The organism is Psychrobacter sp. BF1, from assembly GCF_019279065.1.
Taxonomy (GTDB): Bacteria; Pseudomonadota; Gammaproteobacteria; order Pseudomonadales; family Moraxellaceae; genus Psychrobacter; species Psychrobacter urativorans.
Genome location: NZ_JAGYWV010000014.1, coordinates 1 through 57,671 on the forward strand (window position 1 = coordinate 1; position 57,671 = coordinate 57,671).

A 57,671-nucleotide genomic window follows, 5' to 3' on the forward strand; every position below is an offset into this window, starting at 1 on the left:
CGTCAAAAGCAATATCATCTAACACTATCTTCGTTAGCGCTGACAAGGTATCTAAACTCACACTAGCTGTACTGCTGGTGTTGGATAATTGTTCAGCTAACCACTGACGTATCTTGGCTATGCCCTCTTCTGAGCCATATAGCCTTTGTACAGCTATCAGTGCCAGCCAATGATAACTGTCTACATCGCGCTCAATTTTGGATAGCATCCCTGCGAATCCAGCGCCCAAAATATAGCGTATTTCTTCATTTTGATGGGGCAAATGAATACATAGACTTTGGGTCTCATCAATCACCTTGGCTTGCAACTTGTCACTATTATTAGCAGAATCGCTAGAGTCAACTTTATCAAAGTTCTCTAAATAATGAGCAGCCATTAGCATGGCTTTAAGACGTTTGGCTTTGGGAATAGTTTTGGCAAATTTCTGTAAGTCGTCTAGACTAAAAGTAAGCACTTCAGCGACTGCTGTTTTGACGGTAGCGTTGCTAGTATTGGTAGTATTTTTAGAACTATTAGCTTTGTTTAAACTGTCATCATTGACCTTGGGGACTTTATTCTCACTATCGATTTTCTCTTTAACCACCTTGTTAGATTCGATATTATTTGACGTATTATTGGTTGCTTCGATGCTACTGCTTGCTTGGTGACTCTCTATATCAATGTCCTGTCCTTTAGCAGATTCGGCTAACGATTGCAGATACAATACTGACGCCAAAATATGTTTGCAGGCGCTGACTGATGAGCAATTACAACTGGCATTCGTCAAACCACTACTCGGCAAGATAACCGTTTGCCCATCACTGTCTAGAATGATTTGCTCGGCACTGTTGATAGAATCATCACCTGCAATCAGCTCAATTTTATTAGCTGCCACATCTTTTTGGGCACGGCGTAATAATCCAGCATTGGCGTAGGTGGTCAAGGCGCTGTCATCATAGGCGAGATAAATACTGGCAACGCTCATCAATTTATCACCTCAGCTATCCATTCAGCAAAATGTTCAGGCGTAAGCGCTGCGATTTGCATGCCTTGCTCAGAGAGTTTTTGTGCCATTTGAATATCATAGACACTATTAGCGCTTTCATCTAAAGCGCCAAGACCAATCAGATTTACTTTTTGCCCATGCATTCTAGCCACTGAGCTCAGCAAATGCGGTACAGAGCCGCCTTCTTCAAAGTCACTAATCAAGGCAAAGATCGTACGAGTAGGTTCTGTTATTAAAGTTTCGGCATATTGCACCGCTTTGGCAATGTTAGTGCCACCGCCTAATTGTACCGTCAATAACACCTCTACCGAATCATGTGCCATATACGATAAATCAACCACATTAGTATCGAACACCAATAGTTTGACTGTTACTGCTGGCAAACTCGTCAAAATACTGGCACAAATAGCGCTGTACATCACCGAGCTGAGCATAGACGCGCTCTGATCAACACACAGTACGACCGTCCAAGGCAAATGCCGCTGCACCCGCGCATTAAATACAGGTTCGCGGATAATAATTTTATTCAGGTCTTGGTTATAGTGTTTAAGATTAGTGGCTATAGTGCGTCGCCAGTCGAAGTTCTGGCTATTGGCGATAAAGGAGCGGCGAAATCGATTGCGTCTACCCTGAATAGCGTTGACAAAATCAGGTCTGAGCTTAGCGACGATATCATCTACTACTCTTTGAATAATACGGCGAACATTGTCTCTAGTATCTTCACTCAAACGACCCCGCAAACTAAGCAAAGTTTTGGCGAGTTGCGGCGTGGGCTCTAACTGCTCCAACACTTGATCGTTTTTAAGTAAACTGGTTAATTGATAGCGTTCAAATGCATGGTTTTGTACCCGCTCAAAAGTGCTCTTTGGAAACAAATCTTGTGCTTGATTGAGCCAATTAATCGCGGTTAATTGCGAATCGTCGAGCGAACCGCCTTGTCCACTGAGGCGGCTACCCGTTTGACCACGCCGCTTACCCAACATATCGCCGCGATTGTCATATTCTCGATTGTATAAATAATCGAGACTGCGCTCCAAACGCATTTGCTCGTTATTTAACGCCACATCCGACAAGGCTTTATCACTATAACGCCCTAAAATAAGACGCCAACGTGCGAGGCTATCGCTGTTACTATCGTCGGCAATGTCGGTTGCAGCAGTAGACTTAGCGTTTTGTGCGTTATTACCTGATGGCGTTGGCAAATCAGCAGATAAGTCAGTGGGTAAGTTAAAATCATTCATCATTGGCCACTCCAGCCTATCAGTCCACGTTCAGTCAATAGTTGCTGCAACTGCTGGTTCAGTACCAGACCCTTTAGCATGTCGCTTTCACTAATCTGACCTTGAAACTGTGTCACTTCAGTGCTGGAAACTCCATGTAAGGTAGCGACTTGCTGCGCCAGCTCATTGGTCTGCATAGGTTTGAGTGCTGTAAACGCCAAGCGCAAATCTGGTAGCAGCGCAATAAAAGTTGCCTTATCCCACTGCGAAACCAGACGATCCAGCATTTGTGTCATCGCTTGGTGATGCAAAAACAGAGTTGGTACGGCTTCCATCATTCCTGATAAATAAGCCACTGCTTGCTCGGCATGAGCGCCAACGCCAAAATGCAGCTGCAATTGATCGGAGAGCTGACTCTCATTACTGATATTATCGATAAATGATAGGGCATGCACGGCTCCGAGCAATAAATCAATATCCTGCCAGTCGGGCAATAATCTGTTCAAGGTTATATGATATTGGCTGAGCAGATCGCTATCATTTTGGAAGTCTTGGACAGCGTCAAAATTTATATTAACAGTTGGAACTATATTGTTAGTTGGCTGAAGATGAGCAGCGGTAGCAACCGTGTTTGTAGTAGCACGCAAGATAGAATTTATTTGTTTTAATAAATTTCGCAAACTTAAGATCTGAGTTAAAATCTCTCGGACTTGATCGTCATTGGGCGTTTGTAGTTGCGATAATAAAAAAAGACTAGTTACTGGAATTTGAGCAATAAGATCGATTAACTGTTGATCGTCTTGTAGTTGTAAAAAGCGTTTACCCGTCCACAAATACATTAGATGTTGGCCACAAGCCAGCACCGAAGCCAAATCTGGATCATGCGGCAAAATATCTTTTACTTCTTTCAATAAATTATCAATTTGTTCTGTCAAACCCATCATCGATGCTTGAATCAATAGGCCAATAAGTTGAGCTGAGGACTGACTTTGAGCTTGCTCATCGAACTGTTCACGCTGTTTTAATAAGCGCTGGATAGCCAACTGATAAATATCCGAGCCTTCTTCGGACAGCTCTATCAAACGCGCTTCTATTTGCGGTGTCCAAGCGTAAGTCCACTCTTCAAACAGCAAGTGCAGTTGCCCACCGTGTAAGAAATCAGGACCGCTCAAACGTCTAGCGAATCCGACGTCCAAAAACGCTAGCAGGTGCAGCAAGCAACTACGCTGACGATGGTTAGCATCTCGTAAAACGTCGAGCTTGGCGGTTTTGCTTAAGGTATCATCGAGCTTAAAACGATTTGATTTGATTAAATCATAGACTTGCGCTAATAACGGCGGTGTACTTCCAGTACTAATCACTTGTCCGAGTTGCGAACCACCTAGCTGTTGCTGCAGCAATCGGTGGAAGCTTTGCGTGCCGTTGTCACTACTACCCTTCAAAAAACTACTATAGCAAGCGTCCATTAAATCGAAGCGCCCAGTCAAACGATGTCCCCGTAACTCAGCCAAACGGATGGCTTGCTCGCTGGCGGTTTTGACGGTAATAAAATTGCTGAGACTAATTTTCTCACTACGCAATTGCTGAGAAAAATCGCTGAGGAAATCAATGACTAGGCGGTGACGGGCTTGGCTTTCACTTTGTTTATTTTCCTCGCTTTGACTAAGCTTAGGGCTGTTACTAGGCTCAGGGCTGTTATCGAATGCCAGTCTTTGTTGCCAACACTTTTGATAAAAAGCTGGCGATGGCATACCTGAAGCATAGCCATTTAACGCATCCAACCTATCAAAACTATAGCGAATCAACCATGACTCATCAGGGGTAGTATTGATGGCGGAAGCAGGAAAATTAATTTCGGTGTTGACCTTATTTTTGACCGTTTTTACAGCTTGTTTATTCGGTTGTTCGATCAGCTGTTGATATAATAATTCAATTAAAGCCAAGGTATGAAAACCGCCAGTTACCACCACTATTTCAGGCTTTTTCGCTTTAGAGTTGGTTTTAGAGTTAGAGGCTTCATCACGATGAAAGTGATAGCGAGCCACAATACATTTGACCATGTGCTGTTCACGTACTAATGCGCTTTCTGACTCTAGCACATCCTGCTCATAATCCAAACGTGACATGGCGCACCAGATTAGCACTTTATAAAAGAATGTCTGCCACGCTCGTAATTCAAGCGTGGTATCTAGCTCAAACAGATGTTCCCAGACTTCATCATGGTCTCGGCAATGCAACTTATCTGCCAGTGCTTTTATGTACTGACTGTGCGCAAGATAGCGCTCTTGCTGTAAACTCTGTGTCTGCCATGTTTGCTCAGAATTTACTCGTTCACGATGCTCAACTTGGTGTGACCATGGCAAATCAATACATTCAACATGTGGCGGTTTAGCTAAAGAAGGGGTACTTTTAAAACGCAGCGCTACCCATTCAGGTGAATAGTCACAAAAAGGAAAATAGGCAGAATAAATTCGCTTGCGCCCCTTTTTCTGCTTACTGTCTTTATCTTCCTTAGAACTGATGTCATTGCTGGTTTTGGACCCTTGCTCACTATCGTTGACAATAGTACTCGCTTGCGTTTGGCAAAGAACAGCTAAAGGCGGCCTGTTATCGGGGTGTTGTAGATCAAGCAATAAATCATTAAAGCTAGCCGGCGCTTCGATAAGAATATCAGCAGGTTGTAGCTGGCTAAGTGCCTGTCCGGTAGCAAAAGCGCAAGCGGGACTGTGATGACGCACGGGCAATAAAGTAATGCCCAACTCATTGAGCGCTTTTAGCTGAGCTAGAGCAGTAATAAGACGTGCTGGTAACCGATTTTCCATAATTAAAAACACGCCTTGTTGTAAAGTTGGATTTTAATTAACAAGATTGATTAAATTATTTTCAACACCGCTTGTTAACCATTACTGCCAAAAGCGTTTACCTTCTTCATAAAAGGCTTTCCATGTTTTATCTTTTTTTGCGCGCTCTTTTGCGACGTTGTCCATATAAAAACGAATGCGCTTGATATCATCGGGATTATCCTTGAGCACGACACCGATAATCTGCTTGGCGACCGCATTCGCTGACAATGATTTGTCGCCCAAATAATAACCTTCTAACGCCGAAGCATAGGCCACATTGAACGCTTCTGCTGATGACATGACCGCATCAGGGGTTTTGATATTAGTACCTGATTGGGTTTGACCTTGACGCAGCTCTTGAAAGACTGTGACCAATAGATCAACGACATCCTCATTGATCGTAATCTCACTGCTGATACCAGCGCCAAGATCGCCAAGCTCAGTGCGTAACTGTTTGAGTATTAACGACTTCTCAAAGGCAGGATCACTAATAGGATGTACTGTCTCAAAGTTAAAGCGACGTTTTAATGCTGATGACATTTCGTGCACGCCTTTATCTCGTAAGTTGGCGGTGGCAATAATATTAAAGCCTGCCTGCGCAAATAATCGACCCGCATCACCAAATTCAGGAATCATCATGGTTTTCTCAGACATCATCGATACGAGTACATCCTGAATCTCTGGCGGACAGCGAGTAATCTCCTCAAGCCTGACTATCTTGCCCTGCTCCATAGCTTGATAGAGCGGTGATGGCACTAGTGATTTAGTATTAGCACCTTCTGCTAGTAATAGTGCGTAATTCCAAGAGTACTTCAGATGATCCTCAGTAGTGCCTGCCGACCCTTGCACCATAAGACCAGAATCGCCTGATATCGCCGCGCTCAATAGCTCAGATAGCATGGATTTGGCAGTACCTGGCTCCCCTACTAGCATTAATCCTTGCTTACCTAATAAAGTCACAATGCAGCGATCGGCTAAAGCATCGTCCCCATAAAACTTACGGCTAATATCCAAAGCATCGTCACCTAAGATAAATTTACGTACCGCTTTTGGGGAGAGTATCCAACCTATGGGTTTAAGATTATTTTCAGCGGCATCATACTCAATCAATCGTGCCAACTCGTCAGCATAACGGTGTTCAGCGGATTGTTTGAGGATACTCTTACCCTGGTTACTGTTATTCTCAGTATTATTCTCAGTATTATTCTCAGTATTGCTGTCAGTAGCAGTGCTCATTGTTTATCCTTAATCAAAAAGCGGTCATCTATTATTTATAACAAGAACTAGTCATTTCATCCAATGCTACCAAGGGGTTTTCTTTTCCCAGTCCGCATCGAAGCCGCCAGTAGCATCAGCGACGGTTTTGTACTCGGCATAGCTTTCAGCCAATAGGATAGGATTGACATCCGTTAAGGCAACATAGTCGGTATTCCATGAATAAGATTGCTTGGTTTCAAAGCATAGCTCATACAGTACAGCTGGGATGTTTTCTTCAGGCACGTAGCTACCACTAAATACGATGACTGCTGATAAACCCAAGCTGTCATAATTTTTATAATAGCGATCGAATGAGCCGCCATCTTCGATACTGGCGCGCTTATAACCCATTTTGGTTAGCAGTCCACGCAGCGTAAAAGTATCAGTCAAATAGCCCTTGAATTCGTCGATTTGATCTTGCTCTTTTTTAAATACTGGTAGTGCGTGATCAAATTGAGTAAATTTACCAAATAGCGACTTAACCTCATAATCTTTGAGGTGCTCACGCCACTGCTCGCCCTCCTCAGCAGTGAGTAACACGCCATGCGCCAGCTTAATATAACTGTCAGCTTGCAAGCTGATTTCATCATCGTTAAAGTCTAATAAACTGCCATCGTCACTCGGACGGAAGGATACTATTTGCTTGCCGTCTCTATCAACTTCTATCCATATCAAATGAGTAATCAGGCGCTTCATAATAGGATGGGCGTATAGATATTCCTGCCAGTCGCTACTCGTCCAAAGCCGCTCGCTACACATGGCTTCATATAAGCGTATGGTCTGAGAGTCAACGACTTGTTTGAACTCTTTTTTACTATTACTAAATAAGGTTTTGGCTTCTTTGATAATAGCGGCATCATCGTTCTGTCTGGCTGCTGGTAATGATTTGATGACTTTGCCCGCTTCGTTTTTTAATACAAACTTGTCTTTGTCATCGACATAGGCACTTAGCGTACGCGTGTCATAATCGATGATTAAAATGCCATTTTCATCGAGCCCAGCGGTAGGAATGGTGCGATCTGCTAGCTCATCGGCAGTCCAGTTATTACGCTCAGCTATCGTACCCACTAACTGCTTGGCCAAGTCTTGAATGGAGCTGGTGCGATAGCGGCGTGATAGTCCCAGTAATAGCTGAATAATCAACGGATCATCACTCATAGCAAACACGGTAAGCATCGCAGTGATTTGAGAGGTGCGCCGATAATGATTTTTCATATAGTCCTGCAAGATACTGACCGTCTTGCTGCCTTCTGCTCTATAAGTAAGCGCCAGCATTCCTTTGCTTTTGATGGCTGACCCTAAGTAAATAGCCAGCTGTTCTTTCTTAATCTCTTCAATCACTTCATGCAGAGTCACATTGGCGTATTTAGCATACCAGCCGTCAGGATCATCTTTACCATAGCGCTTATAGTAATCTTGATATTGGGCAAGACGTGCAGGCGCTTCAGCGTTAGCAATGTCCATTGCTTGCGCAAGGGTTGGATTAAGAGTGTCTTCAGCGATAAAGCTCTGTAATAAAAATAACGACAAGTTGCGTTGGCTCTTGGCATCAAGTAATCCTAAATAGCGTTGCAATAGACCATTGGGTGCCGGGTCTTTGAGTTTTTCGGCTAACACTACCCACCATTGAATAATTTTGGGATTGACGGTTTTGCCATCTTGCCATTGCACTGCTGGCAAACTATCCAATTTAAACCACTCAAAGCTTTTTAATACCTTTGCCTTTAGTCCCTGTTCGGCATCTTTTAATAAGGCGGTCGGCGACAGATATTTACTGATGTCTTCACCCATGCTCTCAAGCGCCGTCAATATACTGGCGATGACGATCTCTTTTTTCTCTTTTTTGAGCAAATCATACAACGCTTTTAAGACTTCAGCTTTGTGAGCATCAGTCCGGTCATTAAGACGTGCCAGCCACTCAACGGCCGTCACTCTTATCGCTTGCTTACCATTGGCCAAAGCTTCGATAGCACGCTCATGAATATTAGGCAGCTTAGATAGCAGCTCTTGCGCATCATGCCGTAAACTTTTATTTTCGCCTAAGGCTAGCTCTAAAATTTTAGGAATAAATTGTTTAGGAATTTGCGCAAAAGCAGCTAGTATCTCGATAGCTTTGCTAGGCTCTAAACCTCGCCAATGTCCTGCAATAGAACTAGGAAGCAGTCCTAAAGCCTCTGATAAATAATCAATATTTTCCATAAAGAAAGGGACGATCTGCTCAGGTTTATTGATGTATTTAGGTAGAAGAGGCGACCAAACATATTCTAGATACTCTATAGCAATGCTACGATTTGGATGTTCGATTTGGCAATCTTTGAGTACTTGCGCATACTGGCGTAGCTCTATAGTGGCTAAATTCTCAGGTTTGATGTAATTCTCTAGCTGATAACTCCTGACTGAATCGCCACTTTTTGCTAGACGGATGGCGTGATGCAAACCAAATTCTGGTAGGTTTTTTAATCGATTCTTATAAGCGCACAACTCAATCATATTGCTATTATCAAGACTGCTTATTTTACCTTTGCCATTGAGGGCATCGATTAGGTTGTGACCATACTGCTCAGGTTTTAGCTTTTTCCACTCACGATAGTTTTTTTGTGACCACGTATATTTATAATCAGAGGTTTTATTTTGCTCAGCTTCTTGCTCGGCAGCGAGCTGTTTTTTCTCCAATAGCTCTGCATAATTTTGCGCTAGTATTTCCACGCTACTATATGGGAGATCTTGGCTAACTATGGCCGCAAAATCGCTCACTACATACTCCACTTCCGCTAATTGGGCGACACTATCTAATCGACTGAGCGCCGACTCTAGCGCTTGAATCACCGATTTCTGCTTTTCATTAGCTAAAGCTTGCTCTAGTATTTCGCGACTCTCAGCGCTATTATCACCACCATCAACGTCTTGCTGCGCGCCCTGTCGGGCGATGATATCAGCGATTTCTCGACGTTGTTTGCTGCTGCCATTGGTTAACAACTCAATCAGATAAGGCTTTATTTCTGCTTGCTCAAACAGATTGATTTTGGCCAGTGCCAACTCGCGCACTGTTTTGCTAGTGCTAGTAGCTAAGGTGGCGACTAGATAAGGGGATTGCTTGATAAAATCAGGATGATACTTGGCGAAGCTGTCTATAAACTGCTCTTGCCCTTTGGCCGATAAGGCAGGAATTAGCTCATCTAACAATGCTTTGTGCTGTTGCAACAGCTCTATAGTGTCTGCAAACTGATAAAGCAAATGTAGGCTATCACTGTAATAACTGTCCACCTCTTTACGCTCAAAGATTTGTGAAAGTAATAAACGATAGGCATCGCTATCCTCCTTATTTTGCTCATCGGCTTTTAAGACAGCCAGCAGATGGGCATGCGACCAATTATTCCGATGTTTGATGTCACTGTTGTTGTTTCTCTCAAGTGAGGTACTTAATCCATCAGCGATGAGATAAGTGAACCATTCTGGGCTTAGTGGAGATAGCACTTTATAATTTTTGAGTTGGGTGACTGCAGCCAAAAACTTACTATAACGGATAATTTGCTCAGGGCTTAGGGCTTTGAAAATTCGTTGATAGAACTTATCTCTAATTTTAACGCTATTAGCGACTTGCTTATCTTCTTTATCTGTCGGGCGATAACTCCCCCAATAATAGCCGACGGTTCCTGGGAAATTCATTAATACCCCAGCTTTGTCATCGCTGCGGTTCTGTAATTCTAATAATATATTGGGGTCGTCAGCACTAACAATATAGCTGAGAATACGTTGAGGATAGCTCTCATCCACGTTTGCTAAAGGTGCAAGAATGGCGGTGAGTTGCTCTACAGCCAGTTTATCCTCCTTGCTAGCTAAGTTAGTCATAGATTTTATTTTTTCAAAAAAACCTTTCATAAGTATTCCTTTGCTTATGTTTGTTAATTCTATATTAATAAGATTATAAGTATGATTAACGCATTTGAATACTATATTGTTAACTTAATAGCCCATATAAATGAATGGCGGCCCTATAGGTTTAGAAGGCTGCTGAATGAAAAGTAGACCTAGGGCTATTGCTGATTAATCAGATAGCTGTCAATCCTATTGGCTTGCCTAGTGAAGAACTGAATGAGAGTTTGAATTTTCAGCTGTATGCTACTGATAGTAAATAGATTAAAATATTTTTAGCTCAATGCCTAACTTCTATGACAAGCTTTTTTTGGGCAAGCTCATCAAGATATCGATCTATGATCTGGGTATTGTGTCTATCCAAATGTGCATCCCATTCATCAAGCATTACAATATTACTTTGATCATCCCTTCTAATTTCTTGAATTTGTTTGATTAGTTGTTGTCCTGTTGAACCCTGATGCTGTTGGTCTGTTTTGTAATTAAAATACAAATTGTGCTTAGCGGGTAAATAGTAAGTCTGTTCTTGGTAGCGGGCTTTAAGCTTGAGCAGCATACAAGATTTACCAACGCCATTATTACCAACTAACGTTATCCTACCCTGCTTGGGAAGCTGTGTTGAATCAAAAACTTCCCCAGTTTGCTTCACCCTTATTTGGTCTGCCTGAATATAGCTATCTAAATTAACAGTAACAGGTTTTAAGATTTGCAAAATACCCTCTAGCATAGTTTTAAGAACGCCAATACTAGTGTGATAGCCAACCAACGCATAGCACATTTGCAACAGTTGAATTTGTCTTGGCAGCGTTGCAATTAATACCGCCATCGTCGCAGCATCGTGCCAGTTGTTATTAAAGATACATCCCGTGACCACAAATACCGGCAGCATAAGTATGATCATACCAACGCTTGAATTGATATGCTGGATTGAGGTGGATTTAACGCTGTTATGCTTAGCTGTTGCGAAGCTCTTTTGAACTATATGGTTATATAACGTGTAGTTATGCTTGTTAGAAATAACGACATTATCCCAACTATCAAAAAGCTTAGCCGAGACTGTTGGTCTGTTTTTGCGGCCATTTTTAGAGCATGGCGTCTAAGATGTACAAACACAGAAGCGAAAATAATTCCTACTGCATAACCAAGCAATAAGCTACCATCCAAAAACCAAGCAATGACTAACACGTTAAATAAGACATTAAGCACCAAAGCTGAAATGTCAAAAACACTATCGATAACTGTCTCAAGGGTGTACTTGCTTTCTTGGGCGAGAGTTGTCGTTGCCGTACTCTGCAACTCGTCGCTGGATAACAAATAGCTCTTGCCTAAAAATACAGTATGAAAGGCGTCGTTATAAAGCTTATGAGCGTCGTACTTAGCACGCTCCGTATTGGTGACACAAAAGTAGACAGGCACATAAACTGCTAGCAAAGAAACGGCAAATAGCACCATATAGAAAATCGAGATGGTGTCTTGAGTTAAACTTTGTGCAAGGCGCGCAATAAAGTACGTTGATGAAGCAACGATGATTTGCTGGATCAGCAAAAATAGCAGTGCAACCTGCAAATGCTTATTTAGTATGAGTTTATAAAGCACAATTTATTAACACCCTCTAAGATCAAAACCCAATAATGCAGCAAGTAATGGCCTGTTACTACTCAAGAACTATAAAAGGATACCAAAATAATAGATAGTAGGATAATCAGATTACTGACCCCTACTCTCAAATTCGTAACAAATAACCAGAAGAACCCAATCAACTAGCTTGGAAATAAAACCCCATCTGCTCTGGCGTTTTATAACCTAAATCCTTTTACCTTTAATTCAAATGTCAGTTCGACTGTTAGTTAAACTGTAAGTACAACTCTTGTATTACATCGCTGCAAAATTAAGCGCTCCCATCCTAGTACCACTCACTATATTTAAGACTGTCCATGATTTATAGAGGCTGAAATATCGGTTGATCTTAGGCTTTAAAGCGGGTTGCCTTATTTAGTTGTATGACCTAGACTCTACTAGCCATAACTTTTAGTAAAGGTATTACTATCAAGGATGGTTATATCAATAAAATTTAAAAATATTTGAATAATTAGGTAGTTAGATAAAAATCGCCCAGTATTATTAAGGGTAATGATAATAAATTAAGGAAGAATAAAAAATGAAAATAGTAATCTTAGAATCTCTAGGAATTAGTGATGCAGAGTTAAATATAATAACAAAACCTTTAACCGATAGTGGGCATGAGTTAGTTGTGTATGACGACGGAAAATTAGATGATGAGACTATCAAGGTAAGAATTAAAGATGCAGAGATTTTAGTACTAGCTAATACGCCACTGAGTAGCGATGTGATCGATGCTGCCGAAAAACTAACTTATATCTCAATCGCTTTCACTGGTTATAATCATATCGATTTAGCAAAATGCAAAGAAAAAGGCATTAAAGTCTCAAATGCTGCAGGTTACAGCACAAACTCTGTAGCAGAGCTGACTTTTGGCCTAATAACCGCTTTATTACGTAATATTGTACCTTTAGATGCAGTCACTAGAGAGGGCGGTACAAAGACTGGCTACAAACAGACTGATTTAAACGGTAAAACTTTGGGCATATTAGGGACTGGCGATATCGGTAGCGCAGTAGCTAAATTAGGTTTGGCTTACGGCTGCCAAGTCATTGCTTATAACAGAAGCGTAAATGCAGAACTGATAGACAAAGGAGTAGAATACAAGGCATTAGATGATGTGTTAAAAACCAGTGATATTGTCACCCTTCATATCCCCCTAACCGATGACACCAAAAGCTTGATTGATACAGACAAGCTGGCATTGATGAAAACCAGTGCATTGTTAATCAACACTGCCGTTGGGCCGATCGTTGATAATGCTGCATTAGCAGCAGCACTACACGCTGGCACAATCGCTGGTGCTGGCTTAGATAGAGTAGATATGGAGCCACCAGTTCCCACAGACTATCCTATCCTAAACGCTCCGAATACGGTTCTTGTCCCGCATATCGGCTATGCAACAGAGGAAGCTATGATCAGAAGAGCCAGAATTACCTTTAACAATATTATCAAATGGGAAAACGGCCAACAAGAAAACATAGTGCTTTAAAACAGCTCAAAACAAACCTATCGTCACGGTAGGTTTGTTTTATTGAGTATAATAAACAGAGGTTATAGGAAGGAAGTTTTTCACATAAAATAAGCGCATCATTGAATAATAAATAGCCTGCTAAGCTAGCCATAAAGCTATTAACGCACTACCCCGTCTATCTCGACATCAAGCAATATCAAGCAATGTTAGCCAATATCATCAGCTATACATGCGCATACCACTATCTATCATCACTTTTTTTATCTAAAGCTTTAATATTATTAGTAATAAAGCCATCTGCAATCCGTTTAGCTATAACTGTAGTTTGCATTTTTATGCAACTCGTAGTATAGGCTTTTTTATAACGGGTACTAAGGGCATGCACGCCGCTCATGGTGTAGAGAACAGCACTATCGTCACTACTATGTGCCGCAACGGTAATAAGTTTGGTATTCGCGTCTCGCACATGGAAGGATTCCAATGGATTACCGGACTCGCTCAGCAAGTCATGGGTCCCATGTTTGCCGGCTAGCAGCCAGAAGACTCAGGTCTTGGTATTGGTGATAGTTCAATTACTGAAACTTTTGGTATTAGTGGATTCGCCATGGCGGCTGCTCTGGCAATTAGTTTTTTGGTCGGTGGTACTAAAGACGCTGGTATCGGTATGATTGGCGCTGGTGTGGTTAACCCGCCGTTTGAAGTGTTTGAAAAAGCGATCGTTAAGTTGGCAGCTTCAATGAACTAAGTAATTAATCGATGTAACTGGCTTTGACTGCATTAATAATAAACTCATCAACAGACCTGTCTATATAAAATGCGATTTATGGCATCCCAGCTGATAGTGCTTGGTACACAGCGCTATCTGGGATCGGTTCTGCATAGCCAATGGTTGGAGGCGCTAATATATGATAGGCGCAGTATGATGTTATCTGCTCGGCAAAATGAGTACTAAAAAATAAGTACTCATCATAAAAGAATAGCAGAAACTAGACCGCTAAGGAGTAATTATGGTTCCAGCGTGTTCGGCTATAATAGCTTCAATTTCATTTAGCTCTCCAATCATGGCATTATTGCCTGAATGCTTTACGAACTGCTGGGCGGCCTTAACTTTTGGTAGCATACTACCAGCTCCAAACTGACCGTCGTCTATATAGCGTGTAATGTCATCACTGCTAACCCTGTTTAAGGCCGTCTCTTGAGGGGTACCAAATCCCAGCATAACGGTCGATACTGTGGTCAATATAATAAATTGGTCAGCCCCCAAAAGTTCCGCTATCAAAGCTGCTGAAGAATCTTTATCAATCACCGCTTCTATACCTTGCAAGCTATTATCAGCTTGCTTGATGACTGGTATTCCACCGCCCCCTGCGACAATGGGTATTATTCCTGCGTTTATTAAAGCTTTGATTGCATTAGTCTCAACTATTGTAACCGGTGCTGGTGAAGGCACGACACGTCGCCAGCCACGGCCAGAATCTTCATGGAAAGTATAACCTTGTCCATCAGCAGCATTTATTGCTTCATCTTTAGAGTTATAAAATGGACCTATTGGCTTATCTGGACTAAGAAACTTTGGATCATCTTTATTAACAACCATCTGGGTAGTTATAGAAACAGCCTGTTTATTAAGATTGTTTTTTTGAAACTCATTATTTAGTGCTTGCTGCAACCAATAACCAATTGAACCTTGCGTCATCGCGACACAAGTATCTAGTGGCAAAGCAGGTATCTCCTTAGAATCAATGGCGTGCTGTGCAAGTAGTATATTACCAACCTGCGGTCCATTACCGTGCACTATGATCAGCTGATGACCTTGGCTGACGATTGCAGCTAGCTTTACTGCAGTCTCGCAAGCTACTGCCTTTTGAGCAGTGGCTGATGCCTCGCCTTTACGCTGCAATGCATTTCCACCTAATGCTACGACAATTATTGCCATCAATGCCTCCGTTTCTTTTTAATATTTAGGGTTTTTATACTTTTTACTTTACTTCCGGTCTGTGTTCAAAATTATCTATGATTATTTTCATTACTAAAAATCCGATATAAAAGCTACTTTACAGGCGAGCTTGTGATGTCTTATATTTTCATTGCCTTGTTAGTACTGCGATACAAATAGTGAGTTTGTGAATACAGGTCAGTATTGAAATCATCTTAATACTTACTCCATTGCTTTAATAATGCTAAAGTTTGAAATAAATAAAGTCCAAGCGTGGAGGTAATAAACCGCCCAAACTTAACCATAGCCACTCATAATTTTCATGGAGTCTATAGCTCTCAATTCGACTAGTCAACCCAGTATTTATTTAAAAAAATTGTTGATATATTGGCGGGTATAAAGAACTCATTAATAACTAGCATCCTTTAACATTAGTTGATTAAATACTACGTTGAAGCCCTACTACAAGCCACCTATTATCAGTAGCAAAAAAGACTTACATAACTATGTAAGCCTTTTTTTATGGGTGTTTATGAGGATTGTAAGCGGTGTAAATATATAGCGGAACTTATCCTAAAGTGACTTTAACTCGTATTGAGATTAATAAGCACAGCTTTATTATAGTAAGTGACTAATTTAGTTTAGCTAATAATAGGGTGTAGTAAATATAGAGCGTTTATAACCTAACTATTAATGGTTTAAAACTACTAATGGTTTAAAACTATCAATGGTTCAAAACTACCAATGGTTTAAATAGTTATGATGTTATCGGATTAGTTAAGATGTTGTTCATAAAAATCTATAATAAAGAACTATAATCTTGTGGTTTCAAATCTAGAAATCATTATATTAATAACGATTTGAGTTAAAGCAAAAATAGCAATAAAAAAAAGCCGAATGCTATTTAAAAATAACATTCGGCTTTTTTATGGGTGCGCTATAAAGTTAGAAAGAAGTACGGCGATAGCTGCGATATTTAGGTAACCAGAAATTAGCTTTTAATCGACGTTCAAAATTTTCTGCCGTTATAGGCAAGGCCAATTTATCTTCGATCGCTTGTAGAGCAACGGCATAGGCTACTTTTTCACTGATCTCTCTAATGTATTTAATAGGCGGTAATATTGCACCAGGGGCTTTTTCATACTCGATTGAAATATCGGCAAGTGCTTGGCTGGCAGCCGTTAGCATATTATCGCTGATGCCGGTAGCACGCGATGCTAAAACACCTAAGCCAATACCTGGGAAGATATAGCTGTTGTTACACTGAGAAACTTCAAAAGATTGACCTTCAAAAGTGGTATTAGGGAAAGGGCTACCCGTTGCAACGATAGCTTTACCACGACTCCAGTTAGTGACTTCTTGCGGAGTAGCTTCAATACGAGACGTTGGATTTGAAAGCGGCAATACGATTGGATTTTCAGTATTAGCACATAAGGCTTCAACTATCTCTTGTGTAAATAAACCTTTTTGCCCGCTTACGCCGAACAATACTGTTACTTTTGCTTGTTTGACCACTTGCTCTAAGCCCAGTTTCTGACTCTTATCCCAACTTATGATATCTGACTCTTTTTGTACTAACGGTGCTTGGAATTTTTGCAGCTCTGTCATGCTATCAGTTAGCAAGCCGTAGCGGTCAACCATAAACACTTGTTTACGTGCCTGCTCTTCAGTTAAACCTTCACGCTGCATTTGGCGAATGATATGCTCGGCGATACCACAACCCGCTGATCCTGCACCTAAGAATGCTATTCTTTGCTCACTAAGTTTTTGACCTTTATTTAGACACGCTGCAATCAAGGTACCAACTGAAACCGCAGCAGTGCCTTGGATATCGTCATTGAAGCAACATAATTGATCACGATATCTGTTCAATAGCGGGGTAGCGTTTTCTTGAGCGAAATCTTCAAATTGTAATAATACTTCTGGCCAACGACGTTTAACTGCTTGAATAAACAAGTCTACAAACTCATTATACTCATCACCAGAAATGCGTGGGTTTCTCCAACCCATATATAAAGGATCGTCGATTAACTGTTGGTTATTAGTCCCTACATCTAATAAGATTGGCAGGCAATAGGCAGGACTGATACCACCACAAGCCGTATATAGAGATAACTTACCAATTGGAATTCCCATTCCTCCAATGCCTTGGTCTCCTAAGCCTAAGATACGCTCACCGTCAGTAACCACGATCACTTTTACTTTTTGTTTAGTAGCGTTTTGCAGCATATCATCGATTTTATGGCGCTCAGGATAAGAGATAAACAAACCACGTTTACGGCGATAAATTTGAGAGAATTTCTCACAAGCTTGGCCTACCGTTGGCGTATATATCAACGGCATAACTTCCTCGATATGCTGCTCAATCAAATGATGAAATAACGTCTCATTTGTATCTTGGATATTACGCAAATAGATATGCTTATCCATATCAGTAGTAAATGAGGAAAGCTGATGGTATGCGCGTAATGACTGCTCTTCAATGGTCTCAATAGTATGAGGTAGTAAACCAGTTAAATTGAAGCTATCACGCTCTTCTGACGAAAAAGCGCTGCCTTTGTTTAACAAAGAGGTTTCTAGTAGTGCTGGCCCAGCAAAGGGAATATATAACGGACGTTTGTTTGACATAATAAAATCTTCTTAGTGAGGCTTCTAGTGATGATTAGGGTAAGGGTTTAAATATTTTTATCAATGATATAAATAATAGAAATTATTTAAATTTATATTTTTCTTTAGCGGTTTTAAAATGATTTAAACCAACAGGTTCAAGGACTGATACCAATAAAAATTTAAACTCTCTTTATTATTAGGGCGTGCTGAATACTTGCAAATAGGCACTACTGATAGCTATTTATTAAAGCTGTAATCTAGTCTGAGTAAAAAACGCAGATAATGCAGATGCACAGGCTAGCTGCTTTTATATAAACCGTTACGGCGAATAGACTAATTTCAGCATCAGCCCCTTCTTAAATGCAACTGAGGCTAGACCTGTTTTTACTGCTACTTTGCTAAAATCACCTGCTTAGACGACTAAGCTAGATACTCTTAACTTACTAATATTAATAAAGCAGCGCCTAAAAAATGATCTGTGTCAGTGCCGTGTTCGAAGGATCAAGCAGACTCTAATGATGTACTTAATTTAGGTATGATTTATTTGCTGTGCACATATACAGATCAAACTTAACCATATCATTAAGATTTTGGAATTTTTGCGTGGTCATATTGCTATTGGACTAGTTTGAGTGAAGAAAGGCTGGGCGGGTGTAAAAGCCAAGCTTTTGATTGCAAGCGACCTAATACCAATTTGTATGCCAATTCTAATTGAGCAGCAGTGTTGGCCAAATAACTTGGCTAACCTAAAGTATTATATTCTAATTTATGATGAAGGCAACTAGTAATCCCGCTAAAAATAACAACGCTTAGCAGTAGAGATTGATTCCCAGACTGCCAGCAAGTAAACACTATGAAAAAGTTGCGCTTTACGGCTTACCAAATCGTCAACATTTCAAACCAGCATAATGGGATATGCTTATAACTTTGCTGTGAGCTTATCATAGGGAAAAGCAAATTTTAATTGCTATTATTCATCAGCTTTATCAAATAGTTTCTCAATAGGTTTGCTATGAATAGTGGAGCTATTAAACATAGACTTATTGCCAGTATCGTCTTCTGTCCAAAAGTTAATATTGAACTGAGCATCCTCACTTAATACTACCCTATGCCAATATTCAGGTGGACTGACGGCAAATTGTCCGGCTTCAATCACTATGGTTTGCTCAGGTTCAGTAGCCGCTTCATCAGCAAACCCATAAAAAGTAACTGTACCTTGCATCACGCAAATTTGGCCAAACACCCCTTTAGCTGTGTTGTGATGATTTAATAAAGCTTTAGGAACTTTATCTTTAGTAAAAAAATGCGTAGAACGTTTGATTTTCCAGTGACTGGGAATGATTTGACGGGTCATGGTGACTCCTTAGTTGCTAATGTCCAGTTATTGCATTTTGGTTATTAAGGGCTGGTTATTGGGTTAGTAGGCTTGGGTGATATTAATTAAGATGGTAGTCAATGCCTAACAGCGATCACCATTATCTGGCTACGTTGATAATACTATAACCGATTGAAAAGGTTTAATTAACGCCGCTCCTCTAAATGCTTAATATGATCTGGGCTGGCCTGATAAATAGCATCAAGCTCAGACTCAGTAAGATACTTTTCGCTAATAGGAAACAGTTCACGCTCTTCAAAACGCAGATGATCATATAGTAGCTTAGCAAGTTGTCGAACCTGAGTAACCGTAGGTAAACTTGCCTTAGTCTGTAAAGAGGCTTCAATATCCGTGGTTAATTTACCTAGTGCCTTATGCTGTGTAGTTAGCTTATCAAGTACAGAGCCGACTTCTGATTGGGTGTTGCGATAAGGCTGTAAGCCATTAACAATCAAATCATCTTCTATTTTAAAATGACCTTGCATCTCACCCATATAGCAGCATAGTGCTTGCCAATGCTCAGCAATCTGCTGTGGATTGTCGGCACACTCTTTGCCGTGACGGCCCAGATTTAAACCAAGATGATGCTGACGCGATAAAGGCTGTAATTGCTTAGCACGTTTCATAAATTAACTCCTAGAAGTCTTTGCTGATATTGCAATGTCGTGATAGACATTATCTTACTATTGGCTCGATTTGGAAAATTATTCCCTATCGAACGCTCTACCTGCTATTACCACCATGAGGCAAACTGTTATATAAATGCTAATACTCTTGAACTATATATGACCCTCATCCTAGAATCGAGGGGTTGATTATCATCTAGTTATTTAGTTATTTAGTTATTCAGCCTTCTAGATTAGTGAATATGCGCTAATACTCTTAAGTCATAGATTAGTAGACCTACCAACTTAGCCTTATTATACCCTGATAACGCTTAAACGATAAAGCGAGCAAAAACTCTTTAGTAGTGTTGATTCAGAAGCAAAACTTTATGAGCTTGAAGTATTTTTAGCGGACCCAATAGCCAGTTTTTTGGCAATCGCCAGCAAGCCCTCTATTGTTTTATAACTTTCCCCAGCAAGACTTATAATGCAGAACAACATAGTCATCGATAGTGTTAGATTACAGTAGCGAGTAACTTTTAATAGCAGCAAAAAGGGTTGTTTACACTAAGCGCAACATAGTGTGAACAACCCTTTTACTGTTTAGCATTGCATAGTTTAGCACCGTACTGTTGAGTACTTTAGTGTTCAACGTCATAATTACTATGCGTTACTCAGTAAAGCTGTTCGATAACTTATTAACTGCTATCAGACCAGCTGATTACGCAAAGTCGTTTTAAGAACTTTGCCAATGGCGTTACGAGGAAGCGACTCTACTATCTCTAAGCGTTCAACTTGTTTAAAAACTGCTATGCCTTTTTCATCACGAAGGTAAGTATTGATAGATTGAAGATCGAGCTGTTGATCGGTTTTAACGACTACAAAAGCACAAACACGCTCACCAAGAATATCATCAGGAGCGCCCACAATCGCCACATCGGCAATGGGTGGATAAGCCATCAATAAAGTCTCAATCTCTACTGGTGAGATATTCATGCCCCCACGAATCACAATATCTTTTAGTCGGCCGAAATATTCTAAGAACTCTTTATGGTCACCGGAAATTTGGAATAAGTCACCCGTTTTGAACCAACCGTCGGCATCGAAACAGCGTGATGTTGATTCAGGTGCTCTCCAGTATCCTGAGAACACTGCTGGGCCTTTAACGCGTAACTCCCCTATTTTATCGGCTTCGAGTATTTCCTCTTCGGTTTCAGGATTGACAATACGTACCTTGAATCCATCAGTCGTTAACGAGCCCTCTTGACTTTGTTTAAAAAACCTAGGGAAGTACTTAGCTCTAAGCACTGGATCGGGTATAACGCTAAAGGAGCTCATCAAAGCAGAGCCTTCATTAGAGCCAAAAAGATTGGTTATGTGTACCCCATATTGTTCCTGATATCCTGTTACCATCCATTCAGATAAAGGCGCAGAACCAGAACCAATGGTCTTTAGGCGCTCAAAGTTAACTCCCTTTAGCATCTCTTGGTTTTGTAAAAGTAAGTTCAATAAGGTTGGTGGTGCCGAAGTATTGGTAATATCTTCATCACGAATTTGTTGAATGAACAAAGACAGATCGAATGGATGATGCTGAACTAGCACCCCACCACTAAGTATCCAAGGGAAAAAACAAGTGCCAATACCTGCCATATTGACCATAGGGAAAGGATTAAGAAAATGAGCGCCGCTCTTTACCTCGTTAGCTTCACTAATTAATCTGGCTATAGACAGCCATTCGTTATAACTTCTTGGCACCCCTTTTGGCGCTGACTCTGTTCCTGAGGTCCAACAAATGGTAAATATATCGTCAGCGGATACATTTGCGGCATCTACTGCTTTTAGCAGCGCTGCTGAGTCGTCATCAGTCAAGCTCATTAGCTCTTGTTCCACTGCTATTACTTTTGCAGAGTTGATCACTTCTCCAAGGCAGAATATCTTTTTAATAAGTGGGCTTACTTGTTGCAGGCGAATAGCTAGAGCACTATGATCATATTTGCCAATGCAAGCTGCGGTAATTATGGCCTTTGCATCAACTTGCTTGGCTATACCAGCAAGCTCATTATCACGATATAAGGTAGGAACTGGACTGACGATAATACCAAGGCGAGCGCAGGCGAGGTAGACAATCGACAAATCGACAATATTGGGCAGCTGCATTATCAACACATCATCTTTTTTTAGACCATGTCTGACCAACATAGCTGCATAATGCACAACTCGGTCTTCAGATTGCTGCCAAGTTAGACGAGTTGGCGCGCGGCCATAAATATCTAAAGTATTTGGCGCATCAACAAGGGCTAGTTTGTGAGGGTGGCTCGCTGTCTGTTTTTGAAATAGATCATTAAGCGTGATCTCTTTCCACCACCCTTTGCTTTTATAGCTCGCAATTTTTTCTTTGGGTATAACAATCATTTCTTCACATCCTTGTGTTTATTAAACTTATAACCAGCCATCCAGCTGGGTGTGTTTTTTCAAGCTTGAAAGGCCTGCAATGTCCTTTTAGCACGCTCCTGCATCATAGCACTGATAAAGCAAACAGCTGTATTGTAAAAATTACTGCCAAGGTAGCCATTTTGCTAAGCTAAGATAATGTTGTTTAGCCCTTATAATACTGCCCTACTATCTAGCAAAGATATTAATCACTGCAGTCGCCTCTTCGACTCCATAGATACCGCCACCATTTTCTTGAATAGCAATGCGTGCGCCTTCTACTTGACGCTTGCCCGCTTCACCGCGTAATTGAGTGACCAGCTCATAGACTTGGCCAAGCCCTGTGGCGCCAATAGGATGGCCTTTTGATTCTAGACCACCTGATGGGTTAATTGGCAGACGGCCACCTACCGTAAACTCACCAGCTTCAGCCGCTCGACCCGCTTCGCCATACGCTACCAGTTGCAAGTTTTCTGCTTGGATAATCTCACCCATCGCTGTGGCATCATGCACTTCTGCCACATCTACATCAGCAGGAGAGACACCAGCCTTTTCATAAGCTTCGGTAGCGGCTAATGCTGTCACATGGTTTTTATAATCCTCAAAACTACGATCTGAGCTAGAGCGCACTACACTACTTAATAGTTTGATGGCTCGGCTAGCATCACCCTTAAGGCGCTTTAAGCCTTCAGCATTACATAAGACTGTGGCAGCGGAACCGTCAGAGATGGGCGCGCACATAGGCAGAGTCAGGGGATAGGTAATAGGCGGAGCTGCCAATACTTCTTCTATAGTATAAGGTCGTTGATACTGGGCCAGCGGGTTATGTACGGAGTGGGTATGGTTTTTTGCACATACCGCCGCTATTTGTCTTTGCGTGGTGCCAAAGGTTTTTATATGTTGACGACTAAAAGCTGCATAGACATCCATAAACATAGAATAGGGCTTAGTAGATTGCGTACCTTCAGGACAGTCAAAACCTGCACCCATCGCTAACAAAGCTTGCTTATTATGCTCAACGCTAGTCACATCCCAAGCCGAGTCAAAGGTGGCAAACATTTTGGCCTTATCCTCATTGATCATTTTTTCAGTACCCACTGCGATAGCGATATCACACGAGCCACTTTTTATCGCCATTGCCGCTAGATGCAAGGCCGTACTAGAAGAGGCACAAGCACCCTCAATATTGAAGATAGGAATGCTTTGAAAGCCCATCGAGCGCAGAGCTACTTGACCGGGGATCATATGTTGATCTTGCATAAAACCGATAACGCAAGAAGCAAAGTAGGCTTGCTTGACTTGGGTTAATTCAGCACCGGCATCAGTCAATGCTTGCTCTATCGCTTCTTGAGTCAAATCTTTATAACTACGGTCTAAATGGCGGCCAAACTTGGTCATACCAACGCCAGCAATATAAATGTCACTCATAAGTCATTCCTTTAGACCAATTATTAGAGAGTAATGGCTTGTTGATTAATATAGATTACTAAGAGATCTTACGAGCCTCGACCCAGTATTTTTCCCGCACCTTTCTACGCAGCACTTTGCCCACCACACTAGTAGGAATGTGCTCAACAATTAAGATGGTTTTGGGTGCTTTATAGCTACCAATCAAGCCTTTGACATGAGCAATGAGTTGAAGATCTGTCAAGCTAACGCTGTCTCTTAGAATAACCTCAGCATGCACCGCTTCCCCCCATTCTGGATGAGGAATACCAATCACTGCAGCGAGCAACACATCCGCATGACTATTGAGCGCCGACTCAACTTCATTGGCATAAATATTAAAGCCCCCTGAGATAATCATATCTTTTTTGCGATCGACTAGATAAACAAAGCCTTGTTTATCCATATAGCCCAAGTCACCTGACTTCCAAAAGCCATTGTGAAACTCTTCAGCAGTCAGTTCAGGGGCATTCAAGTAGCCTTGGCAGACACTGCGTGAGCGCACCCAAAGTTCTCCGGTCTCACCTTGAAGTACTTCGTTGCCGTCAGTATCAACGATAAGACATTCCACACCTGGAGTCGGTTGACCCGCAGACCCTAGACGTACTTCATCTGCTGGTGTTTTAATAATATGTTTTTGGGTGCTCATATTAAGGGCAAAACCAAAATGCTCAGTAGAGCCATAGCCTTGAATAAAGATATTGCCTAACTTTGCCTGCAACAGCTTCAGCTTACCTGGGCTCATAGGGGCAGCGCCGTAAACTACATATTTCAGGGTACTTAAATCAGAGTCAATCTCTAGCAAGCGATATAGAATAGTCGGCACTAAAAAGCTTAGCGTGGCCTTCTCACTTTCTATATTAGCGCAGTAGGCATTTAAATCCGGACTGTTCTGGGTAATCGTACAGCCTCCGGAATAAAACGTCGGTAATACCAGCATGCCACTACCATGACTGATAGGCGCTATATGAATACACCTCGGCTCCTCAGCCCACATGTCTTTATCATCAAAAGCAAAGGTGGTATCGCGGCAGCTGAACCAATTGTCCATACTGTACATAGCCGGCTTGCCCTTGCCCGTGGTGCCGCCGGTAAAGCGAATCAGTGCACAGTGCTCTCGATCGTCCAGTTCAAAATTAGGATTGTGATCAGACGCTTGAGCTACCAATTGCCAAAAGTAATGCACGCCTGCTAGCGTCTCTTCTGGCTCGTCCATAACTACAATAGTGACGCCTTGCTCTCTTAGCATCTGATAATGGGTTTTGAGCAGTGAGGTCTCTATAAAAGCAACTTTGGCTTTAGCCGCTGCCACCTGCCAAGTATGCTCTTCAAGCGAATCTCTAAAATTGGTAAAAGCACCAGTAGCCCCGCCTTTAAAAATAGTCGGGGCGTGAATCAGAGATAAGTTGTCGTTGTCTAGAATATTGATAAAGCAATCGCCGATACCTAATCCTAGATTGACCATCATATTGACGATTTGATTGGATAACAGATGAAATTCAGAAAAAGTATATCTGCGCTTGCGCTCTATATTGACTAGCGCCTCACGATCGCCGTAACGCTGTGCCAGCGCTGTCATGTGATTGCTAAAGTTTATTATCATGTTTATTATCCTTAATAAGTGATAGTCCCTGTTGTTGCTTTAAGCGATCTGTCTTTAATCAACCTTTTTTTAAATGATGTATCTTACTCTTTACGCTATCGGCCCCTTAAGCCAAGCGGTAGCGCAAAACACCAGATGGCTCTACGGTTTCGCAAATGACTTCTGCGTTATTTACTAAATAAGTAACGTGAGCGTAGGTCTCTTCAAAGGCTAAACAACGCGCAAAGCCTTGTTTCTTAGCCCAGCCTAATACCGAACTCAACTCGTTGACGGTGCGCCATTGCTCTAAACTGCCACGTAGTTTGTCTAACGAGGTCTGATGGTGCTGTAAAACTTCACGGACTCGTTTTTCCCCGTGATAAAACGGCTTATTGTGTGAGGGTAACACTAGGGCCTTAGGATCTATCCAATCAAGCATATCGCTCAAGCCTGCTATCCAACCAGCTAAGGGATCAGCCTCTTGAGTCATATAGTTTAAGCCAACGTAGGGGGTAATATGGGCGATGATTTGATCCCCTGAAATCATGACTTCTCCGGAAACCTTTTGTAGACAGATATGCTCTATAGAATGTCCGGATCCGGACCAAAGCCGCCATGACTCACCGCCTATTACCAGCGTATCGCCAGATTTGACAATATTTATCTGGGTTGGTAGTGGCCCGAACATCTGGTCTACATACTCCCAAACCTCTTCTATACTTTGCAGATCCTCTGCTGAGGCCGCCATACGCTTATAGAAGTGTGGCAAATCACTATAATCTTTGGCGCTGCGATAACGGTTCTCTAGTCTTGCCTGTAAAATCTCCTTCTCAGAAATATACAAAGGGGCGTTACAGTAGTCCTGCAACCAACCCGCCAGCCCAATATGATCAGGATGGCAATGAGTAATTAAAATTCCGGTGATTTTTGTTGGTTTAGGTAGGTTTTGTAGCAAGTTTTTCCACAATTCACGGTTTTCATCAGAGGCGGGACCTGAGTCAATCACAAACCAGCCGTCCCCATCCCTAATCAAGTAGATATTGATATGATCCAGCTTGCTGGGTATCTTGAATCTAGTCCAGAGTATGCCGTTACTAACGACTAGTACCTCACCAAAATCTGGTGGGGTAATGTGGCTTCCTTGCTGACTATTCATAACCTTACCTTTTATTATTTATCTAGCTTGCAGTATGGTCGCCGCATCGAGACGAATATAGCGGCCATTCATATAGCTATTCTCGATAAGAAAAGCACAAGTAGAGGCAAATTCCTCCATGTTACCCATACGCTTGGGCGCCTCACACATAGCAATCAGAGCTTCGCTAACCTTAGTATCGAGTGACTCTACCATAGCAGTTGCAAACATCCCAGGCGCAATAGAATTGACTCGAATACCTAATTTACCAAACTCACGCGCAGCTGGCATATTGAGACCATTAACGCCAGATTTTGAGGCTCCATAGGCGCTCTGTCCAATTTGACCTTCCCAAGCTGCGCCAGAGGAGACATTGACGATGACCCCACGCTCGCCCTTCTCATCAGGCTCATTTAGCGCCATCTTTTCAGCGCACTTTGACATAACGGTATATAGCCCAATCAAATTTACGTTGATAACTGCCTTAAAATTGGCTAATGCCGAGGCCTTGCCCTCTCGATCTAGAATCTTTGCCGGAGCAACAATACCTGCCGCATTAATGTCAGCATGGATAGCACCAAATTTAGCGATAATGGCAGTAATAGCGTTATCGACCTCTTCCTCAACAGTCACATCAGTGCGACAAAATATGGCATTTTCGCTACCAAGCTCTGCCACAGCATCTTCTCCTGCTTGTTGATTCATATCTAGCAAGGCCACCTTAGCGCCTTTATTGCCTACCATGTAGTGAGCCGTTGCCAACCCTAATCCTGAGGCGCCACCACTAATAACGACGACTTTATTGCTTAAATCCATGATGCATTCCTTTGCTTATTGTCTAAAGAGTGATTTATAACGACTGTCTAAAGTTTATTTAAAGAAGGATATAAAAAAAGATCTAAAAAACCATATAAAAAGCTATTTAAAATATTATTAAGATTAATAGCCGCGAAACTCTGGTTTACGCTTTTCACTAAAGGCGCTTAGACCTTCTTGCATATCGTATGAGCGCATATGTCTACGGAATAGTACTTGCTCTTGTTGCAAGGCATCATCACGCGATTTGTCCGCGCTAGCATTAGCAACTACTTTCATTCGTTGCAGCGCAATCGGGCTTTTTTCTGCTATCAGCTCTGCTAGTTTTTGTGCTTCTTGTGGCAAGTCAGCAAGGCTGACCACACGATTTACAAAACCATAGCCCATCATCTGTGTTGCCGAGAGGGTTTCGCCAGTGAACAGTAAGTATTTTGCGACATTGAGTGGGATTAATCTTGGCAATAGTGCTGCGCCACCCGCTCCTGGATAAACCCCATAATTTGCATGAGCATCGCCTATACGTGCGCTGTCCGCGGCTATCACAATATCAGCACACATTGCCGTTTCTAAACCACCGGCCATAGTAATGCCGTTAATCGCTGCGATGACTGGCTTGGAAAAGTTGCGTAGCACATCAAGCACGTTGACGGTTAAGCGATCAATAAAGTCGGTCTCGCCAGCAGGGCCATTAGTTGAAGCTAAGATTTCTTTTAGGTCAGCCCCAGCGCAAAAAGCTCTGCCATTACCCGTAATTACCAAAACTTTGACGCTGTCGTCTACAGCAATTTTTGGCAGTAGCTGTTCATACTTATCCAACATCTCAAGATTAATGGCGTTCATAGCGTCTGGTCTATTAAGAGTAATCCAAGCCACTGGTCCCACTTGCTTATATTCTAAAGCGTCATTTTTCATCGGTAAGTCCATAGGTGATACTCCTATCTAATGGTATTTGCAAGGCCGTGTTTATAAGTATAAGTACGGGCTACTCTTAAGCATTTGTTATTAAAACAACTATTAACTATTAACTACTGACTACTGACTGTTAACGATACCTAACCCCTTTATCTAAAGGCTTGAATGCCAGTAAGGGAACGCGCTATCAATAATTTTTGGATTTCAGTAGTGCCATCAGGGATAGTGCCAATAATTGCTTCTCGAGCTAAGCGCTCCACGATATACTCTTTGGTCACGCCATTACCGCCATGAATCTGCACGGCATCACGGCAGACTTTGACCGCCATTTCCGTGCTATACCATTTAGCCATAGCGCATTCTTTATCACAGCGAATGCCTTGATCGATCATAGTGGCAGCTCTTAACGTCAATAATCTAGCAGCATCTATGTTGGTTGCCATATCAGCGATTTTATCGGCTATCAATTGATGGCCTGCGATCAGCTTGCCATGTTGGAAGCGCTGTTGGCTGTACTTAATCGACTCTTCCATAGACCTACGAGCAATAGAATAACCCCAAGCCGCCATATGGCAGCGGGCACGTTCGAAAGTGATCAAAGTATTTTTTAAGCCCGCTCCCAACTCGCCAATAGTATTACTCACTGGAACACGGACATCAGCAAAGAATATTTGTGCTGTGGACTGGCCATTTAATGCCATTTTTTTGATACCTTGCACCTCAATGCCTGGGGTAGTCATATCTACTAAAATATGCGTCAATTCGCCCTCAGCGGTTTTGCAGGTACATATGAAGATATCCATATGCTCACCATTTGAGATCCAAGTTTTTTCGCCATTGATAATCCAGTCATCGCCATCGCGCACAGCTCGGGTCCTAGCAGCAGCTACGTCAGATCCTGCATCAGGCTCAGATACCCCAATACCGATAAACAAATCACCCGATAGCAGACTAGGTACATACTTTTCTTTGATAGGTTCTGATGCGTTTCTAATCAACATATCGGCGCCAGAGACATTAATCAGAATAGGCAACGCCAAATCTATTGAGCTGACGCCTACTTCTTCCCAGAGTAATAAGTGGGTTACCCAGTCTAAGCCTAAGCCGCCCCATTTCTCAGGAAAAGGGGCTTTGATTAGACCAAACTCTGTCAAAGTCTTCACAAACCCTTTTAGCATCTCCTTAGGAATAAAACCCTCTCCGTGGGCACGCAACTTTGGTTCAATATCATTATCCAAAACTTTTCGTAAGCCTTCTGTGGCCATTTTCTGCTCTTCTGTCATTAACATGTTCATGGCTTCCTTGCCTATTTTAGTACGTTTAATAACTTTACTAATGCTATTGGTGCTAGTTTTCAGAGGATGCATTAGACTAAAAATAAAATAATGATAATTTAGATTATCTTATGCTAAGGTAGAAGAAAACGTATTAAATCAGTGTTTATTACAAATATACTAGGTAGTTCTAATAAATATTGCAATTAAATTTATATTAAAGATAATTAAGATTATCCTTAAATTTTATTACAGTTATTTTTGTTGATATAGATATTTTCTAATGAGTAGTTTATGTATATCCGTAGACGCTGTCAGTCCCCCACTTTACAACAGCAGTATTTCCACCCTTTATTTCTATAAGTATTAGTCGATAAGCCATTAAAGATAGTTTTATAAGTAACTAAAACACGCCGTGCCTCACTAGGTACTAGATAGGAAATTACAAAGTAGTGCAACGCAAGCTATGAGAGTGGAGGATAAGAAATGCAAGACAAAGATCTGCACCATAAAACGCTGAATAAAGCATTAAAACCAATATCAGCGATGCGACCGGCAACTTTAGATAAGCTTGAAAAAGCAGTGCTACTGTTATTCTCGAATCATGATCCTACTGAAGTCAGCATGATAAAGATAGCTCGTACAGCAAATATGTCATTAAAGACTCTGTATAACTATTTTGGTGACAAGCAAACCATCATTTATACTATTTTAAATAGAGTATTAGGCCGTCTAGCAGTCCGTATGATTGATCATTTGCAAGGTATCGATAGCGTTAGAGACCGTCTGCGTAAAACGCTTTGGGTGTTCTTTGATTTTATTGATAAAAGTCCAGATGCTATGATGGTATTGTCCACAGCAGTGCCCGCATCTCGTTATCGAGAGATAGCTATTTATGATAATAAAGAGTTGGTTGATTCTTTTATGCAAGTATTAGGCGATGGACAGCAACAAGGTATATTGAATGACACTGTGCCTTTGTTCGTTTTATTCGATGTGTTTATAGCTTTTATTAGCCGCTTAGGACTCATGCATATCATACGCAAAAATCCAGATTCTCTAAATGAGAACTTTGATGGGCTATTTACTATTTTATGGCGGGCTATTAGCAATCCTGAAATAGATTAATATAATCACCATAAAATATTAGCTTAACAATTGAAGGGCAACTGGGATCGATTTTGTGTAGCTTCTAGAAACGCAGCATGCAAAGAAGATTTATACCAGCAGCACGCTGTAATGGATGGTCTCTTTTTATTTAGGATCAACTCCAGTAAAAAAGATAACTACCCTATAACTTGGCCTAAAAAATAAAACCTTAGCAATTACTTACTAAGGTTTTATTAATTTCAATGACTTAAGTCACTAATTAACTTAAGTCACTACTTAACGTAAATCATCAACGACCGCCAACATAGCGACTAACGAGGCTTCGCCTAATTTAATACAGCGCTCTGGCGACCAACCGGTATCAGCATCGGGAAGGTTATTGTTATCTATAAATGGCATCTCCAAGGTATTAGCCAGACAGTCAAAACGTTCGGCAACCCAGTGGGTAGCCAGAGTCATATTAGCTTTGCCCGGTGCATCAACCTGATAGCCTTCTGTAGTCTGAAAGTCGGCACTGGCTAGTTTTAACACTTCTGCAAATCTATCGCGTAGACCTGCAAGGCGGTCATTATAACTCGGCGTACCTTGAGAGCCGGCAAGGAATACAAAAGGTATTTCTTCATCACCGTGCACATCATAAAACAGATCAACACCAGTATCTTCCATTTTATTAATCACATAAAAAACTTCAGGGCTCTCTTCTAAACTTGGATCTGACCAAGCACGGTTTAGGTTAGTGCCGACTGCGTTAGTCCGCAGATGACCACGCACACTACCATCAGGATTCATATTAGGCACAATGTAGAAGTTGGCTTTGTCTAGTAGCAGCTTAGCAGTGGCATTATCACTATCTAATAAGCTATGCAGCAGACCTTCGACTAACCATTCCGCCATAGTCTCACCAGGATGCTGACGAGCCGTAATCCAAATATTGCGCTTGCTTTCACTATCGCTATCGTCATCACTAATTTTAACTAAAGTTAAGTCGCGCTTGTCCAAGGTCTCGCCTAAATGCTCTAAAGTCACTAACGGATGCATTTGTACAGCGGCTAATAAATCTTGATGACGCTCGTAACTATACGGGGCAAAAAAAGCAATTTGAATGGTTTCACATTCCATATCTACCATTATGGTTAGCTTGCCATCTTTATAAGAGGTGGGCAGACGGAACCAATACTCACGATCGTATGAGGCCACTGCTTGATAATTATCCCATCCTGCTGGGAATGCTGCTTGCCCTGCGTTGAGAATATTAAGCACATATTGCTCATCGATCTGTCCGGTTAGACGAAAGTTAAACCATTGAAAAAACTCGCCGCCAACGTCTGGACGAATAGCCAATTGGATATTTTTTTTATCTTCTAAGCTAATGACTTCAATATTACCGGCATCAAAATTAGCACTGATATGCATGATTTTTCCTTAATTAGTTATTGTCATAAATTAGAGGGTGCGGGCCAGCAGAATACTTGTATTGCTACTAAACCTTGAACTTGGGTAAGCAAGTCATGACTCAAGTTATATAAAGATTCGCTGTCTATTACTCAATTAGATTGAACAAAATTAACTATAGCCCAACCAATCGAATCAGCCATTGTAGCTGATAAGCTTAGGTTACCGAAACCCTGTTGGCTAGATAGTAATAACCACTAGTAAACGAAACGGCAAGTACTCGAAATAGTCCTGTTAAAAGATAGCCACATCATCACCCTCTTGCCATGGCTGAAACTTAGTCATAGCTTGTACAAACAAAGGATGCTGTAACCAGTGTTGTAACCATAGCTGTAGCTTTGGGTAAGGTAGACTATAAAAAACCTGACGATCTACATGAGCGAATTGGCGCACAAAAGGCATTATGCCAATATCAGCAATACTTGGACTGCTGCCTAACAGGTAAGTATTTTTAGTCAGTAGCGATTCTAGAAGCTGTAAAAAGACCTCGCCTTGTTGCCGATATTCTATCTGCGTCCTCTCAGGATGACGATCGGCATACTTATAGCGATTGAGCCAATGTTTAAAGTCATTATCGTTTTGCTCGATCAAGGCCTTAGCTTGCAGGGAAACGCATGCTACCAAAAGCCCTTGCGGATCTTGCTGCTCAAGCGCCCATCTCATTATCTCTACGCTCTCTGCAATCACCGTACCATCAACGAGCTGTAACACTGGCACAGTGCCTTTCGGGCTAATCTCAAGCATCTGAGCTGGCTTGTTTTTTAGCACTATCTCCCGCAGCTCTACTGGTAACTCAGCAAATAGTAAACCAAGACGGGCGCGCATAGCATAAGGACAGCGACGAAAAGAGTACAGCAGAGGAAGTGAGGAAGTCATAGCTAAAACAGAGCTCATAGAAAGTTACCGCCGTTAAAACAAAATGAATGAGGATAAAGAGTTCACAAAATGGTTTAAGCACTCAGTTATTAACCAGCAACTATTGAAAAAATAGCTTTTATAGCTTAGGCTCAATTCTGCTTGACAATAACTGATGATTTATCATTACAATAGCCCTATCTAGGGTCATAATCTCTGGTTAATCATCAAACTATAAAAGCCATCTAGTTCACTGGCAATAGCACTACTTTTACTAAATTGGCATAACTTAACGCTTACGCTATTACTCACAAACTGTCACTTGCAGACTATTATTTGCAAACTGTCATTTGCAGACTTTCAAATCACAAGCACTACTGATAACTCAACGCTATAGAGGCTTATAATGACCACATATATACTTGATACAGAAACCACGGGCCTTATTGAACCACACATGACTGAAGCGGCCTACTCTATTATTGATTTAAATAATGGTAAGGTAGCAGTATTGCAAGAGCCACGAGCTAAGCGTTTTAACCCTCTAAAAGAAATCAGCTTAGGGTCTATGGCGATATCACATATATGTGAGGAGGATATCGCCAATGAGTCCCCTCATACAGACTTTAAACTGCCCAGCAATGTCGAGTATTTAGTAGGTCATAATATCGATTTTGATATGCAGGTTTTACATAATGCTGGCGTCACACATACGCCTAAACTGATATGTACTTTTGCTATGGCAAGCCATCTGCTACCTGCCCTCGATAGCCATAAGTTAGTATCTCTACTTTATTACTTCCATCGTGATATCGCGCGCACTCAAGCAAAGCAAGCACACGCCGCTATTGCTGATATTTACTTCACTCAGCTGGTGCTTAGCAGTCTAATTGACTTAGCTAATAATCAAGGTCATGCCATCACTGACGTGGCTAGCTTATATGACTTTAGCCAGAAGGCCCGTATACCTACTCACTTGAGTTTTGGTAAACATAAAGGCGAGGCTATTGCAGATTTAGCGAGCAGTTCTGATGGGGCGGGCTATCTTAAATGGCTGCTTAAGCAGGACAGTGTCGATCCGTACTTAGCTCAAGCTTGCAAGCAGGCATTGTAATTGTAGCAATCGTTATCAATAGAGTTATGCAGCAAGTTTTCTTACTACCAACTATATTTTTTATAGAGCTTAGCCGCTTGTACAATGGCTATTTATAAGCCAACAACGTAGCAAGCAAACCCTATAATAATTTTATGTCAGTACTATAGCAACGCCTGTGTCTTGAGCAGCGCCTGTGTCTTGGGCAGTGCCTGTGTCTTGGCTAGGGAAATCGCATAAAAAAAGCCTTGCGTATAGCAAGGCTTTATCTAACTCTCAAACAACTAATCTTTATTACGAGCTTGTTTGATAGTTTTAGCCGCTGATTCCATAGTATCAGCTGCTATATCAGCTAGTGTTCCAACAACCCCTTTAGCCTTCGTAGTAGCAGCTTCAACTAAAGAAGTCTTGCCCTCTTCATTGGATTTTTTAGACTCTTTGTCATTTTCATCATCAGACTTGTCAGAGTCTTCATCATCAGAGTCATCAGATTTCTTAGACTCTTTGCTAGCTTTATCATCCGACTTGTGAGCGTCTTTACTGGCTTTATCATCCGACTTGTCAGCGTCTTTACTGGCTTTATCACCAAACTTGTCAGCGTCTTTACTGGCTTTATCGTCCGACTTATTAGCGTCTTTACTGGCTTTATCGTCCGACTTATTAGCGTCTTTACTGGCTTTATCGTCCGACTTGTTAGTGTCTTTATTGTCTTTGGCTTCTGATCCTTCATTATCAGTCTGCTTAGGCTTCTTCTCATCTGTAGATTTATTATTGCTCATGATTTAACACCTCTTATTTAATTGTTTTTAGTTTTGTAGTGCTAGTACTGAGCTTACTCCCTTACTCCTTTAGCTGTCTGTATCTCATAAGTTTCAATAGGTAAACCATGTTTACTCAATTTAAGATAATTTTACACTCTGACTGTAGCCTACTAACCATTATTCTATGACCACCGATGACTTGTATTAGGCTAATCCTTAGCAGCATTTAAAAACGCTTTAAGCCTTACTATGCTAGCTCTGTATAGCTATTAGCTTATTAATATAATCCGCCAATATAGTTTAATAAGTTAAAGATAAACTACTGCTTTGAGCAACCTAACCATTTAACTTCTAAGCACCATTGTATTAATATTAGATGTCCTTTGTTTTACTATCAAAACCATTAGAATATATCAAAAAACAAAAACCCTTCACCCTATCTAGGTAGTGGCGCTAAGGGTTTTTGTGCTTTTTATTTTATCAAATGCACACTTGCAAAAGTGTGCCTCCAATCTATAGGGAGAGCATGATTATTGGCAACACAAAAGATTAACATTATTCTTAAGGAGTTACAAAATTGATGCCAAACTGACCATTGTCGCCAATGAATCATAATTAATTTTATGGCAGATTTATCATTAACTTAGATTGCTTATTATTAATATTAACGCCTGTTGAACAGCAATTAAGCATTAAAAACCGGTCAACTTTTGACAAATAGTTTAACGCTAAGCTGGCTTAAATTAGGCGAAGGATAATAGCCTATTAAAAATATTAGTTAAAAAGGGATAAGCGTGACCTCAATAACAGAACTAAGCTTAAATGGTGAGTCTCTGTATATAGAACCAGAATATATACAACCCAAATACATACAACCCCATAAATTCGCTGATTATTTATTTAGTCATCAGCAATATGCTTTATTTTTGGATATAGATGGCACGCTTGCAGAGTTTACAGTAAATCCAAAAGATAGCTTTATCCCCAATTCAACCTTAATGCTTTTGCGAAGAATACAAGATCAAGGCGTTAAAATCGCTTTTGTAACTGGGCGAAGTCTTACTGAAGCCAAGCAAATGCTGCGTTTTATATCCGCTTCGATTGCTGCTACTCATGGCCTAGAAGTAGCTCTTGAAATGAGCAAGCACCAGCAATGTGACAATGATACCAACAATAAAAATACTAGCGCTGCGCAGGTGAATATCGTTGAGCTCGATGAGATAAGGCAAGCTATTATTCAATCCTGTCTGTCCTATCAGGGTTTCACTATAGAAGATAAGCCTTATTCGGTCGCTCTACACTATCGGCAAAACCCTGCTTTGGCACAAGTGGCTTATAGCATTATGTCGGTGGTATTAAAGAATTATTCTGACTGGCTATTAAAACCCGGTAAATATGTTTGGGAGATAGTGCCAAAAGGGGTAGATAAAGGCACAGCAATTTTAGCTTTGTTAAAGACGATGCAGACCAGCACTAGCCTTTGTCCTATATTTATTGGTGATGACTTTACTGATGAGGCCGGTTTTGTAGCAGTACAAGGTGAAGAGGATATGCTAGATAGATCAATGAAGACAAGCGGATTAATAAAAGACTGCCAAAACTCAATAAAGGGTATGGGTATTAAAGTGGGTAGTGAGCCAAGTGGTGCAAACTATTATGTGCGTAACATTGAAGAAGTAAGTTTTTTACTTGAGAGCTTTTTGACCTTTTGCCAAAAACGTAGCTTTTTACCCACTGATTTAGTGGACGCTTACTGATCCTAAAACTGCTAAAAAGTAATGAGATATCCTATGTGAGTCGTTTAATTATGTTATCCAACCGAGTAAAAATGCCTGACAATAATCCAATAGCAGGCGGGCTGGCAGTAGCATTGCACGAAATACTTATAGGTAATTCGAACATCTGGATGGGCTGGAACGGTGAAATCATCGAAACTAAAGGTGGCGATAATGATGCTTGTGACGACTGTATCATCAGTGGATTTAGCACTAGTAAACAAACCGTTTCCATAAATAATAATTTAGCAAGCACTGAGAAGCAGCCAGCTAATACTACAATTACTTATATTACTACTGCTCTAAACACTCAACAATATCAACGTTTTTACTGCGGTTTTGCCAATAATGTGCTGTGGCCACTATTACATGAGCGACTTGATTTAGTCAGCCAAGCAGCACAAGACTATGCAGGCTATCAGCAGATAAACCGTCTTTTTGCTAGACAATTAAAGAAGACTATTGAGCCGTATGATGTAATTTGGGTCCATGATTATCATTTTTTAAGTGTCGCATATTATTGTCGACAGCTAGGAATTAATAATCGTATCGGGTTTTTTTTGCACATTCCCTTTGTTGCTTTATCATTTTGGCAGCAGCTGGATGAAAGTGCCGAATTAATCAAACATCTTGCTCACTACGATGTTATTGGTACTCAAACTCAACAAGATAAAACCAACTGTCTTAAAGTCGTACAGCATTATCTACCAGAGCGTCTTTTAACTAAGACTTCAATAAACCCTAAGCAAGATTTTGCAAGCTCAACGGCTGTGCAGCTCATGATTGACCTAGGCTTAGACAGCTCGCACTGCTTATCAATTGATGCCTATCCCATTGGAGTTAATGTAAACAAAATTCAGCAACAGATTATTAACTCATCCGCTCACTTACTGGCAAAGTCCACAGGATATACTCAAAAAAAACAGCTTGTAAAACAAGCTACCCAGCAGATTATTGCTGTAGATAGGATTGATCATTCTAAGGGTTTATTAGAGCGTTTCTCAGCATATCGCTGTTTTTTACAGCAATATCCAACTTATCAAAATCAGCTAAAGTTGTTACAAATTGCTTGTCCTAGTCGCTTAGCTCTTCCCGTCTATCAGCAGCTTTATAACAGTGTCAAACAAGTAGTGGATAATGTGAATCAGCAATTTTTGCCTAGTGAACCTACTATGAGTTATTTTAAAACTGAGGCTTTAGAAGCTGACGATCCTATAGATAATTGGCAGGCGATTACCTATAGCGAAGAGGTGTTAAGCCATGACACTTTGATGACAGCGTTTTGGCATAGCGATATTGGTTGGGTAAATTCGCTTAAGGATGGCATGAATCTGGTCGCTAAAGAATACATTGCTGCCCAAAATCCCGATAATCCGGGAGTGTTGTTATTGTCACGATATGCAGGGGCGGCTGAGCAGATGCAGGCAGCGGTCATTATCGATCCACATCAGCCTAAAAGTATAATACAGGGTTTAAAGACTGCCTTAGAGATGCCATTAGCGCAGCGAAAGACCCGTTATCAGACGTTGTTACAAGGCTTGCAGCAGGATGATTTATACGCTTGGCAACAAAAATTCTTAGATAAGCTGTATTTGAAATGCCCAGTATCGTAGATCGCTTATATTTAAGGTATCTTATATCTAAGGTAGCTGGTATTTAGCATAGCTTAAGTCATAAGCACAGATAGTAGACTGCTAGTAAATGTGCGCTTACCGCCCAAACGGGTGATGAATAATAATTAGGAAGTCCTTATGTCATGCTCCGCTGCCCCAAACTCTTTGTTACTAGACATTAAACTAGCTATAGAGCACATTATATCTATTGATAAGCAAACGGTTAATGGCTCAATTAACGACTCAGTTATTAACGATAAATTACGCCACGATATATTGGATATTTTAGTGAGTTATAGCGATAGAATTCCTCATCCTGCCAGCTCAATTGGTACTAGTACTGGCATTAGCAATAGCGATGCAAGTGAAAATAAGGATAAAACCAACTCACCTACCTTGATACGTTGGCAAATTTTGGCTTATGTTGCCGGTATTGATTTAACTATTGCGAAATGGTTTGAATCACACTTGGATGCTTTAAGTATCTTGCATGAAGTGGGCTATGACCAACCAACAGTAGGGCTATGGGCGGTTTGGGCATCAGAAGGTAATCGCGATCCTATAACTTATCAACAAGGCCCAACTAGCGGTATTAGCAGTGGCACTAAAACTTGGTGTTCAGGGGCAAATATTGTCGATTATGGGCTAATGACTTATCGAGATCAGCATGGTGATTCGCAACTGCTGGTAGTAGATATGCAGCAAAGTGGCATTGAGAGTGACAATAGTGGTTGGCAAGCGGTCGGTATGCAAGCTACTGATACGGCGAGTATAAAGCTCAATAAGGTGGTAGCCAATAATGTTGGAGTGGCCAATGCTTATCTAGATCGTGTGGGATTTTGGCATGGAGCAGCAGGGGTTGCTGCATGTTGGTATGGCGCAGCAGCTACCCTAGCCGGCTATCTAATAACCGCTTACCAGCAGAAGCCTAACGACTATAAGGCTATGTATTTGGGGCAGATCAGCACAGCATTGGCGGTTACTCAGCAATATTTTTATCATGTCGCTGACTTGCTAACTAGCCAACCAAACACTAGCCACCAACTTGCAATTCGCCAGTTAAGGGCAAACGTCGAACAGCTGGCCCGTTTAGTAATAGAGAGCGTCGGGCAAGCTTTGGGAGCAGCACCGTTTTGTGCTAACGCCCACTTTGCTAGGTTAGCCGCAGATTTAGCAGTGTTTATTCGCCAAAGTCATGGCGCCTTTGATTTACAGAAAATTGGTGAATTAACTAGCGATACAACCGGTCATTTAACTGAGGAGCAAGATAACATATGGCAACTATAACTTCTGCTATGGCCATAGTTAGCAATATGATCCATCAGCACCAAGCAGCTGAACCTAATCATCCAATCGTTGGCGACCGAGTTATTGAAGGTGAAGGTACTAGCCAACAACTTTGGCAGAACTGGCAAGGCTTGCACGATTTACCTCGAGTAAGGGTTGCCGATAGCTTTCCCTTACCCCAGCGTGTCTGTATTTTTGCGCCTCATCCTGATGACGAAATATTAGGCTGTGGCGGTCTGTTACAACAGTTGGTAGCTAATGGCAATGCTATCTTACTAGTGTACGTAACCAATGGCACCCAAAGCCATCCAAATTCGCAGGTTTATCCTCCGCAAAAGCTTAATATCATTCGCCCGCAAGAAAGCTTTGCAGCATTAGAAGTACTGAATATCGCTCAGCAAGTGGCTACTGTCGCCCTAGATTTAACCGATGGCGAAGTGTTTTCCCAGCAAGCCCAATTTAAAGAAAAATTAACCGCTATTATCAGGCCTGATGATATTTTAGTGACCCCTTTTATCCACGACGGTCATCCTGATCACGAGGCTACGGGGCAAGTAGTCGCTGCATTCGCCAAGCAGCAGCAGTTAGCCTGTTACCAGGTTTTGATTTGGGCATGGCATTGGGCTAAACCTGCTGATAGCCGCATACCTTGGCACTGTGCCCTTAGCGTCGATTTAACTGCTGAGCAATTACAGCGTAAAACTCAAGCTATCCATTGCTTCAAAAGCCAGATTAGCATTGATGACAGTACTGGCAACTTGCCTATTTTATCCGCGCAAACTATCGCTAGAATTAGCCAACCTTGGGAGTTTTATTTATATGAGTCACCAGTTTAAACCTAGTCTTACTAAGCTTGGCGAGGTTATTGATAGCGTGAAGGTTGTCGATAGCGTGAAGGTTATTGATAGCGTGAATGCTAATAAAACAACTCCGGCTGACTGTAATCAATCGGCTGCTAAGTCCGCTAGCCCTTCTAGTTCTAATGTAGACGCCTATTTAGAAACCTATTCAGAAACTTATTTTGACGAGCTATATAATGACAATACTGACCCTTGGCAGTACCAGACTCGCTGGTATGAAAAACGCAAACGTGACATTTGCCTAGCAGTGCTACCCTTAGCTGGTTATGGTAATGGGATCGAGTTAGGGTGCGGTAATGGGGTGTTTAGCGAGTTGCTTGCCGATCGTTGTCAGGCTCTAGTTAGCGTGGATGGCAACACTCATGCCGTGCAGCTCGCTGCACAACGATTAGCGAGTATGCCCCATGTTAAGGTAATACAAGCAGTTATTCCTAGCGCCCTAGTGACTTTGACCACTGGGATTGTGGATGCTGACGGTTTATCCGATGACTCAAGTGCTTATAAACCCGCCTTTGATTTGATAGTTATTAGCGAGATTTTATATTACCTATCGCCAGATGATATTCATAAGGTTATCGCTTGGATTAGGCAAAACTTAGCCATAGGCGGTACTTTATTATGCTGTCATTGGCGCTATGCTATCGATGGCTTCGCGATGACCGGTGAGACAGTACATCAACGCTTACACCAAGCCTTTAACGCAGTAAATAATGCCAACACTCCAAGTAAGACTAACAATCAACAAAACAATTCGAAAAATTCAAACAACCAAGAAAACCAGCCTGCGACATTTAGTCATCAAAGTCAGATTATAGATAGCGATTTTTTATTGGACGTATGGCAAAACTCTTTAGATTCGGTCGCTAGGCAAGAAAACTTAATATGATTGCATGGCTGCATGGCTGCATGGCTGCATGATTGCATGATTGCATGAACGTGTATCAGTGGCTAGCCCCTTAACAACCCAATGGATAATATAAAACTCCTAATGAAGCCTACAGCTATAGCTATTGTGATTCCGGCTCATAACGAAGTACAGACCATTAGCGCATGCTTAGCGTCAGTACAGATCGCCATTGAGCAACTGCCCTCACTTATCAGCGCATCTGTGCTAGTCGTTTTAGACAGTTGCACTGATAGCACCTTGGCAATAGCCAAAACCTCAGGGGTTGACTACATAAGCTGTGAGGAGCGCTGTGTGGGACGAACGCGAGATTTGGGTATTCGAAATGCGATAGCTACTGGAGCCGCTTGGCTTGCTTGTACCGATGCAGACTCGATAGTGAGCGCGGATTGGTTAAAGCAGCAAATCATGCATATTGCTCAACAGCCCACTGATATGATTTGTGGCGTGGTTAGCGTTGATAGCTGGGCACATTTAACGCAGCAAACGCGCGAAGATTATGCCGCTCATTATCAAGATATAATGGGACATCGCCATATTCATGGGGCAAATTTAAGCTTTAGCGCTGAGGCTTATCTCGCTGTGGGTGGTTTTAGTCCCTTAGCTTGCCATGAAGACGTGGATTTAGTTAAAAAATTTGAGGCCCAAAATTATGCCATTACTTGGAGTAATAAGGTACGAGTGATTACTAGTAGCCGTTTACAAGCTCGAGCCAGCGAAGGCTTTGCCAATTTTTTAAGCAACTTAGAAAAAAGGAACTCACGATAGCTATTTATAACATCAGTATATTACAGTGATTGTAAAGCCTGACGGGTTTGAAAAATAATTCTTTAGAAACCAGTTAGTTAAGAGCTTAGTCAGTTAACAGTTTAGCCAGTTAAGAGTTTAGCTATTGCAAAACCTAGTGAGCGGCTTAACTGCTTATGATAAGCACTGTCATTTAACTGTAGTGGCTAAGTATTGATTTAGTCTAAACTAACAATGGAAATTGATAAATTGCAGCATATATAATCGTGATTATTAGTACAGCCACCACACTGAACCGAATCTGATAAAGCTGGACCGTTGACCAATCTAGTTGCCAGTTAATGTTATGTCTCGCCGTTAACCACTCTGTCACACTAATGGCTACCGTCAGCCATAATAAGCCTACTAAATAGCCTCCCAACACATCACTCAAGTAATGCTCATTGAGCAAAACTCTACTCAATCCTACTAATATAGAAAAAAACACAGTAAACACTAAGATACGAACTTGCCTAGCAAAGCTTTGGCTAAACCGAATAGCCATATAAGCTATAAACCCGTACATAGCCATAGTAGCCGTCGCATGTCCGCTTGGAAATGAGTAGGTGCGCTCAAACAATAGAATATCTACTGGTCGCTGGCGATGAAATAACATTTTACTCAAAAAGGTAAAGGCTGTGCTGCCTATGATAGCTATCAGCAAGCCAATTAATAGGTAGCGTTGGTTTATTCTCCAGCATAGCAATGCGGTCAAAAACACTATCAAACAAGTAATAGGGGTCGAAGCTAAGCTAGTAATAGGAATAAAAAAATTAACTACTGATGAGCCACTTAGCAGACTCATCTGTTGTGATACCCAGTAATCGATCGCTACTATAGAGTCCGCGTTAACGACATCTTCAACCAGTCCGACGAACAACGCTAAAGTATAGCCCATCACTAAAAACAATAGCGTGAGTGGCAATCCCTGAAAGTGCTGAACATGGAGCCTTTGCCAGAAAAAATTATATAGCTTTGGATAGCTAATTTTTAATAGTAGCAGCCGTTTACTCAAGCCAAAATACTGCTCGAACCTTAGCCAATATTGTAGAGCTTTTTTAAATACTCGCCCTGCATAGCCAATAATAGCGTATTGCAAAATCCATAAAACAATAATCACTAATAAAAGCAGACTCACTAAGCTAAATAACTGCTGATTTGTTTGAATTAGGGTAGTCATGGATAACCGAATTTCCTTTTTGCACTCTCTATCACCTAGCTAGTAATACAGAAAATTTATATTAGTGGCACACTGCCACAAGTCTATTTCTATTTCTACTGGAACGAAAATACTTATATAGTTAGTTCATTGTAAAAACCAGACTGTGATGTATCTATTGTATTTGGTATCGACTATATTTGATATCGACTATATATAGCTGGCTATGATATTAATTAATAAAGAAATAATAACCAAGTTGAATATAAAAGCGATAATACTATGCAGAGTAGCAAGCTCTCTACCAGCTCTTGAAGTAAAAGCAATATCAGCCGTTTGCCCGGAAGTACCGATGGCCACTGCGCAATAAAAGAAGTCTTCAAACTTAGCACTGATCAGCCTAGGGTCATCCTCGCTATCGCCCTTATCCTCCACTAACGCCTCAGGAAACATAAAAGGTTGTGCAACGCCGCTATGCTGCTCAGAAAAATATAAATAAGCGTATTGCATGGCGAAAACAACTTGAATCATCAGCCAAGTAATAAAGATAGTACTCACAGTAAGCGCGATAGTTAAAATGCTTGCCAGGCCCTGATAGTCTTTGCCAATCTGAGTTTGCCTAACAATAGCTAATAAACAGATTAAACTTGCGATACTAATGAGACTCAAGATAACCAGTTTACCCTCATGCTCTGCGGTCAAATGACTATGAATAGTGTTGTCACGCATCATAATAATGATACTAACGATATATATCAAAATGGCACTATCCCAGCCGATGATAAAGCTAGCGCTATAAGAAGCAGACCAAATCATTGATATTATTAAACCGATAAGCATTCCCACTAGTAGGCTACCTATCAGGCGCCAATGACTAACATAAGTGTTTGCTGCTATTGCCATAACATTACCCAAGGTTTATAAATTACGATAGACACCTTACCCCTATTAAGCACTACTTTTGACCAAACGTCTAAACCCATTGAAGATGAGTGGCGTGCTATCTGTTAAGCATTTATTGCATTAGGGATAGGATGGTACTTGGTTGGCTTGCCGTGTATAAGCTAACTAAACCCTTAGTCTGCGCTAAGCTTCTGCTATGTCTTATTTCGTATTATAGAGTCATACCAACCAGGTAGCTGACAAAACCAATAAACACAATGTCAGAAATTGACTTAATACCAAGGAATAACCTTATGAAAAACTTATCTATGTTAACCAAATCAGTGATTGTCGCCCTTAGTATTGCAGGTGTAGGAGCAGCTGCTATCGCTGCGCCGATGGTCAATACTAAAGCCGTAACCAGCTCAATGGCTAGTTCAAGCGAAGCTGTCAGCGCCATGCAGAGTAAAGTTAGCCTAACGCAAGCCATGGCAATTGCCAAACAAAATACTAAAGGCGATGTGGTCAAAGCTCAGTTTGATTATGACGATGACCATGCCAATAAGAATGGGGCGGTAACAGGAGAGTATGAAGTCGAGTTGGTAGCCGACGGTACAGCTTATGAAGTAAAAATCGATGCCAATACTGGCAAAGTTTTAAAGACTAAGCAAGAAACTCTAGATAAAAAGGATCTGGCTGAGTATAGCGCCATGAAACAAGCCAAAGTAACGCTCACGAGTGCCATGCAAACCGCAGCACAGAGTCTAAATAGTAAAGTAATAGCAGCTGAGTTCGAGCTAGAAAAAGGTCAGGCTCTTTATGATCTCGAAGTGGTCAAAAGCAATCAGATTTATAAGGTGAGCATAGACGCTAATACGGGTAAAGTATTGAGCAGTCAAGTCGATGTAGAAGACGATGATTAAACAAGGATCAAATCGCATCTACAATATTCATAAATTTTCAGTGCTAATGAGCATTATCAATTAGATCATTGGGCCATCAAAATGATGGTTGTAATCGCACTTTAAAGCTTAGATTGACATCAAGCAGTAGCCGACACCTTAATTATGATGGTATCGGCTACTGCTTTTTTTATTGATGGGGTATTTATATTTTAAAAATAACCTGTAGCCTAACGCCGCCTTTAAAACTAGATATTTCTAAAATCAATACTTTGCAAAATGAGTAATGATTGATTGTTATTGAGTTTGAAATAGCCATAATTGTCTTCTAATCTCATGGCCTTTAATACCACACTATCTGATACTGCTGGCCCATTGGGGATTTAATTCAATGGCTAGTCATAAAAATATTTTTGCTCCCTAAGCTGAGCTTAAGGTTGGTTTGTTGTAATAGTTATCACACAAACTATTATGAGAGTGACGATCATGAGCACAAATAATGAAAATAATGCGCTTGAGCCTACTGCTATACCCTTATCTAACGCTCCTATAACTAAGCAAGTACGAGTTTGGGATATCTTAGTAAGAGTTACCCATTGGACAGTAGCTGCTGGTATCATGGCTAATCTACTGTTCACCGAAGACGGTAGCGACCTGCATCAATATGTCGGTTATACGGTCGTAGCCTTAGTGGTTATCCGTTTACTTTGGGGCTTGGTCGGCACACGTTATGCCCGTTTTACTGATTTTTTCCCTACGCCTGTACGCATCAAAAATCACTTAGCTGATCTAAGGCAACGCCGTAACGATGAGCAGCATCTAGGTCACAATCCATTAGCTGCTATTATGGTGCTAGCGTTATGGGCCGTCATTATAGGCTTAGGCATCAGTGGCTATTTAATGGAATCGGAAATTTTAGGCAATAAGGATTTATTGGAGGAAATTCACGAACTACTCGCTAATAGCTTATATTTGCTTATTCCATTACATATTATATCCGCTATTGTTATGAGTTATTGGCAACGGCAGAACCTTATTAAATCAATGATAACTGGTAATAAGCAAGTAAAAGACCAGCGCTCTACTGTAGAGTAAACCTGTGATGGAGGAATAGATGGCACGCATATTACTAATCGAAGACGATAGCACTATTGCGGAAGGTATAATTGCTGGGCTAAAGAGCCATGGCATGATGGTCGACTGGTTCAGTGATGCCAAGCAAGGTGAAATGGCACTGCAAGATGGCATGTTTGACGCTGTGTTGCTTGACTTGACTTTGCCAAAGGGTGATGGGATGACCGTACTACAGCACTGGCGAGCTAAACAGCTAGACACCCCAGTATTGATCATTACTGCTCGCGATGCCATTGCTAATCGAGTGGCTGGATTAAATGCTGGCGCTGATGATTATTTAGTCAAACCTTTTGCCTTAGATGAAGTCGTCGCCCGCCTGCAAGCATTGATGCGTCGAAGTCAAGGACGTAGTCAGCCTGAGATTCACTACGGTGAACTCGTTTATCAGCCACACAGCCAACAACTGACTTATCAAGGTCAAGCGCTAGAACTAACGATCAAAGAGGTGGCGATATTAGAGCAAATGCTGACGCATCCTAAACAGATTCATAGTCGAGCCAGCTTCGAGGACAAACTCTATGGCTGGCAACAAGACATTGAGAGCAATGCTATTGAAGTCCATATTCATCATTTACGCAAAAAGCTCGGCAACGACTTTATCCTCACCAAACGCGGTATTGGCTACTATCTTAATCCAGCCTATAGCCAAGTCTAATCCTTAGAGTAGGCAAATCTGGCCTAATTATTTTTATCTTTATTCCTACTTGCCATTTTATGATGTGAGTCTATGAAAAGTATCCAGCGACGGCTATTAACCTCCTTACTCATTGGTCTGCCTTTATTATGGCTGCTAACCTCAAGCTTTATTGCGTGGCAGTTGTGGCATGAAATCAATGAGATGAATGATACCCAAATTACACAAGTCGCCCGTTACTTAATAGGGGTCTCTGCTGATGATGACGATAAAGATAAACGAGACAATGAAGAGCGCGATAATAAAAACAAAGCTCACCCTATTACCAAAATTTATAATTTAAAAAGCAAGCAGTTATCAGGTGATTTAGGAGACGCTGAGGATGACTATATGGGTTTTGCTATTTGGGATAAACAGGGCCACTTGTTAGCCGCTGACGAAAATGGTCAAGCATTCTCTTTTTTACCAGACCAGCGTGGTTTTTTAGAAGAGAACAACTCTGCTTACCAGCGCCTTAACCCTTTTAGTAAGAGCTGGCGTTTATTTTATGTGCACGATGACTATCACGGTCATAATGATCATGACGGTTCTAATAAGCATGATGGTTCTAATGAGCATGATAGTGGGGATAACAAGCAAAAAGATCGAATCATAGCGGTGGGCCAAAACCTCGACTCACGGCAAAAGATGATCGTTGGCGCTATGTCAGTACAAGTACTACCCATGCTGATTGGGCTGTTTGCTTTTATGAGTTTGGTAGTTTGGTTAATTAAGCGCGGTTTTAAGCCGTTAAGCCAAATCAGTGATGATCTGCAACAACGTCAGCCGCAAGATGATAGTCCTATCACCGCCGATGTGCCGAAAGAGATCCAACCTTTAGTAGCAGCCTTGAACGTATTATTTATAAAAGTGGCCGATACTTTGGCTCGTGAACAACGTTTTACCGCTGATGCCTCGCATGAACTACGCAGTCCTCTTGCCGCCTTAAAGTTACAAGCTGACTTGTTACAACAGCAGCTATTACAGCTATCAACTACCGAAGATGATAATCAGCTTTTTTATCATGCGCAAAAGATCAGCGCTGGTATTGAGCGCGCTACTCATTTAGTCGAGCAACTATTAGTATTAGCCAAAATAGAGCCAGAACAGCACCTACCCCCCGAGCAACTAGTCACACCAGATTGGCTAATGTTGACCGATATTGTGCTCAGCGATGTCAATCGACTGGCTCGTGAAAAGCATATTCAATTAAAGCGCACCGTCCAATGTAATGACCCTAGCGCTATATTACCTATAGTCGTTAACCCTATCTTATTCAAACTGTTAATTCGCAATCTACTAGATAATGCCATTCGCTACTGTCCAGAAGGCTGTTTAATCGACCTTCAGTTGGATGCTGATAGCATTAAGGTGATTGATAACGGCATTGGCGTAGAGCCTGAAACATTAGCACGCTTAAGCGAACGCTTCTACCGTCCAGCAGGTCAAAGCCAGTTGGGTAGCGGTCTAGGGCTATCAATCGCTAGTAGAATAGCGCAACTTCACGGTCTCAGCTTAACCTTTGCCAATCGCACTGCACCAGCAACAGGCCTTATCGTTACTATTAAACCTGAGATAAAAAGCACGATACAAGCCTAATCCGCCTTATCTTAAGATTGAGTTAATATTCACAGCGTATGCTACTCGTATTCCCTAATAACATGCTATGGAGTACAAGTTATGACCTTACCTCTCTTAAGACCCTTATTACTGACTGTCGCTGCTACTTCGTTAGTATTCTTCGGCGGTGTTATCGGCTTGGCTGTACAGTCGACTGAACCTGACAACAGCTCATCAATAGCCAATCTCGTCACTCAAAACACTAAGGGTGATGCTACTTCCTCTAATGCAGTAGCTGCTAAAACAGCCCTAAACTCTCTGTCACCATCCTCATTGACTACGCAATCATCCCTTGCGGCCCTTAGCCCTGCGCAAGCAACAGCTTTGGCTAAAAAAAATTCGCCTAGTTCGCTATTGCAAGCGACGCCTGAGCTTATAAATTATAACGGGATGGTGGCCTACGAAGTGCGCTTAGATAGTGGCACTAGTTACATTGATGCCAATCTAGGTACTGTCCTTAATCCGATCGCTGCCGATAGCTATGGCGTTGAGGGCGTGGATGACGATGGCTATAAAAATGCCGATTATAAAGATGGCGACTATGACAATGACCACCATGACAATAAGCACAAAAGCAATAAGCACAGTAAGCGCCAGCACGATGATAAAGACTATAACAACAATGAGCGCTTAATCGCCACTAACTATAAGCCACATGATGAGGATGACTACGATGACTAATAGCAACTCACATTCGCCTCAAACTGTTAGCAAGCCTGTCAATAAGGTAGCTAAACCAGCTAAAAAAGCCGACCCTTTTGTAGCGCTTAAAAGCAGCATTATGATTCTATCAATGGTCGGTACTATGGCAGGGTGGCTATTACTGTTGAACCAAGAGACAGATAGCCAATCAGTAGATACCGCCATGTTGAGTACTTCTGTTATTGCCGCTAATGAGACGGTGGCTGAGCCGATGCCGATCGTTGATATTAGCCAGCTACGACAAGTCAATGAAGTTCAAGCGGTTGAAGCTGTAACGGTCGTTGCCCGCACGCGCTCTTCTCGATAAAAGCTTATAGACTGTTCTGGGCTGGGCTAGTCAAGTTAAGCTTGCAGTGACCACTATAATCTCGAATCGTGGCGCTGCTAACCACTGGAGCTTTGATATGAAAAATTCCCTACCTAAAGCCAGCATACCGCAACTAGTGACTTTTACCTTGCTAGCTATGGGTTGCCATATTCAGATCAGCCTGAATATTACTAGACTGCGTGCACGGTATTCGCAAGCGCTCATAGATCAGCAAGTTGCCTTATTAACCAGCGATGTGCAACAGCAATTGATTGATTGGGAACATACTTTTAGCCGCTTTGATGAGACCAGCGCACTGATGAGGCTTAATAATAATACTGATCAATGGACTACCGTCAGTGCCGAGCTGTTTGCAGTGTTACAAAGTGCTATTTATTTCGTTGCTAAGACTCAAGGTTTAGTAACCCCTACTCTACTTAACTCTATTTGCGCAGCTGGCTATAAGCAGTCATTCGAAACTCTACCCAAACCACCTCTAGTAGCCAAACAAGCTAGCACTATTGGGCTTGCTACAGATTCCAGCCAATGCTTACAACGCCCGCGCCTTACTAGCAGTAGCAATGAGTATAGAAGAAATAGTAGCAAGCACAGCAGCAATACTGATGACAACAGTAGCCATCAGTACATCGAACGCATCCAACTGCGCCTATTAGCTAATGGTGAGCATCAAGTATATCTTCCTACAGGAATGGCCCTAGATTTAAATGGTTATGTCAAAGGCTGGTGTGCTATGCAATTGGCCGAGCAAATTAGTAAAAGTCATGACTACCCTATGCCCTGCTTAGTTGATATGGGCGGCGACATAGCTATCGGCGTAGTGGACGACCAAGATATTAACAAACCGATTGTTTGGGGAATTGCGGTTGCTAAAGCGCAGCTTAATACTACTGCGCAGGTTGACAATCAGCAAGATGAAGATGTGGCAATCCTTGCTATTAGCTCCGGCGCTGTAGCTACATCAGGGCAAGACTATCGGCGCTGGTGGCATGGCGACCAGTGGCAACATCATTTAATTGATCCTGATAAAAACGCTCCCGTAGTTAGTGATGTATTAACCGCAACCGTAGTCGCTACTGATACCCTGACGGCCGAAGTATATGCCAAATACTGCGTGCTACTTGGTGTCAAACAGGCGATGGCATGGCTTAAGCAGCACCATATTGCAGCCCTCTTAATCGCTACAGATAATCAGGTTATTGCCTCTGCTGCTATTTTGCCAAAGTTAGTGCAGCCAAATTTAGTGCAGCCAAATTTAATAGCGAGCTAATTCATGCGGGCCAAGATAAAAGCTAGATAAGTTGCAAACCAGTTAAGGTAACCGACAACTATTTTAAAAGACCGATAAGTAGCAGATAACCACCTTGGATAGACAGCCCTTTATAGGAGCACCATCATGCAAACTAATACCTTGATTGACAATCATAGCCATTCCAGACTGACAAAAGTCGCTAAGGTTTTATCGGTTGTATTAATTTTGACCCTTAGTATTTTAGGGGGTGGCTATGCGCTTTTGACATGGGGTGAGACGATTTCTCAACTACTGCTAGCCACTGATAAGAACTTTTGGTACTTGTCACGGGCCAGCGGGGTTATTGGCTATAGCCTATTTTGGCTAGCAATGGTGTTCGGTTTATTATTGAGCACCCGTCTAGGTAAGCATCTTAATGCCGCACGAGTATTTGCCTTGCATCAATATCTAAGCTTGATTGCAGTGGGCTTCGCCGCCTTCCATGCCGGTATCTTGTTAGCAGATAGCTACCTAAATGTTAACTTATGGCAGGTTTTAGCGCCCTTAGGTTTTCAGACAGACCGTGTTGGTGTTGCCTTAGGTCAATTAGGCTTTTGGTTATTATTTATCTGCGCTTTTAGCTTTTATCTTAAGAAATATATTGGTCAGTCAGCATGGCGATGGCTGCACTTTTTAACTTTTAGTGCTTATATGTTGATCAGTATTCACGTATTCATGGTGGGATCTGATAGTCGGGCACTGCCTTTATTATTATTTTATGCAGGCAGTCAGACCATAGTTTTTTTATTGATAAGCTATCGACTATTGGCGCTAAGACTAGCCAAATAAGTTGCTGAAGAAGAATAAGCGACAATGATGGCAACCTTGATAATGGAGCGTTAATTCGGTAGATCAGTTTGAGTAAAGTTAATTAATTTAAAAATTAATGATATACTAAATTATATATTGATAGCTGTTGTTTTGAATCACTCACTGTAGTTTTTCAAAGTGTAAATTGCTGACTTTTATGAGGCTGCAAACCACTAAAGCTATCGAAGCTATCGCAGCTATATAATCTCTTTTATCACTACCAAAGGCACTACTATGAAAACCGCAAATGACTTAGTAAAAATTGCTAAAGCACAGATAACCGACGTTTCACTCGCACAAGCAGAAACAGCCTGCCGTAAAGCCGATGTCATTATCGATGTGCGAGAGCCTGATGAGTACGCTGCTGGCCATATTGAAGGAGCGGTCTCGCTACCTCGTGGAGTGCTCGAATTCAAAATTGCTGACTTGCCTGCCGTTAGCAGTGCCGATACTGATATCTTGATTTACTGCAAGACTGGCGACCGCGCCGCTTTAGCAGCGCAGTCGTTAGAAACGCTTGGCTACAAAAACGTTGTGTCTATTGCAGGTGGTTATGATGCTTGGACTGAAGCTGGCAAGCCTACAACGGCGTCTAATAATAGCCTTGATGTTGATTAAGCAGGTTAAAAGGTTAAAAGGTTAACTAGTAGTCAGACTGCTAGTAGATAAAAGCTGATGTTTACTAAGGTAAATATCAGCTTTTTTTGCTTTATTAAGTTATTGATGAGCCACTATCTAAATATTAATAAGCCACTAAATATAGCAGCTAACTTAACCCTTACTCTGCGCTAAGCTTCTACTATGTCTAGTTTTTTATAATGGCCTCCTAGCCCTAAAGCAGCTGACAGAACCAGTAATCATCTTGTTGGTTATTCATTTAACCTAAATTGTCAGCTATTCATTTAACCTAGGAAGTCAACCGTATGAAAAAACTATCAACCCTAACTAAGTCGGCCATCATCGCTCTGAGTATTATCAGCATTGGTACTGTCGCTATCGCCTCAGGTCAAATCCCTGCTATCTCAAACGCTGGCAACAGTGAAGCGGTAGCCATAGCCAAGAGTAAAATCAGCCTTGAGCAAGCGATAACTATTGCCCAAAAGACAGTTAAAGGGGACGTAATAAGTGCGGAGTTTGAGCAAAATGACTATATAGAAGGTGGCAAATTTGAAATTAAATCTATTGCCAATAATACTGAATATGAAGTAAAAATTGATGCGAGTACAGGTAGGGTATTAAAGACTAAGCAAGAGAAACTCGATCAACAGGACATAGCAGAATATAACGCTATAAAACAAGCTCAAATCAGTCTTACCCAAGCGCTACAAAAATCCACTCAGAGTATCAGTGGAAAAGTTATCGAAGCTGAGTTTGATTTAGATAATGGCAAGTCCATTTATGAGATTAAGATCGCTAAAGGCACCGAAATATATCAAGTCATAGTCGATGCCATGACTGGTGCTATTATTAGCAAGCAGTTAGATGATTAAGGGCTGGCGAGCGCTTACCGATAGGCTGCCGATAGGCTGCCGATAGGCTGCCGATAGCTGCAAGTGTATTAGTATAATGCTTGCAGCTTTTGGCGATCAGAAAAAATATAAATGATTTAATCAGCTGGTTGATAAATACTTATTACAGTTAAAATTAGGGAGGTGTTATGCGCGTGTTATTGGTCGAAGATGATTTAATGATTGGTGAAAGCTTGAGCGAGGCTTTGCAGGATGAAGCCTATACCGTCGATTGGGTAAAAGATGGTCGCCAAGCTATCCTGACTTTAAAAATCCAACCCTACGACATTATATTGTTAGATTTAGGGTTGCCTGAAATTGATGGCATGGGAGTATTGACTGTTATTCGTGATGCTAAGATCGATACCCCAGTGCTCATTGTCACGGCCCGCGATCAACTAAAAGACCGGATCGCTGGACTTGATCTAGGGGCGGATGACTATGTGGTTAAGCCCTTTGAGCTGGGAGAGGTTTTTGCGCGGATGCGAGTACTTATTCGCCGTGCCCAAGGCAAAGCAGACAATCAGCTTAGCGTGGCTAACCTTAGCCTCGATACCGCCCACAAACGTGTTGTTATGGATGCCAGCCCCGTTGACTTGACCGCTAAGGAATATATGCTGCTTACCACTTTTATGCTAGCACCCGAAAAAGTCATGTCCAAAACTGAGCTTGAAGACTCGCTATATGGCTGGGGCGGTGAAGTAGAAAGCAATGCTATAGAATTCTTGATTCATAGCTTAAGAAAAAAGCTTGGGCAAAATAGAATAAAAAACGTACGAGGCTTAGGCTGGTATATTAGTAATATTTAAAACGGCCCTCACTGTTTTTATAATCAATTTTTTATGGTCAATAGAGAAGATTGTCAACATGACGCTGATTCAGAAGCCCTTCAAATCTATGCAGTTTCAGCTGATCTTTTGGCCGGTGCTGTCCTTATTGCTACTAGCCATAGTCGCTGGTGGCTACGGATTTTGGTACAGCTATAATGAAATCAACGACTTTCAAGATGATAATTTAAAAAATACCTCAGCGTTATTGCAGCAGTCACTCAGCATTAATGCTTTACAGAGTAATAGTAGTTCAGATAATAGTGATTTGGTGAACAACAATATTCACTTTGATACCGATGATGATGACGGTGCCATTACCGTTGATATTATAATGCTAAATATGAAGTCCCCTAATCTTGTAAAGGATTATCAAAATAAAGACAATAACAAGGACAAGCATGATCAAGATTATTCAGCACCTATACCTAATGCGTTATTAACTGACATTCCATCAGGAATAAGCGATCAAAAAATCGATGGTCATAGTTGGCGGACTTATAGAGACGATGTCTATATTAAGTCGTTTAGTGCTGATGAAAAAGTAGCCCTTATCCTACGCCAGCAGACGGACCTACAAGATGATTTAGCCAAGGCCAGCGCCCTGCAATCTTTTTTGCCTCTTATTATTGGCATGGCGCTTTTGTTACTTTTACTGCCCTTTATCATGTGGCGAATGATGAAGCCTGTACGCCAATTACACTATGAAATAAGGCAGCGCAACGAGAACGACTTAAACCCTCTAAGAATTGAACACTTACCTACTGAGTTATTACCTTTAGCAGAGTCGTTAAATCGGCTACTAGCTCTAGTAAAAGTCAGTATTGAGCGTCAGCAACGCTTTATCGCTGATGCAGCTCACGAACTACGCTCACCCCTGACCGCGATATCATTACAGCTACAACGACTACAGCGCCATGCTCAAGATCCGCTTATGACGGCGGGCTTAGACAAGCTAGCTGGCCGACTTAGCCGTAATCAAAAGCTGGTGGAACAGCTGTTAACCTTAGCACGGGCAGGTAACATCACTAATCATACCGCGCATACACCAGTCTGCCTCAAAGCTACTATCGAACAAGTCATTAGCTTGCTGATACCGATTATCGATAGCAAAAATATAGAGCTAACGGTGCAATTATTGACTGACTCCTCAGAGGACGCAGAAGCCACTATAGATGAAACGTCATTATTAATACTGGTTAAGAACCTTATCCAAAATGCCATTATCTATAGCCCAGAACACAGCCAAGTAGCTATTCAACTCTGTCGCTTTGGCCCCATAGCAAAACAGCCAACTAGTGATGATGTCGCTTTATTAGATAGCCTTGGTACTCATATCATCGGTCTTATAAAGCCCGAACAGTTACCTCTCCAACTTGCCGGCAGATTAGTACTACAGATTATGGATTCAGGCGCAGGTATTGATCCTGATGATTACAGCAATGCTTTTGAGCCTTTTGTACGACTTAGTCAATCAGCTAAAGCAGTAGAAGCAAGCTCTGAAAAACTTGCCACCAACACACGCTCTGACAGTGCCAGCAACCAGAACAATGCCATAAACGGCAGCGGATTAGGACTATCTATCGTTAAGTCTATTTGTGAGCAAGCAGGTATTGATCTGTTCATGAGTACCTCTATCTTGACCGATGCAAAAACAGGCAGAAATACTGGGCTATGTGTAAGCTTAGTCTTCTAGAGCAAGCCTCAAATCTTTTGCAACGGTTTAAACCCTTATAATCGTTAAGGTCCTAGATATTGATATTTTTTCAGCAGCTACCTTGACACTTTCTTAACAGCTATCTTGATAATTTAGTAACTGCAAAACAGGCAATATGCCATTAAATTTGCTTATCAAGAGAGTGAATCCATAGATGACCCCCACCCTAAAATCTGAATACTCAACGATTGCTCCCAATAACGATCCAATGAGCGATGCTTTATCAAAAGTTCCAGCAGTGACTTTGATTTTTTGGCTAATAAAAGTTGCAGCAACGACTCTTGGTGAGACCGCAGGTGACGCTCTGTCAATGTCGATGAATCTAGGATATATCGTCAGTACCGCTATATTCGCTGTCATATTCGCCATCGCAGTCGCCAGCCAAATCAAAGCCAACTCGTTTAATAAATGGTTATATTGGGCAACGATTATTGCCACAACCACTTTAGGCACCACAATAGCAGACTATGTCACCAGATCACTGGGTATCGGTTACGCTGGCGGCTCAGCATTGCTTATAGTTTTGCTCGCAATCTGCTTATTCGCTTGGCAAAGGACTATGGGCAGTATTGCTGTTGATAGCGTTAGCAAGCCTAAAGCTGAAGTGTTTTATTGGACTACTATTATGTTTTCGCAGACTCTTGGTACGGCATTAGGTGACTGGGTTGCGGACTCTAAGGGCATGGGTTATACCACTAGCGCCATTATTTTTGGCACTTTATTAACCCTTATTGCTATAGCGCATTTTACTACTAAGATCTCTAAGACTTTGCTATTTTGGAGCGCGTTTATCCTTACTCGACCCTTAGGTGCAGTATTAGGAGACTTTTTGGATAAGCCTATAGATCATGGTGGCCTTGCTTTAAGTCGCTTTGGGGCGTCGGCGGCACTATTGGTTTTTATTATTGCTTGCCTATTAGTGTTTAAACAAAGAGCCAGTACTAAAGCTCACTGATGGCTTCAAATTAATGTCACTTAACTACAAAAACCGTTAACTATGATGCTTATCGATGCTGCCCGTGCTTGTTTTATACTTTCTCATCGCTAACAAATACACAGGATGAGCGATGGAAGCCAAAAATATTATGGAACCGCCAACCAATTGAGTGGCGGTCATCGTTTCATGATTAAGATAACCAAAAACACTAGCAAAAATAACATCTAAATTATAAATTAAAGAGGCGCGCACATTACCAATTCTATTTTGGAACTTTATTTGTAAAACAGTAGTTATTACTGTGGCAATCACTCCCATATACAGAATGGATAACCAAACCTGCATCGGTAAGTTATTTGGTATTCCTAAGCTTAGCGGATAATAGGATAGAAAAAAAACACAAAATAGTGACTGGAAAAATATAAAGCGTAAGCCATCACCAACCTTAGCACTAGGTTCTGAGGAGTCTTTAAAAAAGGACAAGTAGCCGATTAACAGTATTGATAAAGCAATAGCCAGAGAGGACAAGCCTGCCCACCAATAGCCTATATTAAATTGTTGAAACTTAGGATTCAAAATAATAATAGCGCCTACTACCCCCAAAGAAATAGAAAATACGTCAATCTTTTCAGGTTTTTTCTTGTATAACACTGAGGTAAATATGATGAGAATGATGGCATTAGTAGAGATTATAAAAGCAGTTGCAGAGGAAGGTAAAAATCTTAAAGCGTTACTTTGACCTACGAACTGTAGCGCTATTAGAAGACCAAAAGCCAAGCTTGCGACTATTAGCTTCTTATCTATTTTCAATAAGTACTTTATGGCAAAAGGGGTGATAAATAACAGCGCGATGAATGATCTAAAAAAAGCATAAATCCCAGCATCTACTTGGCTTACTGCATTATGAGTTATCGGAAACCCTAAACCCCATATCACTGGAATCAAAAAGATAAGGTAATAACTTTTTTTATTTATACTAGTCATATTAACCCTATATTCCTATAAAAAACCTGCCCCCGTCTGATGCCCCTATTACTTTATCGATAAAATCATAAATAGCGATCGGCGACAGTCGCAATGGCTAATAAATACTTATGCAACTTTATGACTATTTAGATTATCGAATAAACAGCAAGCCACTTTATAGCTCATATAAAGTGGCTTGCTGTTTATTTAATGGCTACAGCAACTACAGCAACTGACAGAGTAAAGCTATTAACAGTGAGCACTACAGGTCTACTAATAAGCTATTATTTAGCGAATAGTACATGCTTGCTTTTTTGATAAGCCGCTAG

At 41.4% G+C, this 57,671-nt stretch carries 48 protein-coding genes and 1 pseudogene (1 of these 49 running past the window's edge); 24 read left to right on the forward strand and 25 right to left on the reverse strand.

Annotation, left to right across the window (positions count from 1 at the left end):
* The 7 genes and pseudogenes from KZA12_RS13070 to KZA12_RS14970 form a co-directional block, all read right to left on the reverse strand.
* Positions 1-964: pseudogene (locus KZA12_RS13070) on the reverse strand (hypothetical protein); the annotation flags it as partial.
* Positions 964-2,130: a VWA domain-containing protein gene (locus tag KZA12_RS13075; RefSeq protein WP_373416629.1), complete on the reverse strand. Its 1,167-nt coding sequence runs from the start codon at positions 2,128-2,130 to the stop codon at positions 964-966. The gene KZA12_RS13075 and the pseudogene KZA12_RS13070, both read right to left, overlap by 1 nt.
* 95 nt (positions 2,131-2,225) lie before the next feature.
* The gene (locus KZA12_RS13080; RefSeq protein ID WP_218690521.1) at positions 2,226-5,027 is read right to left on the reverse strand and encodes a DUF5682 family protein; all 2,802 of its coding nucleotides are present in this window, start codon (positions 5,025-5,027) and stop codon (positions 2,226-2,228) included.
* Positions 5,028-5,108: 81 nt separating this feature from the next.
* Positions 5,109-6,284: an AAA family ATPase gene (locus KZA12_RS13085; protein ID WP_218690522.1), complete on the reverse strand. Its 1,176-nt coding sequence runs from the start codon at positions 6,282-6,284 to the stop codon at positions 5,109-5,111.
* A gap of 66 nt (positions 6,285-6,350) precedes the next feature.
* Positions 6,351-10,184, reverse strand: coding sequence for a DUF4132 domain-containing protein (locus KZA12_RS13090; RefSeq protein ID WP_218690523.1), 3,834 nt, complete (start codon positions 10,182-10,184; stop codon positions 6,351-6,353).
* A 274-nt stretch (positions 10,185-10,458) separates the two neighbouring features.
* On the reverse strand, positions 10,459-11,067 hold the full coding sequence (locus tag KZA12_RS14965) for an ABC transporter ATP-binding protein (protein WP_256932975.1): 609 nt from the start codon (positions 11,065-11,067) through the stop codon (positions 10,459-10,461).
* An 89-nt stretch (positions 11,068-11,156) separates the two neighbouring features.
* Positions 11,157-11,774, reverse strand: a complete 618-nt coding sequence (locus KZA12_RS14970; protein WP_256932976.1) for a hypothetical protein — start codon at positions 11,772-11,774, stop codon at positions 11,157-11,159.
* Positions 11,775-12,336: 562 nt separating this feature from the next.
* Between KZA12_RS14970 and KZA12_RS13100 the strand changes: the two genes are divergently transcribed.
* The 3 genes from KZA12_RS13100 to KZA12_RS13110 all read left to right on the forward strand — a co-directional run bounded on the left by KZA12_RS13100 (position 12,337) and on the right by KZA12_RS13110 (position 14,017).
* Entirely contained in the window at positions 12,337-13,290 is a 954-nt protein-coding gene (locus tag KZA12_RS13100; protein WP_218690524.1) for an NAD(P)-dependent oxidoreductase, read from the forward strand.
* Between the two features lie 361 nt (positions 13,291-13,651).
* Positions 13,652-13,804 carry a DUF1116 domain-containing protein gene (locus KZA12_RS13105; protein ID WP_218690525.1) on the forward strand — a complete coding sequence of 51 codons (153 nt, stop codon included), beginning with the start codon at positions 13,652-13,654 and terminating at the stop codon, positions 13,802-13,804.
* Positions 13,805-13,876: 72 nt separating this feature from the next.
* Positions 13,877-14,017, forward strand: coding sequence for a hypothetical protein (locus tag KZA12_RS13110; RefSeq protein WP_218690526.1), 141 nt, complete (start codon positions 13,877-13,879; stop codon positions 14,015-14,017).
* A 249-nt stretch (positions 14,018-14,266) separates the two neighbouring features.
* Here KZA12_RS13110 and arcC read toward each other — a convergent pair whose 3' ends face one another.
* The 11 genes from arcC to KZA12_RS13165 all read right to left on the reverse strand — a co-directional run bounded on the left by arcC (position 14,267) and on the right by KZA12_RS13165 (position 29,414).
* Positions 14,267-15,208 carry a carbamate kinase gene (gene arcC, locus KZA12_RS13115; protein ID WP_218690527.1) on the reverse strand — a complete coding sequence of 314 codons (942 nt, stop codon included), beginning with the start codon at positions 15,206-15,208 and terminating at the stop codon, positions 14,267-14,269.
* A 945-nt stretch (positions 15,209-16,153) separates the two neighbouring features.
* The gene (locus tag KZA12_RS13120; protein WP_201622142.1) at positions 16,154-17,836 is read right to left on the reverse strand and encodes an NAD-dependent malic enzyme; all 1,683 of its coding nucleotides are present in this window, start codon (positions 17,834-17,836) and stop codon (positions 16,154-16,156) included.
* A gap of 952 nt (positions 17,837-18,788) precedes the next feature.
* Positions 18,789-19,172: a DUF1971 domain-containing protein gene (locus KZA12_RS13125; protein ID WP_201622143.1), complete on the reverse strand. Its 384-nt coding sequence runs from the start codon at positions 19,170-19,172 to the stop codon at positions 18,789-18,791.
* A 167-nt stretch (positions 19,173-19,339) separates the two neighbouring features.
* Positions 19,340-19,819 (reverse strand): hemerythrin domain-containing protein, encoded by a 480-nt coding sequence (locus KZA12_RS13130; protein WP_218690528.1) that lies wholly within the window; start codon positions 19,817-19,819, stop codon positions 19,340-19,342.
* A 687-nt stretch (positions 19,820-20,506) separates the two neighbouring features.
* Entirely contained in the window at positions 20,507-22,210 is a 1,704-nt protein-coding gene (locus KZA12_RS13135) for a class I adenylate-forming enzyme family protein (RefSeq protein ID WP_218690529.1), read from the reverse strand.
* A gap of 207 nt (positions 22,211-22,417) precedes the next feature.
* Complete coding sequence (locus tag KZA12_RS13140) at positions 22,418-23,656, reverse strand: thiolase family protein (RefSeq protein ID WP_218690530.1); 1,239 nt, start codon at positions 23,654-23,656, stop codon at positions 22,418-22,420.
* A gap of 58 nt (positions 23,657-23,714) precedes the next feature.
* The gene (locus tag KZA12_RS13145) at positions 23,715-25,277 is read right to left on the reverse strand and encodes a class I adenylate-forming enzyme family protein (RefSeq protein ID WP_218690531.1); all 1,563 of its coding nucleotides are present in this window, start codon (positions 25,275-25,277) and stop codon (positions 23,715-23,717) included.
* Between the two features lie 106 nt (positions 25,278-25,383).
* The gene (locus KZA12_RS13150) at positions 25,384-26,412 is read right to left on the reverse strand and encodes an MBL fold metallo-hydrolase (protein WP_218690532.1); all 1,029 of its coding nucleotides are present in this window, start codon (positions 26,410-26,412) and stop codon (positions 25,384-25,386) included.
* An 18-nt stretch (positions 26,413-26,430) separates the two neighbouring features.
* Positions 26,431-27,207 carry an SDR family NAD(P)-dependent oxidoreductase gene (locus tag KZA12_RS13155; protein WP_218690533.1) on the reverse strand — a complete coding sequence of 259 codons (777 nt, stop codon included), beginning with the start codon at positions 27,205-27,207 and terminating at the stop codon, positions 26,431-26,433.
* A gap of 123 nt (positions 27,208-27,330) precedes the next feature.
* Positions 27,331-28,131: an enoyl-CoA hydratase/isomerase family protein gene (locus tag KZA12_RS13160; protein WP_256932977.1), complete on the reverse strand. Its 801-nt coding sequence runs from the start codon at positions 28,129-28,131 to the stop codon at positions 27,331-27,333.
* Between the two features lie 137 nt (positions 28,132-28,268).
* Positions 28,269-29,414 carry an acyl-CoA dehydrogenase family protein gene (locus KZA12_RS13165; RefSeq protein WP_201622150.1) on the reverse strand — a complete coding sequence of 382 codons (1,146 nt, stop codon included), beginning with the start codon at positions 29,412-29,414 and terminating at the stop codon, positions 28,269-28,271.
* Between the two features lie 465 nt (positions 29,415-29,879).
* Here KZA12_RS13165 and KZA12_RS13170 point away from each other — a divergent pair, with 465 nt between their 5' ends.
* Entirely contained in the window at positions 29,880-30,521 is a 642-nt protein-coding gene (locus KZA12_RS13170) for a TetR/AcrR family transcriptional regulator (protein ID WP_218690534.1), read from the forward strand.
* Between the two features lie 258 nt (positions 30,522-30,779).
* Here KZA12_RS13170 and KZA12_RS13175 read toward each other — a convergent pair whose 3' ends face one another.
* Together KZA12_RS13175 and KZA12_RS13180 are read right to left on the reverse strand one after the other, a co-directional pair.
* Positions 30,780-31,916 (reverse strand): M14-type cytosolic carboxypeptidase, encoded by a 1,137-nt coding sequence (locus KZA12_RS13175; RefSeq protein ID WP_218690535.1) that lies wholly within the window; start codon positions 31,914-31,916, stop codon positions 30,780-30,782.
* A gap of 273 nt (positions 31,917-32,189) precedes the next feature.
* On the reverse strand, positions 32,190-32,849 hold the full coding sequence (locus tag KZA12_RS13180; protein WP_256932978.1) for a glutathione S-transferase: 660 nt from the start codon (positions 32,847-32,849) through the stop codon (positions 32,190-32,192).
* A 367-nt stretch (positions 32,850-33,216) separates the two neighbouring features.
* On the opposite strand from KZA12_RS13180, the gene KZA12_RS13185 reads away from it, so the two are divergent.
* Positions 33,217-33,924 (forward strand): 3'-5' exonuclease, encoded by a 708-nt coding sequence (locus KZA12_RS13185; protein ID WP_201622153.1) that lies wholly within the window; start codon positions 33,217-33,219, stop codon positions 33,922-33,924.
* Positions 33,925-34,187: 263 nt separating this feature from the next.
* Here KZA12_RS13185 and KZA12_RS13190 read toward each other — a convergent pair whose 3' ends face one another.
* On the reverse strand, positions 34,188-34,682 hold the full coding sequence (locus KZA12_RS13190; RefSeq protein WP_218690536.1) for a hypothetical protein: 495 nt from the start codon (positions 34,680-34,682) through the stop codon (positions 34,188-34,190).
* Positions 34,683-35,458: 776 nt separating this feature from the next.
* Between KZA12_RS13190 and otsB the strand changes: the two genes are divergently transcribed.
* From otsB to KZA12_RS13220, 6 genes are all read left to right on the forward strand, one after another.
* Positions 35,459-36,421: a trehalose-phosphatase gene (gene otsB, locus KZA12_RS13195; protein WP_373416628.1), complete on the forward strand. Its 963-nt coding sequence runs from the start codon at positions 35,459-35,461 to the stop codon at positions 36,419-36,421.
* 35 nt (positions 36,422-36,456) lie between these two features.
* Positions 36,457-38,052 (forward strand): trehalose-6-phosphate synthase, encoded by a 1,596-nt coding sequence (locus KZA12_RS13200; protein WP_218690537.1) that lies wholly within the window; start codon positions 36,457-36,459, stop codon positions 38,050-38,052.
* 138 nt (positions 38,053-38,190) lie between these two features.
* Complete coding sequence (locus KZA12_RS13205) at positions 38,191-39,339, forward strand: acyl-CoA dehydrogenase (protein WP_218690538.1); 1,149 nt, start codon at positions 38,191-38,193, stop codon at positions 39,337-39,339.
* Between the two features lie 26 nt (positions 39,340-39,365).
* Positions 39,366-40,175, forward strand: coding sequence for a PIG-L deacetylase family protein (locus KZA12_RS13210; RefSeq protein WP_256932983.1), 810 nt, complete (start codon positions 39,366-39,368; stop codon positions 40,173-40,175).
* Positions 40,159-41,085 carry a class I SAM-dependent methyltransferase gene (locus KZA12_RS13215; protein ID WP_218690540.1) on the forward strand — a complete coding sequence of 309 codons (927 nt, stop codon included), beginning with the start codon at positions 40,159-40,161 and terminating at the stop codon, positions 41,083-41,085. Before KZA12_RS13210 ends, KZA12_RS13215 begins: the two co-directional genes overlap by 17 nt.
* An 81-nt stretch (positions 41,086-41,166) precedes the next feature.
* A complete protein-coding gene (locus KZA12_RS13220) occupies positions 41,167-41,871 on the forward strand; it encodes a glycosyltransferase family 2 protein (RefSeq protein WP_256932979.1) in 705 nt (234 codons plus the stop codon).
* Between the two features lie 202 nt (positions 41,872-42,073).
* Here the strand turns inward: KZA12_RS13220 and KZA12_RS13225 are convergent, their stop codons facing one another.
* Positions 42,074-43,069 (reverse strand): phosphatase PAP2 family protein, encoded by a 996-nt coding sequence (locus KZA12_RS13225; protein ID WP_218690541.1) that lies wholly within the window; start codon positions 43,067-43,069, stop codon positions 42,074-42,076.
* A gap of 189 nt (positions 43,070-43,258) precedes the next feature.
* Complete coding sequence (locus KZA12_RS13230; protein ID WP_218690542.1) at positions 43,259-43,951, reverse strand: DUF1345 domain-containing protein; 693 nt, start codon at positions 43,949-43,951, stop codon at positions 43,259-43,261.
* Between the two features lie 293 nt (positions 43,952-44,244).
* Here KZA12_RS13230 and KZA12_RS13235 point away from each other — a divergent pair, with 293 nt between their 5' ends.
* The 13 genes from KZA12_RS13235 to KZA12_RS13295 all read left to right on the forward strand — a co-directional run bounded on the left by KZA12_RS13235 (position 44,245) and on the right by KZA12_RS13295 (position 56,394).
* Positions 44,245-44,853, forward strand: coding sequence for a PepSY domain-containing protein (locus KZA12_RS13235; protein ID WP_218690543.1), 609 nt, complete (start codon positions 44,245-44,247; stop codon positions 44,851-44,853).
* A gap of 465 nt (positions 44,854-45,318) precedes the next feature.
* On the forward strand, positions 45,319-45,927 hold the full coding sequence (locus KZA12_RS13240) for a cytochrome b/b6 domain-containing protein (protein ID WP_218690544.1): 609 nt from the start codon (positions 45,319-45,321) through the stop codon (positions 45,925-45,927).
* Between the two features lie 19 nt (positions 45,928-45,946).
* A complete protein-coding gene (locus KZA12_RS13245) occupies positions 45,947-46,621 on the forward strand; it encodes a response regulator (RefSeq protein WP_201624015.1) in 675 nt (224 codons plus the stop codon).
* Between the two features lie 72 nt (positions 46,622-46,693).
* Positions 46,694-48,238 (forward strand): ATP-binding protein, encoded by a 1,545-nt coding sequence (locus tag KZA12_RS13250; RefSeq protein ID WP_218690545.1) that lies wholly within the window; start codon positions 46,694-46,696, stop codon positions 48,236-48,238.
* Positions 48,239-48,319: 81 nt separating this feature from the next.
* Entirely contained in the window at positions 48,320-48,940 is a 621-nt protein-coding gene (locus KZA12_RS13255) for a PepSY domain-containing protein (protein WP_218690546.1), read from the forward strand.
* Complete coding sequence (locus tag KZA12_RS13260; RefSeq protein WP_218690547.1) at positions 48,933-49,268, forward strand: hypothetical protein; 336 nt, start codon at positions 48,933-48,935, stop codon at positions 49,266-49,268. The genes KZA12_RS13255 and KZA12_RS13260 overlap by 8 nt, the downstream gene beginning before the upstream one ends.
* A gap of 97 nt (positions 49,269-49,365) precedes the next feature.
* Positions 49,366-50,556 (forward strand): FAD:protein FMN transferase, encoded by a 1,191-nt coding sequence (locus KZA12_RS13265; RefSeq protein WP_218690548.1) that lies wholly within the window; start codon positions 49,366-49,368, stop codon positions 50,554-50,556.
* 126 nt (positions 50,557-50,682) lie between these two features.
* The gene (locus KZA12_RS13270; protein ID WP_201624005.1) at positions 50,683-51,366 is read left to right on the forward strand and encodes a ferric reductase-like protein; all 684 of its coding nucleotides are present in this window, start codon (positions 50,683-50,685) and stop codon (positions 51,364-51,366) included.
* Positions 51,367-51,621: 255 nt separating this feature from the next.
* Positions 51,622-52,005 (forward strand): rhodanese-like domain-containing protein, encoded by a 384-nt coding sequence (locus KZA12_RS13275; RefSeq protein ID WP_218690549.1) that lies wholly within the window; start codon positions 51,622-51,624, stop codon positions 52,003-52,005.
* Positions 52,006-52,310: 305 nt separating this feature from the next.
* A complete protein-coding gene (locus KZA12_RS13280; RefSeq protein WP_218690550.1) occupies positions 52,311-52,877 on the forward strand; it encodes a PepSY domain-containing protein in 567 nt (188 codons plus the stop codon).
* A gap of 167 nt (positions 52,878-53,044) precedes the next feature.
* Complete coding sequence (locus KZA12_RS13285) at positions 53,045-53,704, forward strand: response regulator (protein ID WP_201623998.1); 660 nt, start codon at positions 53,045-53,047, stop codon at positions 53,702-53,704.
* Positions 53,705-53,762: 58 nt separating this feature from the next.
* On the forward strand, positions 53,763-55,418 hold the full coding sequence (locus tag KZA12_RS13290; RefSeq protein ID WP_218690551.1) for a HAMP domain-containing sensor histidine kinase: 1,656 nt from the start codon (positions 53,763-53,765) through the stop codon (positions 55,416-55,418).
* A gap of 175 nt (positions 55,419-55,593) precedes the next feature.
* Positions 55,594-56,394 (forward strand): hypothetical protein, encoded by an 801-nt coding sequence (locus tag KZA12_RS13295; protein ID WP_218690552.1) that lies wholly within the window; start codon positions 55,594-55,596, stop codon positions 56,392-56,394.
* A gap of 36 nt (positions 56,395-56,430) precedes the next feature.
* Here the strand turns inward: KZA12_RS13295 and KZA12_RS13300 are convergent, their stop codons facing one another.
* Together KZA12_RS13300 and KZA12_RS13305 are read right to left on the reverse strand one after the other, a co-directional pair.
* Positions 56,431-57,360 carry a DMT family transporter gene (locus KZA12_RS13300; RefSeq protein WP_218690553.1) on the reverse strand — a complete coding sequence of 310 codons (930 nt, stop codon included), beginning with the start codon at positions 57,358-57,360 and terminating at the stop codon, positions 56,431-56,433.
* 266 nt (positions 57,361-57,626) lie between these two features.
* On the reverse strand, positions 57,627-57,671 hold the 3' end of the coding sequence (locus KZA12_RS13305; protein ID WP_256932980.1) for an aldehyde dehydrogenase family protein. Its footprint extends 1,503 nt past the window's final position; 45 of the gene's 1,548 nt are visible here — the last part of the coding sequence; its start codon lies beyond the right edge, outside the window — the gene reads right to left on this strand; it ends in the stop codon at positions 57,627-57,629.

Coding starts and splice junctions, on each gene's coding strand:
- KZA12_RS13080 (WP_218690521.1), bottom strand. CDS start 5,027: ATGGAAAATCGGTTACCAGCACGTCTTATTACTGCTCTAGCTCAGCTA.
- KZA12_RS13085 (WP_218690522.1), bottom strand. CDS start 6,284: ATGAGCACTGCTACTGACAGCAATACTGAGAATAATACTGAGAATAAT.
- KZA12_RS13090 (WP_218690523.1), bottom strand. CDS start 10,184: ATGAAAGGTTTTTTTGAAAAAATAAAATCTATGACTAACTTAGCTAGC.
- KZA12_RS14965 (WP_256932975.1), bottom strand. CDS start 11,067: ATGCTGCCGGTATTTGTGGTCACGGGATGTATCTTTAATAACAACTGG.
- KZA12_RS13100 (WP_218690524.1), top strand. CDS start 12,337: ATGAAAATAGTAATCTTAGAATCTCTAGGAATTAGTGATGCAGAGTTA.
- KZA12_RS13105 (WP_218690525.1), top strand. CDS start 13,652: ATGCACGCCGCTCATGGTGTAGAGAACAGCACTATCGTCACTACTATG.
- KZA12_RS13110 (WP_218690526.1), top strand. CDS start 13,877: ATGGCGGCTGCTCTGGCAATTAGTTTTTTGGTCGGTGGTACTAAAGAC.
- arcC (WP_218690527.1), bottom strand. CDS start 15,208: ATGGCAATAATTGTCGTAGCATTAGGTGGAAATGCATTGCAGCGTAAA.
- KZA12_RS13120 (WP_201622142.1), bottom strand. CDS start 17,836: ATGTCAAACAAACGTCCGTTATATATTCCCTTTGCTGGGCCAGCACTA.
- KZA12_RS13125 (WP_201622143.1), bottom strand. CDS start 19,172: ATGACCCGTCAAATCATTCCCAGTCACTGGAAAATCAAACGTTCTACG.
- KZA12_RS13130 (WP_218690528.1), bottom strand. CDS start 19,819: ATGAAACGTGCTAAGCAATTACAGCCTTTATCGCGTCAGCATCATCTT.
- KZA12_RS13135 (WP_218690529.1), bottom strand. CDS start 22,210: ATGATTGTTATACCCAAAGAAAAAATTGCGAGCTATAAAAGCAAAGGG.
- KZA12_RS13140 (WP_218690530.1), bottom strand. CDS start 23,656: ATGAGTGACATTTATATTGCTGGCGTTGGTATGACCAAGTTTGGCCGC.
- KZA12_RS13145 (WP_218690531.1), bottom strand. CDS start 25,277: ATGATAATAAACTTTAGCAATCACATGACAGCGCTGGCACAGCGTTAC.
- KZA12_RS13150 (WP_218690532.1), bottom strand. CDS start 26,412: ATGAATAGTCAGCAAGGAAGCCACATTACCCCACCAGATTTTGGTGAG.
- KZA12_RS13155 (WP_218690533.1), bottom strand. CDS start 27,207: ATGGATTTAAGCAATAAAGTCGTCGTTATTAGTGGTGGCGCCTCAGGA.
- KZA12_RS13160 (WP_256932977.1), bottom strand. CDS start 28,131: ATGGACTTACCGATGAAAAATGACGCTTTAGAATATAAGCAAGTGGGA.
- KZA12_RS13165 (WP_201622150.1), bottom strand. CDS start 29,414: ATGAACATGTTAATGACAGAAGAGCAGAAAATGGCCACAGAAGGCTTA.
- KZA12_RS13170 (WP_218690534.1), top strand. CDS start 29,880: ATGCAAGACAAAGATCTGCACCATAAAACGCTGAATAAAGCATTAAAA.
- KZA12_RS13175 (WP_218690535.1), bottom strand. CDS start 31,916: ATGCATATCAGTGCTAATTTTGATGCCGGTAATATTGAAGTCATTAGC.
- KZA12_RS13180 (WP_256932978.1), bottom strand. CDS start 32,849: ATGAGCTCTGTTTTAGCTATGACTTCCTCACTTCCTCTGCTGTACTCT.
- KZA12_RS13185 (WP_201622153.1), top strand. CDS start 33,217: ATGACCACATATATACTTGATACAGAAACCACGGGCCTTATTGAACCA.
- KZA12_RS13190 (WP_218690536.1), bottom strand. CDS start 34,682: ATGAGCAATAATAAATCTACAGATGAGAAGAAGCCTAAGCAGACTGAT.
- KZA12_RS13205 (WP_218690538.1), top strand. CDS start 38,191: ATGTCATGCTCCGCTGCCCCAAACTCTTTGTTACTAGACATTAAACTA.
- KZA12_RS13210 (WP_256932983.1), top strand. CDS start 39,366: ATGATCCATCAGCACCAAGCAGCTGAACCTAATCATCCAATCGTTGGC.
- KZA12_RS13215 (WP_218690540.1), top strand. CDS start 40,159: ATGAGTCACCAGTTTAAACCTAGTCTTACTAAGCTTGGCGAGGTTATT.
- KZA12_RS13220 (WP_256932979.1), top strand. CDS start 41,167: ATGGATAATATAAAACTCCTAATGAAGCCTACAGCTATAGCTATTGTG.
- KZA12_RS13225 (WP_218690541.1), bottom strand. CDS start 43,069: ATGACTACCCTAATTCAAACAAATCAGCAGTTATTTAGCTTAGTGAGT.
- KZA12_RS13230 (WP_218690542.1), bottom strand. CDS start 43,951: ATGGCAATAGCAGCAAACACTTATGTTAGTCATTGGCGCCTGATAGGT.
- KZA12_RS13235 (WP_218690543.1), top strand. CDS start 44,245: ATGAAAAACTTATCTATGTTAACCAAATCAGTGATTGTCGCCCTTAGT.
- KZA12_RS13240 (WP_218690544.1), top strand. CDS start 45,319: ATGAGCACAAATAATGAAAATAATGCGCTTGAGCCTACTGCTATACCC.
- KZA12_RS13245 (WP_201624015.1), top strand. CDS start 45,947: ATGGCACGCATATTACTAATCGAAGACGATAGCACTATTGCGGAAGGT.
- KZA12_RS13250 (WP_218690545.1), top strand. CDS start 46,694: ATGAAAAGTATCCAGCGACGGCTATTAACCTCCTTACTCATTGGTCTG.
- KZA12_RS13255 (WP_218690546.1), top strand. CDS start 48,320: ATGACCTTACCTCTCTTAAGACCCTTATTACTGACTGTCGCTGCTACT.
- KZA12_RS13260 (WP_218690547.1), top strand. CDS start 48,933: ATGACTAATAGCAACTCACATTCGCCTCAAACTGTTAGCAAGCCTGTC.
- KZA12_RS13265 (WP_218690548.1), top strand. CDS start 49,366: ATGAAAAATTCCCTACCTAAAGCCAGCATACCGCAACTAGTGACTTTT.
- KZA12_RS13270 (WP_201624005.1), top strand. CDS start 50,683: ATGCAAACTAATACCTTGATTGACAATCATAGCCATTCCAGACTGACA.
- KZA12_RS13275 (WP_218690549.1), top strand. CDS start 51,622: ATGAAAACCGCAAATGACTTAGTAAAAATTGCTAAAGCACAGATAACC.
- KZA12_RS13280 (WP_218690550.1), top strand. CDS start 52,311: ATGAAAAAACTATCAACCCTAACTAAGTCGGCCATCATCGCTCTGAGT.
- KZA12_RS13285 (WP_201623998.1), top strand. CDS start 53,045: ATGCGCGTGTTATTGGTCGAAGATGATTTAATGATTGGTGAAAGCTTG.
- KZA12_RS13290 (WP_218690551.1), top strand. CDS start 53,763: ATGACGCTGATTCAGAAGCCCTTCAAATCTATGCAGTTTCAGCTGATC.
- KZA12_RS13295 (WP_218690552.1), top strand. CDS start 55,594: ATGACCCCCACCCTAAAATCTGAATACTCAACGATTGCTCCCAATAAC.
- KZA12_RS13300 (WP_218690553.1), bottom strand. CDS start 57,360: ATGACTAGTATAAATAAAAAAAGTTATTACCTTATCTTTTTGATTCCA.